The following is a 57,671-nucleotide window of genomic DNA, read 5'->3' as shown; positions in this document are numbered from 1 at the left end:
GCCGAGCACGGCGTCACGGACCGCCCGCACGGCGGAGCGGGGGACGCCGCGCATGCGGGCGGTGGTCGCCACGGCGGTGGCGACCGGCAGCTCGGCCAGCGCGAGATCGTCCTGGCCCAGATAGGCGGCGAGCCGGGCCGGCAGACCGCGGGCGGCCAGCACGTCGCGGCCAAAAAGGGTAATCGTGCCCGCGTCCGGCCGCAGCAGACCCATCAACTGGCGGACCAGCGTGGTCTTCCCGGCGCCGTTCGGCCCGAGCACCCCGAACACCTCGCCCTGCCGGACGTCGAGATCGATCCGATCATTGGCGAGAACGGCATGCTCACCCGTCCCGTGCCGCCGGGTGAGCCCGCGGACCGCGTAGCTCAACACATCGACCATTGTCGCAGTCGGAGCCGGTCGATGGTCCCGGGCCGACAACGGGCGCTGATCACACCGCGCTGCTCATCCACACCACGACGTCGAGCATCCGCAGCGGGGTGATCGGGGGACCCGCGACGGGTACCAGCGCCCCGAGCCGGCGGAACTCCTCGGCGTTCTCCCGCAGGTCGTACTGCATCGCGCGGATGAGCAGGCCCATGTACTGCCGCCAGGACCGCCCGTCCCGCGGCGACGGCGGGACGCAGTCCTCGTGCTGGTAGAAGATCCTCACCTTGGAGTCGAACAACGGGACCAGGGCGGGCCGCTTGCGGTGCAGCACCTTGGCGATGAGGGAGCCCTTGACGTCCCGGTCGGAGACGTCCGGGTCGTCGAGGGGGTCGTAGAGCGCGGCGACCAGATCGAGGGTGACCTCGTCGGCCTCGATGAGCTCGATGCCGGGAGGAAGCCTGTCCAACGCCCGCTGCAGCAACGGCATCAGCGCGGTGAGCGTGTGCATCCGATCCAGGTCCACGTGGACGCCGAGCAGGCACGGGGCCAGGAGATCCCCGGTGCACAGCAGATCCGGATCACTATTGGTGACCAGGCCGTCGTAGTACGGGTAGGCGTAGCGCAGACCTCGCTTGCGCGGCCCCAGGTACTCCTCGAGCAGGCTCTCCGCGTCGAAGACCTCCCGGGTGCCCTTCGCCAGCTTCAACCTGGGTCTCCTCATCATGATCCGTGAACTCCCCGGCCGGTCGCAACCCCAGGTGACGAAGCCGGTCTCGCCCCTCATCCTCTCCTGTCCCGGTCGACGATGGCGCAGGGGTCGGATGCCACGCCAGAACGGTCACCGTCCGCCACCCGTGCCCGGCACGCCGTCCGATCATGCGGACGGCTCAACCGGATCAGCGACGGTCCGGGGACAGTGGGATGAATCTCACACCCGGCGGCCCGCTTCCCGGTGGGGCCGGATCCACCACCCGCACCCGGGGATCGGTTTCGAGCTGCGAGAGCCGGCAGGCCGGGGCGCGGACCACCACGGCGAACAGACACCCGCACCCGGCCCGCAGGTCGTTCGCCGCCCGCCGCTCGCGGTCGGCGGCGGCGGTGTTGCCGACCTGTGTGTCGGCGGCGGCTCGGGCGTCCGCCTGGGCCGCCGCCGACCCGAAGGCCGCCCGGACGTCGGCCACCGGATCGCGCACGACGGCCTGCTCCTGTTCACCCCCGATACCGGCGGTGAAGAACACCTGGACGGTCCGGAAGTCGCCGAACACCTCGAGCAGGTCGGCGGGGGTGCGGGGCGCGGTGAGACTGGCCACGGCGTAGAGATCGGCGCCGGGGGCGGCCGAGGTCAGCAACGCGAGGTTCTGCCGGCTGGCGCCGAGGTAGTCGGCGACCGGGTCGTTCGGCCCGGGGCCGATCGTCACCGCGGGCAGCGCGGGCGCCACCGGCTGGTCGGGCGCCGCCGGCTGGTTCGCGGACGTCGCTGCCTGCTCGGTCGCCGAGGAGGACGGTCCGGACGACGGAGCATGATCGACGCCCTGCAGGATCGCGGCCGTCGCGCTCACCACGATCAACGCGACGAGTCCGAGGACGAGCATCCGGACGCCCCAGTCCACCACCCCGCCGGGCGTGACTCCGGCCACGTCGAGCAGGGCCGGCGGACCGTCATCGTCGTCGGAGCCGGCAGGCGAGGGCCGGACCCGGTCCCGGGTCCGGCGGACCCGACCGATCTCCCGCTCCGCCAGGCCCACCATCCACGCCCGGACGATCGCGATCGCGCGAGAGGTCGCCGGCAGCGTGCGGGCGTCGACCCGATCGAGCAGCGCCCCCAACCCGTGGACCGGTGGGCGCACGGTGGACCACCCCCGGCAGGCGGGGGCCGGGGCCGGCACCGCTCCCCCGGGTGCCGCGGGAGCGGGCACCGGCGCCGAGGTCGCCTCCCCGAGCGTCGCCGGCTCCGTCATGGCTGGTCCCGCAGCCGTTCCACCGCCTCGGCCAGGTCAGCCGGGTCCGGACTGGTGAACTCGACCCGTCCGCCGTGACCGGGATGATCGAAGGACAGCCGCGCCGCGTGCAGCCACTGGCGGGTCAGGCCGAGCCGCTCGGCGAGCGTGGGATCGGCCCCGTAGGCGAGATCCCCGACACACGGGTGCCGCAGGGCGGACATGTGCACCCGGATCTGGTGGGTGCGCCCGGTCTCCAATCGCACGGACAGCAGGGAGGCGGCCCGGAACGCCTCCTGGAGGTCGTAGTGGGTGATACTCGGCTTGCCGTCCGCGACGACGGCGAACAGCCCCGGCCGGCGCGGATGCCGGTCGATCGGGGCGTCCACGGTGCCCCGCAGCGGATCGGGATGGCCCTGCACCACGGCCCGGTAGCGCTTGTCCACCGTACGGTCACGAAACGCCCGTTTCAGCAGGGTATATGCGCGCTCGCTCTTGGCGACCACCATCACCCCGGTGGTACCGACGTCGAGACGGTGCACCACCCCCTGACGCTCGGCCGCGCCCGAGGTGGAAATGCGGTATCCCGCGGCGGCCAACGCCCCGATCACGGTCGGTCCGGTGAAGCCGGGCGCCGGATGGACGGCGACCCCGACCGGCTTGTCCACCACGATGATGTCGTCGTCGTCGTAGAGAATGCCGAGAGCCTCGACCGGCGTGGGTTCCACCGCCACCGGACGCGGCGGAGCGGGCAGCCGGACCTCCAGCCAGGCACCGCCGCTGACCCGGTCGGACCGGCCCCGGACCTTCCCGTCGAGGCTCGCCTGGCCGTCGTCGACGAGCGCGGCGGCCACGGTCCGCGACAGCCCGAACATCCTCGCGATCGCCGCGTCGAGACGGACGCCGTCGAGCCCGTCCGGGACCGGCAGGGACCGCAGGTCACCGCCCGTGATGGTCACTGCCCCCGCCGGGGGGATGATGCTCGGCGTAGCGCGTGCCGTCCAGACCCACGCCGCGCAGGGACAGGATGACCGCGAGCACGCCGCCGCAGACGATCGCGGAGTCGGCCACGTTGAAGATGGGCCAGTAGTGGAGGTGGACGAAGTCCACGACGTGACCGCGCAGGGGACCGGGCGCGCGGAAGAGGCGGTCGGCGAGGTTGCCCACCGCCCCGCCGAGCAGGGCGCCGAGCACGAGAGCCCACCCCACCGACCGCAGCCGGCGGGCGGTGAACACCACCACCGCGACCACGGCCAGGGCGACCAGGCTGAGTAGCACCGTCGCGCCGCCCGCGAGGCTGAAGGCCGCTCCGGAGTTGCGGGTGAGCTCCAGGTCGAGCAGGCCGGGGATGACCTCGACAGGCCCCCGGTCAGACAGGGTGGCCACCGCGACATGCTTGGTGAGGATGTCCGACAGCAGGACGATCGCCGCCGCGACCGTCAGCGTGGCCACCGCCCGGCGGGAACCGACGGTAGGGCGAGCCTCGTCCCGCCCGTGCGGCACCGGCGTCGACCCCCCGGGCGGGGCCGAGGGCTTCGTCGACATCGCCGGCGCGACGGACCCCGCGCCCGGGGTGACGCCCCCCGGCGCGGTCACCGCGTGATCGACGGGATCTTCGGACACACCGCTCCCGATGGTCGGCACCTCTCCTACCGGACCACTCTACGGCCCCGAGTCCCGACGATGAACCGGCCGCGCGGCGAAGGGCCGAGCCGGGGACGGGACCACTCGTCCCGCTGAGCTACGCTGATGGACAGCGGTACGGCGTGGACGGGGACGAGTAGCGGCGGGCGCAGCCCGAGCGAGCCGGGGTCGGTGGAAGCCCGGTGGCCAGCGCGTCGCGAAGATCACCCCCGAGCCGCCGGAAGAACGGAATCCGGTCGACCATCGGGTCCCCAGTAGATCCGGCCGCCGCGAGGACAACGAGGGGCCATCCCTCGGCCCGATCCGGCCGAGCGGGTGCGCAAGGAGGGTGGTACCGCGGTACCCCCGGTCCGGGTAGGACAGGCGGCCGGCGCATCGGCCGGATGGTCACGCCCGGGACCGGTGAGGCGTCGTCCCTCCGTTGGAGAACCAGCCCGACGGAGATTACGACTATGGAGACCGGGTCCCCACGATGAGCACCCCTCTGCGGCATCCCACCTTCGCTCCGCTGCCCGCCCAGGTGGACCTGCCCGCCCTGGAGCGGGAGACGTTGGCCCGCTGGCGCGACACCAAGGTGTTCCACCGTTCGCTGGAGGCCACCGCGGACCGCCCGCTGTGGGTTTTCTACGAGGGCCCACCCACCGCCAACGGCAGGCCGGGGGCGCACCACGTGGAGGCCAGGGTCTTCAAGGACCTGTTCCCCCGCTACCGGACGATGAAGGGCTACCACGTTCCCCGGCGGGCGGGCTGGGACTGCCACGGGCTGCCCGTCGAGCTCGCGGTCGAGAAGGAGCTCGGCTTCACCAGCAAAAACGACATCGAGGCGTTCGGCATCGCCGAGTTCAACGCCCGGTGCCGCGAGTCGGTGCTGCGCCATGTCGCGGACTTCTCCGCGATGACCGAGCGGATGGGCTATTGGGTCGACCTCGATGGCGCCTACCGCACCATGGACACCAGCTACGTCGAGAGCGTCTGGTGGTCGCTCAAGCAGATCTTCGACCAGGGCCTGCTGGTCGAGGACTTCCGGGTCACCCCGTACTGCCCGCGCGACGAAACGCCGCTTAGTGACCACGAGGTGTCCCAGGGCTACTCGGACGTCGACGACCCCTCGGTCTACGTCCGTTTCCCGCTCGTCGCCGACGCCCTGGGCCTCGCCGGGCAGGGTGCGCAGCTGCTGGTATGGACGACGACCCCGTGGACGCTGGTGTCGAACACGGCGGTGGCCGTTCACCCGGAGGTGGAGTACGTCCTGGCCCGCGCGGGGGACGGGGAGTTGTTCGTCGTCGCCGAACCACTGGTCACCGCGGCCCTCGGCGAGGACGCCGAGATCGTCGAGCGGTTCCGCGGGGCGGAGCTGGCCGGTGCCCGCTACACCCGCCCGTTCGAGCTGCTGGCGGCCGAGCGGTTCGCGGCCGGCACCGGCGTCCCGCACTCGGTCGTGCTCGCCGACTACGTGACGACCACGGATGGCACGGGCCTGGTCCACCAGGCGCCAGCGTTCGGCGCGGAGGACCTCGCGGTCTGCCGGGCGAGCGGGCTGCCGGTGGTGAACCCGATCGGGACGGACGGTCGCTTCCTCGCCGACGTCCCCCTGGTCGGCGGGATGTTCTTCAAGGATGCCGACGCGCCGCTGACCGCCGACCTGCGCGAGCGGGGCCGGCTGTGGCGGGCGTCGACGTATACGCACAGTTATCCGCACTGCTGGCGCTGTCACACACCGTTGATCTACTATCCGCTGCCGTCCTGGTACATCCGGACCACCGCCATCCGCGACGAGCTGCTGGCGCAGAACGAGCGGACGACCTGGCACCCCGAGCGGATCAAGACCGGTCGGTACGGCGAGTGGCTGCGCGGCAACGTCGACTGGGCGCTGTCCCGCAACCGATACTGGGGGACACCGCTGCCGGTCTGGCGCTGCGACGACGACCCCACCCACCTGGTGTGCGTCGGGTCACTCGCGGAGCTCTCCGAGCTCGCCGGGCGGAACCTGGCCGACCTCGACCCGCACCGCCCGTTCGTCGACGAGGTCACCGGGACCTGCCCGACCTGTGGCGGCGCCTCGCACCGGGTGCCCGAGGTGATCGACGTCTGGTATGACAGCGGCGCGATGCCGTTCGCCCAGTGGGGCGCCCCGCACCACAACCTCGCGGCGTTCACCCGGCAGTACCCGGCGCAGTACATTTGCGAGGCGATCGACCAGACCCGCGGCTGGTTCTACACGATGATGGCGGTCGGCACGCTGGTGTTCGGCCGCTCCTCCTACGAGACGGTGCTCTGTCTCGGCCTGCTCCTGGACGCCGACGGCCGCAAGATGAGCAAGCATCTCGGCAACGTGCTCGATCCCTTCGAGCTGTTCGAGCGGCACGGCGCGGACGCGGTCCGCTGGCTGATGCTCGCCGGCGGCTCGCCGTGGGCGGACCGCCGGGTGAGTCACGAGGCGATCGAGGACATCGTCCGCAAGGTCCTGCTCACCTACTGGAACACCTCGTCCTTCTTCGCTCTCTATGCCGGGGCAGCCGGCTGGCGCCCAGGCGCGGACCCGGCCGCGGACCCGCGCGCGACACCGCCGGCCCGACGGCACGTGCTGGACCGCTGGGCGCTGTCCGAGCTCGCGGCCACCGTCGCCGAGGTGGACGATGCGCTGGAGAACTTCGACTCGCTGCGGGCCGGGCGGCGGATCGCCCGGTTCGTCGACGACCTGTCCAACTGGTACGTCCGCCGGTCCCGCCGCCGGTTCTGGGCCGGCGACGCCGACGCCCTGAGCACCCTGCACACCTGCCTGGACGCGCTGACCCGGGTGATGGCGCCGTTCACGCCGTTCCTCACCGACTGGCTGTGGTCACGGCTGTTCGCCGACGCATCCCCGCGGACCCCCGACTCGGTGCACCTGGCCGCCTGGCCCGAGCTCCCGGCGGGGCTGCACACGCCGGAGCTCTCGGAGCAGATGGATCTCGTCCGGCGGATCGTGGAACTCGGCCGCGCCGCCCGGGCCGCCAGCGGGGTGCGCACCCGCCAGCCGTTGCCGCGGGCGGTCGTCGGCGCGAGTGCCTTTGACGAGCTCTCCCCCGAGCTGATCGCGCAGATCACCGAGGAGCTCAACGTGACCACGGTGGAGCCGGCGACCTCGGAGGTCGTCGACATCTCGGTGAAGCCGAACTTCCGGGCGCTGGGGCGGCGCTTCGGCAGGAACACCAAGGCGGCCGCCGCGGCCATCGCGGCCGCCGGTCCTCCCGTCAACGGACGGCTCACCGTCACCGTTGACGGGGAGGACGTCGAGCTGTCCGGGGACGAGCTGATCATCACGGAGACGCCGCGGCAGGGCTGGGCGGTCACCGCCGAGTCCGGGCTCTCCGTCGCCCTCGACCTGGAGATCTCCCCGCAGCTCGCCCGCGCCGGGCTCGCCCGCGACGTCGTCCGGGTGCTCCAGGACGCGCGCAAGGCGGCGGGGCTGGAGATCACCGACCGGGTGGACGTCTCCTGGGCGGCGACGCGCGAGGAGACCGCGCTCGCTCTGCGTACCCACGGTCAGACGGTGGCCGAGGAGGTGCTGGCGGTCTCCTTCACCGAGGCGGCCCGCACGGAGCTACCTGCGGCGCAGCCGCGCGAGACGGCAGCCCGCTCGGCGGCCGAGGAGCTGGGCCTGGCGTTCACGCTCACCCGGCACGAGACGACCGGCGGCTGAGACCGAGGCCCGGGGTCAGCGAGAGGCCCGGGGCCAGCGAGAGGCCCGGCGTACTGCTCCCGCCGGGAGCAGCGCCGCGGCGGCCAGCGTCAAGATCAGGGACGCATAGACGAAACCGCTGCCGGCGAGGATGCCGACCACCGCAAGAACCGTACACAGAGCAAGAACCGCTCCACAAAGCGTCAGCATCTCTCGATCACCCCATCACGAGACCGGCCGTCCGCGCCGGTGCCGAGGGCCACGCCGGACCCGCCGAGGGCCGCGCGGTGGATGATCAGAACTCCTGCATTCCCGGGGCGTCCCGCCGGGTGGCGTCCATGTCCGGCCGGCCGTGACCGTTGTCGCGGGCCATGGCGGCGCCGGCGGGCAGGGGCGGACCGGGCGGGAAGGTCGGCTGGTGGGCGGGGCTCTGCGCAGCGCCACTGGGCCCCATGCCCACCGCGGGCGGTGTGGGTCCACCACCCGGGTTGAGGCCCGGCCGCGGAGGCCCGCCGGCACCGACGGCCGGCTGGGTCGGCATGCCGTCCAGGTCCCGCAGCTGCATCTCCAGGTAGGCCCGCAGCCGGGTGCGGTACTCCCGCTCGAACGCCCGAAGCTGCTCGACCTGGCCCTCGAGACGACGCTTGTCGTCCTCCAAGCCGCCGAGCTGCTCGGCCACGTGCGCCCGGGCCTCACCGATGATGCGGTCCGCGTCCGCCCTCGCCTCGCGGCGGGCGCGTTCGGACTCCGCGCGCGCCTCGCGCAGCGCCTCGTCCGCCGTGCGCTGGGCCAGCACGAGGGTACGGGCGACCCGCTGCTCGATGTCGGCCTCCACCTGCGGGTTGCCGCCGGCCCGGGCGGGCGGTCCGGAGGTACCCACCGCCGAGATCACCGTGGTGGGGGCGCCACCCTGCTGCGGCGCGGGGGGCTGCGGCTGCTGGCCCCGCTCCCGGGCAGCCTGGGCGGCCTGGGCCTGCGCCTGGGCGATCTGGCGACGCGCCTCGTCGAGCTGGCGGCGCAGGCCCTGGTTCTCCTCGAGGATCTGCGCGGGCACGCCCGGACCACCACCGCCGGAACGCCGGGCCTCGTCGAGCTGCCGGCGCAGGTCGCTGTTCTCGTCCAGCAGCCGCGTCAGCTCGGCCTCGACCTCGTCGAGGAAGGTGTCGACCTCATCCTCGTTGTAGCCCGTGCGAAACCTCGTCGGACTGAAGACCTTGTTCTGAACGTCCTGTGGTGTCAGAGCCACGTCGCCTCCTCGTGCGGCATCGCCGCTCCCCGAAGAGAGGGCGGTCTGCGGGCAGTCTGCCGCGCCCGCGCTCGCGGTGTGCACAACAACCCCGTCACAGCCTCTGCGCATAGCTTCGAAGCACGATGACCACTAGGAAGAGCAGCAGGAACCCGAGGTCAAGCGCAACGCTACCCACCCGCAACGGCGGAAGAAATCGCCGGATGAATCGTAACGGAGGGTCAGTTACCGTGTACACGATCTCGAAGACCAGTACCAGCGGGCCGGTCGGGCGGAACGATCGGCTGAGGGCAAGAACCAGATCGATGATCCATCGTGCTATCAGGAGCAACAGATAGACCGTCAGCACCCAAAAGATCAAGCTTCCTACTGTGCTGATGGTGCTCTCTCCTGAGAAACGGGGGGGACGCGAACGCCCCCTGACTATGACTGGTTGTAGAACCCACCCTCGCGGATGCGTCGCTTGTCCGTCTCGGTGACCTCGACGTTGTGCGGCGAGAGCAGGAAGACCTTGTTTGTCACCTTCTCGAGGTCGCCCCGCAGCCCGAAGATCAGACCTGCGGCGAAGTCGACCAGCCGCTTGGCGTCGGCATCGTCCATGTCGGTGAGGTTCATGATAACGGGCGTCCCGTCCCTGAACTCCTCGCCGATCTGGCGCGCCTCATTGTAGCTGCGTGGCTGAAGCGTGGTGATCCGGTAGGGGTGCGACTCCTCCACCGCGGCCACCCTGCGCATCGGCACGGGACCGGCGGGACGCAGCGGTTCGACCGGTGGACGTCGCGGCATGGCGACCGGCTCCTCACGTGCGTCTATCCGACGGACCGTACGGTCCATCGGAACCGGTTCGTGCATAGCACGCCGGTCGTCACGACCGACCGCACGACCGTCGTCATAGTCGTCGTCGAGATAGTCCTCATCCTCCTCGGCCAGACCGAGGTAGACCATCGCCCTGCGCCCGAGCCCCATGGGCGCGACTCTAAGGGACACCAGGCCGTTCACCGAACAAAGCGGTGCCGATCCGAAGGTGTGTCGCGCCTTCGGCCACAGCGTCCTCAAGATCTCCCGACATGCCGGCACTGATGACGGTGGCCTGGGGATGCCCCACCTTCAGGCGTTCCGCCACCTCACGCAGTCGCGCGAACGCAGGTCGTGGCTGCCCCCTCCGGGGGGCGACAGCCATCACGCCTCGCAGGGCCAGTCCCGGCGCCTCCTCGACAAGATCGGCCAGGGCGGAAAGGCCGGCCGGATCGATCCCTCCGCGCCTCGAGCCGGCGATCGACGCGCCGATCTTCCCATCGGAAGCACCAGGGAGGTCCAACGAGACCTGGAGACAGATCGACAGCGGGCGGCCGCGTTCCATTGCCAGCCGGGAGAGCACTGGCACCAGGCTCACCCGATCCACCGACTGCACCCAATCCGCCCAACGAAGAACGGATCTGGCCTTGTTGCGCTGCAGTTGTCCCACGAAATGCCAGATCGGATCGTCGGAACCGGTGGCACCGGAGGACAGGCCGTCACCGGTTCCCTTGGCCGGGACGCTCCGTTCCCCGCCGATCAGCCGGGTGACGAGACTCACCTTCGGCCCGGCCTCCTGCTCCCGGTTCTCGGCGAAGTGCCGCACCCCGAGCGTGTGCATCATCACAACATCCTGGGGTGGGTAGGTTTTACTGACCGCAATGAGGGTGAGGTGGTCCGGATCACGGCCCGCGGCCCGGGCCGCCCCCGCGATCCGAGCCCGGACCTCGGCCAGCCGCTGCGTCAACCGGTCCAGGCGCGCCGGATCGAGCTCGATCGGGGCGGGCCGGTCCGGGGCGGGCCGGTCCGGGGCAGGCCGGTCCGGGGCAGGCCGGTCCGGGGCAGGCCGGTCCGGGGCAGGCCGGTCCGGGGCAGGCCGGTCCGGGGCAGGCCGGTCCGGGTCGAACGGTCCGTCGGACTCCCCCGAGCCGGATGCGCCATGCCTCGCGGGCATCTCGGGCCGGTGGATCATGGCGTCGGCCCGAGCCAGGCCAGACCGGCGAAGCGTCCCGTCCGACCCTCTCGACGGTAGGAGTAGAGCTCCGGATCCTCGGCGGTGCATCGAGCAGAAATTGTTATATCGGTCACACCGGCGGCGGCGAGTTGACGACGGATACCGGCACGCAGGTCGATCGCCGCGGTGCCGACGCGGGTGGTGGCCGCACTCCCCGGCACCTGGGTATCCACCTCGCAACGAAGATCCTCCGGCACCTCGTAACAGCCGGCACAGATACATGGACCGATGGTGACACGGAGCTCGTCCCGGGCGGCGCCGAGCCGCTCGAGGGCCCCAAGAGTGGCGTGTATCACGCCACTGGCCATCCCAACCCGGCCGGCGTGCGCCACTCCCACCACCGCGGGGGCCTCGAACAGCACCGGTGCGCAGTCGGCAACCATCACGGCGAGCACGAGGCCGGGGACATCGGTCACCAGCGCGTCCGCCTGTGGAGGCGGCCCGTGCCGACGCAACACGGCGACCTGCCTCCCATGCACCTGCCGCATGTACTGGACCGGCATCCGCAGCCGGTCGACGAGCCGGCGTCGGTTGACGGCGACGGCCTCGTCGGCATCCCCGACGTGGTCGCCCAGATTGAGTCCCTCGAACGGCGGGTCGCTGACCCCGCCCGAGCGCGAGGTGACGAGAACCGGCATGCCGGAAGTCTGCCTGGCACCGGCTACTTGAGGAAGTCCGGCACGTCCAACTCGTCGTCGTCGGCCACCGGCCGCACCGGCCGGCGAGGCGGGTAGGTCGGCCGGGGAGCAGTGCGCGGCGGCTCCGGGCGGTGCTGACCATAGGCCTGATCGACCGGCGGCTCCACCGGTTCACGGTTCGGCGGGGCGAGGCGAGACTCGATCGTCGGGATCACGGTCGATTCGGCCGTGGCGGCCGCAGCGGGTTCGTTCGAGGCCGGCGCCCCCGGCAGCGGTTCCGGGTGGTAATGACCGACGTTCGACGGCGCGATCGGCGGCGGGGGTGCCTGCAGGTAGCTCGGTGTGGGCGGCGGGACCGGCGCGACGGGCGGGGGCGCGGCGGGGGTGGCGGGGGCGGCGGGCGGCGTCCGAGACGGGACTGTGGAGATCGTCGGCAGCGGCGGCAGGATCGTTGTCGCGGGCGAGGTGGCCGGGGCGGCCACCGTCGGCGGCCCGGCAGCCGACCCGCCGGCCGGCCCCGGCGGGCGCCGCTGCCCCGCCGCGTTGAGGGTGCGGGTCCGCCGGTCCTGGACGGTGTCGAAGCCGGCGGCGATGACCGTCACCCGCACCTCGTCCCCGAGTGCGTCGTCGATGACCGCACCGAAGATGATGTTCGCTTCCGGGTGGGCCGCGTCGGCGACCAGCTCGGCGGCCGCGTTGATCTCGAACAGGCCGAGGTCCGACCCACCCGAGATGTTGAGCAGCACCCCCTGAGCCCCGTCCATGCTCGCCTCGAGCAGGGGGGACGCGATGGCCTGTTCGGCGGCGACGGTGGCCCGGTCGTCGCCGCGGGCCCGTCCGATGCCCATCAGGGCGCTGCCGGCATGGGACATGACCGTCTTGACGTCGGCGAAGTCCAGGTTGATCAGGCCGGGCGTGGTGATCAGGTCAGTGATGCCCTGGACACCGGAGAGCAACACCTGGTCGGCGCTGCGGAAGGCGTCGAGAACGCTGATGTCCCGGTCCGTCATCGCCAGCAGACGGTCGTTCGGGATGACGATGAGGGTGTCGACCTCATTACGCAAAGTGTCGATACCGGTGTCGGCCTGAGTGGCCCGGCGCCGACCCTCGAAGGTGAACGGCCGGGTGACCACACCGATGGTGAGTGCTCCGAGGGAGCGGGCGACGTTCGCGACGACCGGCGCACCGCCGGTACCCGTGCCACCACCCTCACCCGCGGTGACGAAGACCATGTCGGCCCCCTTGAGGACCTCCTCGATCTCCTCCCGGTGATCCTCGGCAGCCTGGCGGCCGACCTCGGGGTCGGCTCCGGCGCCGAGGCCTCGGGTGAGCTCACGGCCGACATCGAGTTTCACGTCGGCGTCGCTCATGAGCAGGGCCTGGGCATCGGTGTTGATGGCGATGAACTCGACGCCCTTGAGACCGACTTCGATCATCCGGTTGACGGCGTTGACGCCACCACCACCGATCCCGACGACCTTGATGACCGCGAGATAGTTCTGTGGGGCAGCCATGCGGTGTCGGTCCTCCAGCGGCGTCGGTGGTCGGACGGGGGTTACCCCGCCCCTGCGCCGCCGCGGGAAGGCGGAGCCGCGCGGCGAGCGAGGAAAGCAGTCGAAGTCTCAACCTTCACCGTCAGCTAGACGGTTACAGTTATGTCAACTTCCGACTGTGGATCGGACAGTAGGCACGGCTTCGGCGGTGGTCAAGGACGCTGTCGGCGCGTCACGACTTTCCCCGCATGGTGGCTTCGCCACAATGCGGGGACCCCCGCCCCGGAAGGAGTCTGTGGTAACCGTGACTCGCCTCCGGCGACCTTCCCGGCGCAGCCGACGGGGGCTTCGTCTCAATGTACGGACCCCGATCAATGTACGGATCCCGACGCCTGGCCGTGCCACGGATCAAGAGACCTCACCACCACCGGGGCCGATGATGGTGTACTGCCTCCCGTGACCGGTCAGCGCACCCAGCACGTCCATTTCCTCGGCATCGGAGGCAGCGGCCTGTCTCCGCTGGCCCAGATCCATCTCGCGGGCGGCGGGACGGTGAGCGGCAGTGACTCCGAAGACTCGCCCCGGGTGGCGACCCTACGCGCACGGGGGGTACCGATCCGGATCGGGGCCACGCCCGGTCCGGCCGCCTTCGCCGCCGAGCTCGCCGGTGCGGATGTCGTGGTCGCGTCCAGTGCGCTGCCCGACGACCATCCGGAGATCGTCGCCGCCCGCGCGCTCGGTCTGCCCGTGCGCCGCCGTTCGGAATGGCTACCGGAGCTCACCGCCGGCTACCGGCTGGTCGCCGTCGCCGGTTCGCACGGCAAGTCGACCACCTCGGCGATGCTCACCCTGGTCCTGCGCGCCGCCGGGCTGGATCCCACGGCGGTCATCGGCGCGGAGGTGTCACAGCTGGGAGGGAACGCGCTGGCCGGCTCCGGCGACGTCTTCGTCCTGGAGTCCGACGAGTACGGCGGCGCCTTCGCGGGCCTCGACCCGAGCATCGCCGTCATCACCAACGTCGAGTGGGAGCACCCTGACGTCTTCCCCGACGAGGCATCGGTCCGGACGGCCTTCGCCGCGTTCGCCCGACGGGTCCGGCCGGGTGGACGACTGGTCGTCTGCGGAGATCATCCCGGGGTGGTCGCCGTCCTCACCGAGCTGGGTCGCCAGCGGCCCGGCAATGACGTCGCGGTGAATGACGTCGCGGTGATCGACTACGGCTTCGGTGCCGAACGCCACTGGCGCGCCGTCGACGTCGTCACCACCGCGGGGGACGACATGACCAGGGCGACCGTCCTGCGGGCCGGTCAGGAGATCGGCGCGCTGACCCTGACGGTACCCGGCCGGCACTCGGTGCTGAACGCGCTCGCGGTCCTCGCCACCGCCACCGAGCTGGGAGTCGCTCCCGCCCAGACCCTCACCACCCTGACGACCTTCACCGGCGCGGCCCGACGGTTCGAGTTCGTGGGCTTCTGGAACGGCCCCGCCGACAGCACCGGCGTCGGACCCGCCGGAGGTCCGGGCAGCCTGGAGGTGATCGACGACTACGCGCATCATCCGACGGAGGTCCGTCTGACGCTCGCCGCGGCCCGTTCACGGGCTCGGGGACGGCAGATCTGGACGGTACTCCAGCCACATACGTTCAGTCGGTTCGCCGCGCTACTGGACGACTTCGCGGCCGCGTTCAGCGACGCCGACCGGGTGTACGTCACCGACATCTATGCCGCCCGCGAGACCGACGACCTCGGTCTGCATGCCGTCGACCTGGTCAAGCGGGTGAGCGAGCCGGCGGCAACATACTACGTGTCCTGGCCCGAACTCGTCGAACGACTCGCCACGGACGTCCGCGTCACCCTGAGCGACGAGGCGTCGCGGGGGATCCTGCTGCTCACGCTCGGAGCGGGAACGATCACCACGGTCGGTCCCCGGCTGCTGGCCGCCCTGGGCTTCTCGGCGGCCGGTTGACCGTTGCATGTGAGCGTCCAATGGCGCTCTCATGCCGCCTTACCTCGCCGCGACGGGTACTCCCCCACGGCCGTCCGAACGGCGGTGAGGTACCGCGGTGGGGTACCGTCGAAAACAAGAAGGGCTTCAATTCTCTCGTACAAAGAAGTGCCATCCGATGCCCGTGAGACGGCGCCTCCTCCCCGGCGTGAAAGCGGCACCGCGCCGCGGACCCGTAACGCCGACGCGACGTCCCGGGCGATGATCCTGCCGGCTGTTGCCCGGCGTCGATGGTTGACTGCCGCAACACGCCCCCGCCGGCATGGCCGGCGGCGACAGGTGAGGATCGAGACGATGGCCGACACGCAGGACCCGCGCAGACCTGGCTTCGACGTCAGGGCGGTCAATCAGACCGTGATCGCCGAGTACCGGGCGACTGGCGGCGTGTTGGAGAAGACGCTGCCCGGTTCCAGGCTGGTGCTCGTGACGACGACCGGGCGGCGCAGCGGGAAGGAGCACACCACCCCGCTGGGGTACGTCATGGACGGCGGTCCCGGCCGCATCGTCGTCTTCGCGTCCAACATGGCCGCCCCACGGCATCCGGACTGGTACCAGAACCTGACGGCCGAGCCGAAGGTCGTGGTGGAGCTCGGCACCGACCGGTTCGAGGCCGAGGCGTTGACCGCCACCGGGGACGAGCGGCAGCGGCTCTACGAGGCACTGGTCGAGACGATGCCGGGGATCCGCGGCCACCAGGAGCAGGTGGAACGGGAGATCCCGGTGGTCGTGCTGGTCACGCTGTGATAACCGGCCAGCGTTGGACACCCCCTGGCTGTCCAGCGGCCGGGGACGGCGGAGCGGTCAGGGAGCCGCGTGCCGCGGGCGGGATCGCCGCCGGGTGGCGGCGGCGTCCCGGATCATGGCGACGATCGCGGCGGCGGCCTGGGGATGGCCGCTGCCGGCGCAGGCGGCCGACATCTTCGCCAGCCGTTCGGCGGAGATGAGCACCGGCAGCGCGTTCTCGAGCAGCCAGGACGCGCTGAGCTCGGCGTCGTCGACGAGGAGACCACCGCCGGCCTCCACCGTCGGCAGCGCGTTGCGGCGCTGCTCACCGTTGCCGTGCGGCAGGGGGACGTACACCGCCGGGAGCCCCGCCGCGGCGAGTTCCGCGCATGTCATCGCGCCCGACCGGCACAGGGTCATGTCGGCCGCGGCGTAGGCCGAGGGGATGTGGTCGAGGTACGGCCGCAGCTCGTATGGCGTGGGCAGGTCGAGGGGCAGCGCCGCGGCGACCTCGTCGAAGTTCTTCGGTCCGGTCGCGTGCAGCACCTGGATCCCGGCGGCGGCAAGGGGATGCGCCGCCGCCGTCATCACCTGGTTGAGCGAGCGGGCGCCCTGCGAACCGCCGAAGACGAGCAGGGTCGGCCGGTGCGGGTCGAGCCCGTAGCGCGCCCGGGCGGCCCGCATCGCGGCCGGGGAACGGTCGAGGGTGAGGATCTCCCCCCGCAGCGGGATCCCGGTGAGCGTCGCGCCGCGCAGGGGCGTGCTCGGGTAGGACGTGGCGACGAACGGGGTGAGCCGGGCGCCGAGCCGGTTGGCCAGTCCCGGCAGCGGGTTCGCCTCGTGCACCACGATCGGGATGCCGCGGCGCCGGGCGGCGAGGTACGCGGGCGCGGACACGTATCCACCGAACCCCACGACCACGTCCGCCCGAACCAGGTCGAGGGTCTCCCCCGCCTGACAGATCGCGTCGAGGAACCGGGCGGGCAGCTTGAACACGGCCGGGGTGGGGCGGCGCGGCATCGGGACCTTCGGCACCGTCGCCAACTCATGGCCCCGGGCGGGCACCAGGCGCGCCTCCAGACCGGTCGCGGTGCCGAGCAGGGTCAGCCGTACCCGGGAGTCGGTCGCCCGCAGCGCGTCCGCGACGGCGAGTGCGGGTTCCACGTGGCCGGCTGTCCCGCCGCCGGCGAGCACTACGCTTCGCAACATCGGTCAAGACGATGACACATCACGCCGTCTCCCGGGCAGCCCGGCCCCGGTCACCCGGGCCCGCACACGGGATGATATGCGCCCCGACGAACGCCCCGACCCGGACTCCGGCACCGGACCCACCGGACCCGACCGCGCGTCGTCGACCGGTACGAGGCCGAGGTCCGGTCGGTGGCCCCGGCGGCCGGGCGGCCGCCTCTCCTCCCGCGGTATCACCCCGGTGGCATCGGCGCGCCGCTCCCGGCCGCGGCGCCAGCGCTGGCGGCGCCGGCCGGACGCGGCGAGACGCGCGGCGTGGCGTTCCTCGGCCCGTCGGGACAAGAATTCGGCCGCGGCCGGCTCGGACCGGGCGAAGGAGAGCAGCATGCCGAGGGCCGCGAGGGTCGGCAGCAACGCGGAGCCACCGAACGACACCAGCGGAAGGGTGACGCCGGTAATCGGCAACAGACCCACGACGGCACCTATGTTGACCACCGCCTGGACGAGGATCCAGGCGGTGACCCCCGCTGCGGCGAGCCGGACGAACAGCTCGTCACAACGGTGCGCAATCCGCAGGCCCGCGTATCCCAGCACGCCGAACAGGCCCACCACCACCAGGCTGCCGACCAGCCCGAGTTCCTCGCCGATGATCGCGAGGATGAAGTCGGTGTGCACCGCGGGCAGTAACTGCGGCCACTTCTCCCGGGATGCGCCAAGGCCCTCCCCCCACCAGCCGCCGGTCGACAGGGCATAGATGCCCTGCACGGCCTGGAAGCCGTCGCCGTGCGCGTCGGCGAACGGATCGGTGAACGACAGCAGGCGCCGGACGCGGTAGGGCTCGACCACGGCGAGGACCGACGCCGCCGCGACCATCGATCCCAGGATCCCGGTGTAGAGGCGCATCGGGGTACCGATCACCCACAGCACGGTCAACGGCACGACGGTCACGCAGATCGCCCCGCCGAGATCCGGTTCCAGCAGCAGCAGCAGGTCGATGAACAGGAACACCGGGACCAGCGGAACGAGCAGGTGTTTGGGGTCGGACAGCAGCCGCCGTTTGCGGACAAGCAGATCCGAACACCACAGCGCAAGGGCGATCTTCGCCAACTCGCTGGGCTGGATCGTGATCGGCCCGACGACGATCCACTGGCGGGCGCCACCACGCACGCTGCCGATACCCGGGATGAGCACCGCCATCAGCATCAGCACGGTCCCGAGCAACAACGGGTAGGCAAAGGCGCGGAAGACCCGCACAGGCAGCCGGGAGGCGACGGCGACCACCGGCAGACCGATCGCGACCCAGATCACCTGCCGGATGAACAGCGTGTAGGAGGAGCCGAAGTCGGCGTAGGAGCGCACGCTCGACGCCGACAGGACCATGACCAGTCCGAGCACCAGCAGCAGAGCGGCCGAGGACAGCAGCAGGTAGTAGGACGCCAACGGCCGGTCGAGCAGCGGCAGCCGTGCTTCGGCCCCGTCCGCCGCGCCGGTTCCCCCGCCGGCGGAGTCGGGCTCGGCCGCGGAGCCGGTTCGCACGGCTTTGGGCCCTCGCGCCGCCCGCGCGGGCCGCGCCGACGTCCCGGTGGACGGCGGCGACGACGCTCCCGACCCCGCCACGGTTACCCCTCTCGTGCGCGGACCGCCGCCGCGAACAGATCTCCGCGCGCCGCGTAGTCCCGGAACATGTCCATCGAGGCCGCGGCCGGCGCCAAGAGCACAGTGTCACCGGTGGTCGCGAACGCCGCCGCAGCCTTCACCGCATCGTCCATGCCGTCAGCCCGTTCCACGGGGACATCGGGGGCGTGTCGGGCGAGAGCGGCGGCGATCTCATCGGCGCAGCGCCCGATGAGGACCGCGGCGCGCAGCACCCGGCGCGCGTCGCGGACGAGATCGTCGAAGGCGAGGCCCTTGTTGAGGCCGCCCGCGATCCACACCACCGAGGGGTAGCCGGCCAGCGACGCGGCGGCGGCGTGTGGGTTCGTCGCCTTGCTGTCATCCACCCAGCGGACCCCGTCGATGACGGCCACCTCGGCGTTGCGGTGGGCGCCGGGCCGGAAAGCGACGAGCGCCGCGCCGATCGCGGCCGGGCCAACGCCCTCGGCGCGGGCAAGCGCGGCGGCGGCCAGCGCATTGGAGATCATGTGCGGACTTGTCAGCACGAGGTCACGGACGGCGACCAGCCGCCCGCCACCGAAGGCGTCGTCGACGAGGTGGCCGTCGACGACGGTCAGGCCGGGCCGCGGCCGGGCCGCCGGGTCGAGACCGAACAGGACCCGCCGCCCCGGAGCGGCGGCGAGCAGGTCCGCGCTGGTTGCGTCGTCGGCGTTGCCGATCGCGGTCGTCCCGGGACGACGCCAGATCCCCGCCTTCGCTGCCGCATAGGCCGCCGCGCCCCCGTGCCAGTCGAGATGGTCGGGGGCGACGTTGAGCACGGCCGCGGCGAGGGGGGCCATGGTGTGGGTGTAATGGAGCTGGAAGCTGGACAGTTCCACCGCGAGGGTCTCGTAGGGCGGCTCGGCGGCAACCGCGTCCACGATCGGGGTCCCGATGTTCCCGGCGGTGGTGGATCGCCGGCCACCGGCGGCGAGCATCGCGCCGAGCATCTCGGTGGTCGTCGTCTTGCCGTTCGTTCCCGTGACGGCGAGCCACCGGCTCCCACCCCGCCACCGCCAGGCGAGCTCCACCTCCCCCCAGACCGGGATCCCGGCGCCGGCCGCCCCGGTGATCAGCGGGGCCGTCGGCGGGACGCCGGGCGAGGTGACGACGAGGGCGCTGTCCCCGGGGCCGGCCGGCAGGCCGCCGAGGTTCACCTCGGCCCCGAGCGCCCGCAGCGTCGCGGCCGCACCCTGGTGACGTGGGGAGTCGCCGGCGTCGACGACCCGGACCCGCGCACCGCGGGCAAGCAGCGCCCGGGCCGCGGCGAGCCCGGAGACCCCGATCCCGACGACCAGCACGGGCAGGCCCGCCCAGGAGATCGAGGTCGTGAGGTTGCCTGGGCCCTGACCGTCGCCCGGGCCCTGACCGTCGCCCGTCATGGCGTCAGCCACCTCCGTGGGAGAGGAACTCCGCGTAGAACAGGCCCAGGCCGAAGGCCACCGCGAGTCCCGAGACGATCCAGAATCTGATGATCACCGTCGTCTCGGGCCATTCGGCGAGCTCGAAATGGTGATGGATCGGCGCCATGTTGAACACGCGTTTCTTCGTCGCCTTGAAGAACGCGACCTGGATCATCACGGACAGGGTCTCGATGACGAACAGGCCGCCGAGGACGACGAGAAGCAGCTCGGTCCGGCTGACGATCGCGATACTGGCGAAGGCACCGCCCAGCGCGAGCGACCCGGTGTCCCCCATGAAGATCTTCGCCGGGCTGGCGTTCCACCACAGGAACCCGAAACAGGCCCCCATCGCCGCCGCCGCGACCAGCGCGACGTCGAGGGGATCACGCACGAGGTAACAGCCCGCCTCGGCCGCGTGCGGCTCGCACAGGTTGCCGAACTGCCAGAAGGAGATGATGACGTACGCGCCGAACACCATTGCCGAGGTGCCGGCCGCGAGGCCGTCGAGGCCGTCGGTGAGGTTCACCGCGTTAGAGGTCGCGGCGATGATGATCCAGGCCAGCAAGGGAAAGGCGATGATGCCGACGGAGAGACTCGTGTCCCGCACGATCGAGATGTACGTCGAGCCGGGGAGCAGCCCGGCGTCGTTCTTGAACCGGACGGCCAGCAGGCCGAAGACGATCGCGACCGCGGCCTGCCCGGTGAACTTCATCCGGGCGGTGAGCCCGAGGCTGCGCTGCTTGCGGATCTTGATGTAGTCGTCCAGAAAGCCGACCAGGCCAAGCCCGGTCATCACCATCAGCACAAGCAGACCCGACGCGGTGAACCCGATGCCGGTCACCAGGTGGGCCAGGAAGTACCCGGCCAGGGCAGCGACAATGATGACAGTGCCCCCCATCGTGGGGGTGCCCCGCTTGGTCAGGTGGCTGGACGGCCCGTCCTCGCGGATCTCCTGGCCATATCCCTGCCGGCGGAAGAGCCGGATCACCCAGGGTGTGCCCAGCAACGACACGACCAACGCGACCATGGCCGCGATAAGAACGCCTCTCACGCGTGCGTCACCCGCGCGGGTCCGCGTGTGTGAAGCCAGCCGTCCGCCGTCATGTCCCCTCGATCCCGGCGCCGAGGACGCCGAATCTGGTCACCAACGCCTCGGCGACGCGCTCCAGACCGAAGGACCGGCTGGCCTTGACCAGTACCACGTCATCCGGTCCGGCCTGCGCGGCCACCAGGGCCACCGCCTCCTCGGCGTCGGTCACCTCCACCGACTCCCCGTCCCAGGAGCCTTCCAGCGAGGCGCCCAGGTGGATATGGCGGGCCGCCGGACCCACCGCGATCAGTCGATCGACCCCGAGGCGGACCGCGAACCGGCCGAGCACGTCGTGCTCGGCGGCGGCGGCGTCACCGAGTTCCCCCATCGGACCGAGCACCGCGAACGCCCGGCCCTTCCCCCGCATGTCCACCAACGCCTTCAGCGCCGCCCGCATCGACTCCGGGTTCGCGTTGTAGGCGTCGTTGACGACCACCACCCCGGCCGCGGTGGAGGTCACCTCCATCCGCCACCGGCTGCGCGGGCGGGCGGCGGACAGCGCCGCGGCGACCCGGTCCGGGGACAGCCCCAGCCGGATCGCGACGGCCGCCGCGGCCAACGCGTTCGGCACCTGGTGCGCGCCGACGAGCCCGAGGGTCACCCGATGGTGCTCGCCGTGCGCCAGCAGGTCGAACGAGGCGCGGCCCAGCCGGTCGACATCGACGGCACCGGCCCGCACGTCGGCCCGTCCACCCTCCCCGAAAGTGATCACTTCGGCCGTCGTCCGAACCGCCATCGCCGCGACCAGCGGGTCATCGGCGTTGAGCACGACGGCCTCGCTCGCGGCCTCGGCAAGCTCGCCCTTGGCCGCGGCGATCCCCAGCCGGCCGTCGGCGTACTCGCCCAGGTGGGCACTGCCGACGTTGAGGACCACCCCCACAGCCGGGCGGGCTACCGCGCAGAGGGTGGCGATGTGCCCCGGACCGCGGGCACCCATCTCCAGGACGACGAACGCCGTGTCCGGCTCGGTGCGCAGCAGCGTCAGCGGCAGTCCGATCTCGTTGTTGAAGGAGCCGGGCGCGGCCACCGTCGGGGCGAGCCCGCCCAGCACGTCGGCGAGCAGGTCCTTGGTCGTCGTCTTGCCCGCCGACCCGGTCACGGCGACCACGGTGGCGGCGGCCAGATCACGGACGTACGCGGCGAGCGCGGCGAGCGCCGAAGGCGGATCGGGAACGATGACGGCCGGCTCGCCCACCGACCGGGCGGCGAGCACGGCGGACGCGCCGGCGGCGACGGCGGCGGCGGCGAAGTCGTGCCCGTCGACCCGGCTGCCAGCCAGGGCGACGAACAAGGCGCCGTCGCGGACCTCGCGGGAGTCGACGACGACCGAACGCACCGTGACGCCCGGGTCGGGCACCGCGTCGAGCCGGCCGCCGGTCGCCGACGCGACCTCGGCCAGGGTCAGCGGGATCATCTCCTCTCCACCGAGGAGAGCGCGGCGCGCAGGGCGACCCGATCGTCGAAGGGGGTCACCACCCCCGCCTGTTCCTGGCCCGACTCATGACCCTTGCCGGCGACAACGACGGCGTCCTGAGGTCCGGCCTCGGCCACGGCGGCCGCGATGGCCGCGGCGCGGTCCGGTTCGACCAAGACCGTGGCCGAGGCCGACAGCGCCGTGACCCCGGCGAGCATCTGGGCGAGGATCTCCGCCGGATCCTCCGAGCGCGGATTGTCGTTCGTGAGGATCGCGACGTCGGCGAGTGTCGCCGCGGCGGCCCCCATCAGCGGGCGCTTGCCGCGGTCGCGGTCGCCACCGCAGCCGAGCACGACGATGACCCTGCCCTTCACCAGCGGGCGAACCGTCTCGAGCAGCGTCGTGACCGCGTCCGGGGTGTGCGCGAAGTCGACCAGGGCCAGGAACGGCTGGCCGGCGTCGACCCGCTCCATCCGGCCGGGCACCCCGGGCAGGGAGCCGATCCCCGCCGCCGCCGTGGCCGGGGGGACCCCGATGGCGACGAGCAGCGCCAGCGCGCCGAGCGTGTTGGCGACGTTAAAGGCGCCGGGCAGCGGCACGGACAGATCCACCCGCAGCCCGTCCGGACCCTCGGCGCGCAGCAGTGTGCCGGTCGGCCCGTAGGAGACGTCCCGGGCCGTCCAGTCGGCCGGCCCCTCGACGGCGAACGTGATCGCGCCGGGATGCCGTTCGGCGAGCCGGCGGCCCCACCGGTCCGCCACGCCGATCACCGCGACGGCGGTCCGGGCCGGGTCGAACAGGGACGCCTTCGCCGCGAAGTAGTCCTCCATGGAGGAGTGGAAGTCCAGATGGTCCTGGCTGAGGTTGGTGAACACGGCCCCGGCGAAGTGCAGGGCGTCGGCCCGGTGCAGGGCCAGCGCGTGGCTGGACACCTCCATCGTGGCGGCCCCCACGCCACGCTCGACCATCGTGGCGAGCAGGGCCTGCAGGTCGCTCGCCTCCGGGGTGGTGCGGGCGGAGGCCAGCCGTTCGTCGGCGATCCGGGTCTCGATCGTGCCGATCAGGCCCGTGGTGTGGCCGGCGGCGCGCAGCCCGGCGTCGAGCAGGAAGGCCGTGGTCGTCTTCCCGTTGGTGCCGGTGACGCCGAGCAGGCGCAGCGCCGCAGAGGGATCACCGTAGATCCTCGCCGCCACCGGGGCGAGGTCGCGCCGTGGATCGTCGCTGACAAGCACCGGGACTTCCCCGGGGGGGCCGGGCGGCATGGCCGCGATCCGGCGGGCGCCCTCGGCGTCGGTGAGCACGGCGACGGCGCCGCCGGCCACCGCGGCGGCCGCGAAGGCCGCACCGTGCGTGTGGGCACCGGGCAGTGCCGCGTGGAGGTCGCCCGGCCGGACCGCATGCGAGTCGTGGGTGACGCCATGCACGATCACGTCCGTGTCCGTGTCCGCATGTGTGTCCGCATGTGTGTCCGACGGCGAATGTCCCGCACCCGCGAACGCCGCCGGCTCCGGGACGGGCGCCACGGCCGCGAGCACCGCGCGCAGATCGGCGAGGCTGCACGCGGGCGGGGCAGCCGGTCGAGGTGCCGGAGAGGTCACGGTCACGACCTTAGTGGGGGCGGGCACGGCCATCCCCACGGGCGCCCGGGCACGGCGGTGGTCCAGCCGACCTTCCCCGCCCACCACGTCCCGGCGCGGATCGCGATCATCTGTCCAGGTCGAGCAGGAGCGGTGCGGGCCTGGTGATCGGCTGTGGCACGCCGAGGGTGGTCAACGCGAAGGACATGACACGTTGGAACACGGGCGCGGCGACCTGACCGCCGAAGTAACCCTTCTTCGGGTTGTCCAGGACGATCTCCACCACCACCCGCGGATCATCCGCCGGGGCGAACCCGATGAACGAGGGAACGTAGCCCTGGTAACCGCCGTGCACCGGGTCGGGCCGTTTGGCGGTGCCCGTCTTGCCGGCCACCCGGTAACCGGGAACCTCGGCAAGCGGCGCCGTGCCCTCGTTCGTCGCCACCGCCTCGAGCATCCGGGTGAGCGTGGCCGCGGTCTGCGCGCTGACGACGCGCTGACCAGGCGGTTGGGGAGTCACCTTGACGACGCCGTCCGGACCGGTGATGGCGTCGACAAGCCGCGGGGTCACGCGAACACCGCCGTTCGCGATAGTCGCGTACACCGAGGCCATCTGGAGCGCCGTCGCCGACATGCCCTGCCCGTAGGAAATGGTGGCGGCCTGGCTGCCCGACCAGTCCCGGGCTGCCGGCAGCAGGCCGGCGCCCTCGCCGGGGAAGTTCAGACCCGTGCGGGCACCGAGCCCGAACGAGCGCAGCGCCTGCTCCAGCCCGATCCGCCCGACCCGCTCGGAGATCTCCACGGTGCCGATGTTGCTGGAGCGGGCCAGGACGCCGGCGGCGGTGAGATGTTCGACGCCGTGCGGCTCGGAGTCCTCGATGCGTACCCCACCCCGGGTGATGAACGGCGGGATGGTCATCGGGGTCTCGGAGGTGATCAGACCGCGGTCCAGCGCCGCGGCCATCGTGATCACTTTGTTGACGCTGCCGGGCTCGTAGGCGTCCCGCGTGGACCGATTGCCCAGCGCCGGGGTGTCCCGGGCGGTGATGTTGTTCGGGTCGAACTGCGGCGCGTCGGCCATCGCGAGGATGTCCCCGGTGCGGGGGTCCATCACGACGGCCGTGCCGCCGTCGGCCTCGGAGGTACGGACCGCGTCGGCGATCGCGTTCTGGGCGTTCCACTGGATGTCCCGCTCGAGGGTCAGGCGCAGCGAAGAACCCGGGATCGGGTCCTTCTCGCGGCTCTGGCCCGAGGGGATCTCGATGCCCGCCGGGTTCGCCTCCAGTCGGCGAAGGCCGTCGGTACCGCGCAGCACCTCGTCATACGCCAGCTCCAGCCCGCCGCCGCCCTCGAGGATGTCACCATCGCCGTGCCGCATGAACCCGATGACGTTCGCGGCCAGTTCCCGGGACGGGTAGGTGCGTCCGCGTTCCTCGGTGATGCCGATACCGCGCAGCCCCAGGGCGCTGACCTTCTCCGCCACGTCCGGAGTGAGCCCGCGGGCGAGGTAGACGAACTTGATGTGCTCGGCCGGGTCGGTGGTAAGCCGTCTGCGCAACGCCTCGGTGCTGTCGTCGAGGACCGGCGCGAGCTTCGCGGCCGTCCCCGCGATGTCCCTGACGTTCGTCGGGTTCGCGTAGACGGCCCGCAGCTCGACATACTGCGCGAGCGTGTGGCCCGCCCGGTCGGTGATGGCGCCACGCGCCGCGGGCAGCACGATGGTCCGCAGCCGCTGGGCCTCGGCCTGGGCCGCGTAGGTGGAGGCGGAGAAACCCTGCAGCTGGGTCAGGCGCAGCCCGAGGACACTGAGGACCGCGCACATGAGCACGATGGACACCCGCAGCCGCCGACGCGGGCTGCCCAGCCGGTAGGCGCGACGAGCCGGGGGGTGCCGCGGCCGGCTGACCCGACCGGGACGCCAGGGCACCGAGCCTGGCCGGCCCACATACCGGCCGCCCGGATACCGGCCGTCGTGCTCCTCGTCGCCGTACTCGTCCGCACCGGGCCCGTCGCCGACCGCCCGACCCGGGTCGTCGACATCCCTCCGCAACCGACCGCCATACACTGAAGGTGGCGGTGGAGGAACAAGGCGTAGCCGTCCGCGGCCGCGCTGAGGGGAGCCCGGGGGCGTCGAGCTCACTGCCCGGCTCCGGCCTTTCCCGCCGCCCCGATCGCGGCACCACCGGCCGCGGCAGCGTTCGCCCCGGTGGCGGGAAGGTGGGCGTGAGCGGTTCCGCCGGCACCACCCGCCGTCGCGCCGGCCGCTGGCTGACCGTTCTTCCCGGGACCGCCGGTCTTCCCGGGACCGCCGGCCGGGCTCGGGCCGGGCGATGCGGGCACGACGATGATGACGGATCCGCTGCCCGGTTCCCGGGCCAGGGTCCGGGAACCAACGGGCAGCGGAGCGCCCGGCGGAAGGTATTCCGGTATCCCGCCGGGGATCATGCCGTAGCGGGAGGCCTGCGCGGCCAGCGACGCCGGATCGGAGAGCTGGTCGGCATGCACCGACAGCGCCTGTTCCTCGTCGGCCAGGGCGGACGCCCGATTGCGCAGAGTGTTGGCCTGGAACGAGTTCTCCATCAACGCCAGGTTCAGCAGCAGCAGGCAGAGCAGACCAGCGCCCAGCAGGACCAGCAGCAACACGACGAAGGGACCCTTGCGGCCCCCGTCCGGCGCAGGCCGGACCACCGCGAGCCGCGCCCGGCTCGACGCCCGGCGCGGCTGCGGGCCGATGGCCGGAGCGGTCGCGGCGGCCGAGCGGGCCGCGGGCCGCCCCGTCGAGGGGGTCGGGGCGCTTGTCATCCGCCCAGGGCCCCCTTGCCCGGAGCCGGTCCGGGCGGAGCCGGTCCGGGCGGAGGCGGAACCGGAACGCCCGGCGCGGGCGAGCGGCTGCGCGGGAGCGGTCACGATGCACCTCCGGTCGGTTTCCGGGTGTGGTCCGGGTTCGGCGCGGTACGTTCGACGGCACGCAGGCGGACGGAGGCCGCCCGCGGGTTCTCGGCCTTCTCGGTCTCGCTCGCCGGTTCCGCACCTCGGGTCAACCAGCGCAACCTGGGGCCCGCGCCCTCGGGCACCACCGGCAGGTCCGGCGGGACCGAGGCCTCCGCGTAGCCGCGCAGTTGCCGCTTGACCAGCCGGTCCTCAAGCGAGTGGTACGACAGGACGACGAGCCGGCCGGACACGGCCAGCGCGTCGAAGGCCGCGGGCAACGCCCGGGCGAGCACGTCGAGTTCGGCGTTGACCTCGATACGTAACGCCTGGAAAGTGCGTTTTGCCGGATTGCCGCCGGTCCGCCGGGCCGGCGCCGGGATGGCGTCGCGTACCAGGTCGGCGAGCCGCGCCGAGGTGGCGAACGGGGTGACGGCCCTGGCCTGGACGATCGCACCGGCGATGCGGCGGGCGAAGCGCTCCTCGCCGTATTCCCGCAGGATGCGGGTCAGCGCGTCGGCATCGTAGGTGTTGAGGACGTCGGCGGCCGTCCTGCCCCGTGTCTGGTCCATCCGCATGTCCAGCGGCGCGTCCCGGGAGTAGGCGAACCCACGGTCGTCCGTGTCCAGCTGCAACGACGACACGCCGAGGTCGAACAGGATGCCCTGCACCACCGGATGACCGAGCCGGTCCAGGATCTCGGCCACCTCGTCGTAGACGGCGTGGACGAGCTCCACCCGGCCGGGGGCGAGCCCGTGCAGCCGCTCACCGCTGCGCTCCAGGGCGTCGGGGTCGCGGTCGAGCCCCACCAGCCGTACGTGCGGGAAGGCCGTGAGCACAGCCGCGGCATGCCCACCGAGACCCACCGTCGCGTCCACCACGATCGCTCCGGATGCCCGCAGGGCGGGAGTCAACAAAGTCAGTACACGGTCGGTCAGCACAGGCGTATGTGTGGCGTTCAGTGCTGAGCCTCCCTCGACCGCTCGTGGACCTCGTCTTCAGATGTGCTGACGGGCATGGGGGCTTCGTCGGCGGAAGCCACCGGGCGGCGGGCCCGGGTCGGGTGACCGGGGCCGACCGCCCTCGCGTACGTCCCGGATGCCGGCCGCCGGGGAAGGGACAGCCGGAGGGGACGGTGCGCGTGGCGAGCCCGCGGAGCACCCGGATCCATGAACCCAAGGCAGCTCAGATCACTCCGGGCAGGACCTCCTCGGACAGCTCGGCGAAGCTCTCCTCCTGGCTTTCCAGGTAGGCCTGCCACCGCTGGGCATCCCAGATCTCAATCCGGGTGTTGGCCCCATTGACCACGCAGTCGCGCATCAAGCCCGCGTAGGACCGCAGCGGAGCCGGAACCGTGATCCGCCCCTGCCGGTCCGGCACGTCGTCCGCGGCCGAGGAGAAGAACACCCGACTGTAGTCACGCAACGCCTTTGCGGTAACCGGAACGGTACGGAGGGACTCGCTGATCCGAGTGAACTCCGCCATCGGAAAGACGTACAGGCAGCGTTCCTGCCCCTTGGTGATCACAAGCCCCCCCTCCAACTCGTCGCGGAATTTCGCGGGCAGCGTCAGTCGCCCTTTGTCGTCGAGCCGCGGCGCGTGGCTGCCGAGAAACACCGGCAACCTCCTCGCCACTGCGAGGAAGACAGCGACAGGTCACCCCGCGACGGCCACCCGTAAGCTGCTGTCCCCCACTGCGCGCCACTCTACCCCACTCCCCCCCACCCGACACCCCCTCAACACCCCGCACCACCCCACCGAACCCCCTCTATCGGGGGTCGCCCGCGATACCTAAGAAGAAGGTGGTATAAATCGCAAAAAATCAGTACAAATGACTCTGGTGGGCGAAGGAACATTTGGTCTCACTCGCCGTCCCGGCGAGGCCGGTCAGCTACGGACACCTACCCCTCAATCTCCTGTCGGGTTCCGCTTCGAGGCATGTTTCCTCGACCACCACGGCCTGCGCGCCCGCGGTGGATGTCACACTCGGGGGGGGGACAGGTCCCACCGGGGCCGGGTCCGCGCATCCCGACGCGCGACGCATCCCGACACTCGACACCCGGAGGGGGGCCAACCTCGTGGTGACCGACCCTGGTCTTCTGCACTGGCGTGACCCGGTGACCGACATCGGCCATCTCGCCGACGTCACCAATCGAGTGCGGACCAGCGTCGAGACGGTCATCGACGGCAAGTCCGAGGCGATCACGACGGCCCTGGTCGTGCTGCTGTCCGAGGGTCATCTGCTGATCGAGGACGTCCCCGGGGTCGGCAAGACCATGCTCGCCAAGGCCCTCGCACGGTCCATCGATGCCCGGGTGCGCCGCATCCAGTTCACTCCGGACCTGCTCCCCGGCGACGTCACCGGAGTCAGCATCTACAACCAGGGCACCCGTGACTTCGAGTTCCGTCCCGGCCCGGTGTTCGCCAACATCGTCGTCGGCGACGAGATCAACCGCGCCGAGCCGAAGGCGCAGTCGGCGCTCCTCGAATGCATGGAAGAACACCAGGTCACGGTCGACGGCGTCACCTACCGGCTCGAGTCACCCTTCATGGTGATCGCGACCCAGAACCCGGTGGAGATGGAGGGCACCCGGGCGTTGCCGGAGGCCCAGCGCGACCGTTTCACCGCCCGGATCTCGATGGGCTACCCCTCCCCCGCGGCCGAGCTGGAGATGCTCGACAGCCACGGCAACGCCAACCCGCTGGCCGGCATCACCCCGGTCACCGACGCCGCCGAGATCGCCAAGCTGATCGCACTCGTCCGCACGGTGCACGTCTCGCCCGAGGTGCGCCACTACATCGTCGACCTGGTCGGCGGGACCCGCACGCATCCCGAGATCGCGCTCGGCGCGTCCCCCCGGGCGGCGCTGCATCTCATCCGTGCTGCCCGGGCCCGCGCGGCCCTGGACCAGCGCGGTTTCGTCCTCCCCGACGACGTTCAGGAGATGGCTGTCCCGGTCATGGCGCACCGCCTACTGCTGCACCCCGAGATCATGCTCTCCGGGGAGCCGACGATCGAGGTCGCCGCCCGCATCCTGACCGACGTCCTGCGCCGGATTCCGATCCTTCGCCCCGGTACGGCACGCCCGACCCGGCACGGCCGTTAGAGCTCCGTGTGCGGAACCTCCGGGTGCGGAACCTCCGGGTGCGTGACTTTGTCGCGGCGCTGCGTGGCCTGACGATCCGCGGCCGGTCGTTCGTCGCCGCCGGCATCGCCTGCGCGGCGTCCGCGGCCGTGCTCGGCGAGCAGGACCTGCTGCGGATCGGCCTGCTCGTCATGCTCCTCCCCGTGCTCGCGGCGGCCTTCGTCTGCCGGACCCGCTACCGGCTCGCCTGCACCCGCCGGCTCGAACCGAGCCGGGTGACCGCCGGGGACCGGGTCTCGGTCCAGATCAGGCTGGAGAACGTCAGCCGGTCGCCGTCGTCGGTGCTCCTGCTGGAGGACGCTGCCGCGGACGGGCTGGGCGGCGGGGCCCGGTTCGTACTCGACCGGATCGAGCCCGGTGGCAGCCGGGACCTGTCCTATGTCCTCCACGCGGGGATGCGCGGCCGCTACCAGATCGGACCGATGGCGATCCGCCTCGGTGACCCGTTCGGGCTGTGCGAACTGTCGCGCAGTTTCCGCAGCCTGGACGAACTGGTCGTGGCCCCCCCGATCGAGCGGCTGCCGCCGGCCCGCCCGACCGGTGCCGCGCGCGTCAGCACCGAGCTGCGCCGCGCGACCGGGCTCGTGGGTGAGGACGAGACGACGACCCGTCCGTACCGGTCCGGCGACGACCTGCGCAAGGTGCACTGGAAGACGACCGCCCGCCGCGGCGAGCTGATGGTCCGGCGCGAGGAGCACCCGCGGACGGGCGGGGCGACCATCCTGATCGACACTCGGGCCCGGGCGTGGCCTGACGGGGGCCCGTCAGCGTCGTTCGAGTGGGCGGTGAGCGCGGTCGGGGCGATCGGCGTCCACCTCGTCCGGGGCGGGTACCGGGTCCGGCTGCTGACCGATCAGGGGCTGGCGGCCATCGCCGCGGAGGGTACCGTCGGCGGGCTCCTTGACGAGCTTTCGACGCTGACGCCCGCCCCCACCGAGTCCCTGTACCCAGCGCTCGCGGCCGGCCGCGGGCGAGTCGATCGCGGCGGCATGTTCGTCGCCGTCCTCGGCCACACCGATGCGCCCACCGCCACCGCGCTGGCCGGGCTGCGGCCCCGCAGCGCCCCGGCGATCGCGGTGCTCGTCAACGTGGCCAGCTGGAGCACCGCCGCGGCGGCCCCGAAGATCGCCGCCGACCTCGAAACGACGCACGCGGTGCTCACCCGCGCCGGCTGGGCGGTCCTCGGCGCGGCGGCGGGCACCAGCCTCGCGGCGATGTGGCCGCGGGTCGCCGCCCGGGCCCGGGGCCCGGGCGGCGTCGGTGCCCCGGGTGCCGCCGGAGTCTCCGGACGTCCCGGGGCCGCGGGACTCACCAGGACCGTGGGACTCACCGGGGCGACGGGACTCACCGGGGCGACGGGACTCACCGGGGCGACGGGACTCACCGGCGATCTCCACACCGGCGGACGGTCGGTGCCGTGAACGCCCGCCCGGTGCCCACAGTGATCGCCACCGTCGCCTGTCTGCTGTCCACCAGCGCGCTGACCCGTCTGTTCGAGGGTGTCCTCTGGTGGTTCGGGCCGGTGCTCGTTGCCACGACCGTGGCCGTCGGGACGGGGGTGGCGAGCCGCCTGCTCCGGCTGCCGGCGGCGGCCGAGATCCTGCTCAGTCTGGTCGGCCTCATCGGCACCGTCACCGTGCTGTCCGCGCGGTCGACGGCGTTGCTGGGCTTCCTGCCGACCGCCACCACGGTCGAGACGCTGCACACGCTCATCTCCGCCGGCGGCTCCGACATCTCACGGCTGGCCGCGCCGGTGCCCGCCCGGCCGGGCCTGGTGGTCCTCACGGTGATCGGCGTCTACCTCCTGGTGATGATCGTCGATCTGATCGTGGTGAAGTTCGACCACCCGACGCTCGGCGGCCTTCCGCTGCTGGCGCTGTATGCGGTGTCGGCGGCGATTCTGCCCGGGGGGGTCGGCGTGGTGCCCTTCCTGCTCGGCGCGGTGAGCTTCATCGCCCTGCTCCTGCTCGACGGGCGGTTGGCGTACGAGCGATGGGGCCGGACCGTCTCCGACCAGCGGAGGGCTGGCGTCGAGATGTTCGGCGGTCGCATCGCCGTGGGCGCGCTCGGGGTCGCCGTCACCGCGCTGGTCGCCGCGATCGTGGTGCCGCTTGGCCTGCCGTCCCTTGACGGCGAGGGACTGGTGTCGCGCAAGGGTGGATCCGGTGCCGGGGACGGTCCGAGTTCGGCCAGCGTCGTGCAGCCGATCGTCTCGGTGAGCCAGCAGCTGCACGCCAGCACGGAGGTGTCCCTGCTTCGGCTGCGCTCCGACGAGCCGAAGTATCTGCGACTGACGGCGCTGGAGAACTTCGACGGCCAACTGTTCACCCTGCGGGCGTTGAATGCCACCCGGGAAGACCGGGTCAGCGAGGGATTACCGAAACCACGGACGGGCGGCGCTACCCAGTCGGTGCGTGCGGAGGTGGCCGTCACCGGGCGGTTCAACGAGCTGTATCTGCCGGTTCCGGGCATCCCAATCCGGATCGAGGGGCTGACCGGCGACTGGCGGCTGGCGAGCCCGACAGGCACGATCTTCTCGACCCGGACCTCGACGGCGAACGCGCACTACCAGGTGGACGCGGTGGTGCCGAATCCCACAAGCGCGCAGCTTCAGGCCGCGACCGGGCCGATCCCGGACTCGCTCGGCGTCGCGACCGCGCTCCCTGACAATCTCGATCCCCAGCTGCGTCAGCTCACCAAGGCCGTGACCGCGGGTGCGCGCACCCCCTATGAAAAGGTGTACGCGATCCAGGAATACCTGCGGGGGCCGCAGTTCACCTACGACCTCCGGGGCGCCCCCACCACGCAGGAGGGCGCGCTCAGCCAGTTCCTGTTCGACACCCACCGCGGCTACTGCGAACAGTTCGCCTCGGCCATGACGGTCATGGTGCGGATACTGGGCCTACCCGCCCGGGTCGCGATCGGCTTCGTCCCCGGGGAGCGGCAGAGCGACGGCAGCTACGTCATCACCAACCGGCAGGCGCACGCCTGGCCCGAGGTCTGGTTCCCGTCGATCGGCTGGATCAGCTTCGAGCCGACCCGCCGCAGCGACGGAACCACCTCGGCGCCGTCCTACGCCCCCGCCGGGCCCGAGGACCCCGACAACGACGCCGCCCTGCCGGAAGAGCAGGCTCAGGCCGAACCGCAGGCAGTGCCCGAGCCGGTGCCCGTGCCGGATACCTCCACGCCGGCTCCCGGCGACGATCCGACCGCGATGGGCGCTGCGCGGTCAGGTGACGACGCATCGACCTCCACCGAAATTCCCTCCTGGGTGGTCTGGCTGTGCGCTGCCCTGCCCGTCCTGGGCCTGCTAGCCGTTCCGGCGATCATCCGGATCCGGCGGAGGCGGGTCCGGCTGCGCCCGGCCGAAGACGATCCCCCAGATCCGTCTGGGGCGACGGTGGAACGGGTCCACGACGCCTGGGCGGAACTGCTGGACGTCGCCGCGGACCTGGGAATCATGATCCGGCCGAACGACTCGCCGCGGGCCGGAGTGGCCCGGCTGACCGCCTACCTGGACGCCGAGCCGACCACCGCACAGGCTCCGGGATCCGGCCCGGAACCGTCTGCGTGGCAGTCCGGGGGCAGCGAGCCCCCCACGACCTACCCGCAGGCCCGCGCGGCACTCGCCCGACTGGCCTCCGCGGAGGAGCGGGCCCGCTACGCGCCGCCGGAGATGGCCGCGCCGCCGTCCGTCGCAGACCTCAGCGAAGATGTCGTCCTGGCCACCACCACGCTGTTGGCGCTGGCACCGCGGGCCAGGCGGATGTTGGCGCGGATCGCCCCGGCATCGGTTCTCCGGCGCGCCGCGCCGGCCTCGGCGCGCGGACGGTCGAGGATGGGACGGGGAGGCGGTAAGGACGACGGACCCGCCACGCCCACCACGGTTCAGAACGAAGACAATCAGGACAATCAGGACTGGCTGGACGCGGTCAGGGACGGTCCTCCCAGCGCCGCCGCCACCGCTCCTCGACCCGTTCCATGAACGGAGCCCTAGCCCGCGGCTTCGGCTTCGATCCCCCCTGCACGCCGCCCGGCCGCCGGTGACCGGTGTCACGGCCGCTGATCCGGCGCAGGTCTGCCGCACCGCGCAGCGCGGCGAACAACATCATGAGGAAACCGAGGATGCCGAGGATCACCGTCAGCGGTACCCGGTTGAGTACCACACCGACGACCAGGACGGCCAGACCGAGGACGAAGACGACCGCGCTGCGGCGCACCCGGCGCAGCAGATAGGTACGGGGGTCCGTCGAACGCACGGTACTGGCAAACTTTGGATCGTCCTGTACGAGAGCGCGCTCGATCTGCTCCAGCAGGCGCTGCTCGTTCTCCGAGAGCGGCATCGACGCTCCTCCCACGACCTGTAGGCCCGGCGGACGGAACCTGATAACCAAGGATAGGCATGTGCGGGCGGGTGCGGTAGGCAACCTGTCATGCTGGTTGGAACCGAGCGATTCCCGTCACCTGGTCCGTGCCCGAACTGGGGTCTTTCATACCGGGAAATCCACGGTCACGGGAACCCGGCGGCGCCGGCTTCGCGAGCGGTACCAGCGGCACGACGGCGGGCAAGCACGTGCAGCTGTGCCGCGAGGTCACGGAACGGCTCCAGGGCGGCCGCGGCCAGTTCCAGGCGCAGCAGCCGCTGCGCGGTGAAGGGATCGGAGTCGACCCGCGCCCCGGGGACCAGGTCGGCGAACACGCGCACCCCGTGGACGTCGACGACGTCCGCGCCCGCCGCGTTCACCAGCGCGACGATCTCGGCGGTGGTGAACCCGGCGGGCGTCCGGGGCGCCCCGGCGCCCTGGCCGGTCAGCACGGCCTGCGCCTGCTCGAAGCGACCCGCCAGGGCGCGGGCGAGCACCGTGGCAGCCCGGCCCGCGACGACGAGGCTGAGAACGCCTCCCGGGCGCAGCACCCGCAGGGCCCCCGCCAGCGCGGCCTCGGGATCGTCAACGACGTCGAGGACGGAGTGGCACAGCAACAAATCGGCGGTCTCGGCTCCGACGATGCCGGTCAGGTCGGCCAGATCGCCCTGCTCGGCCGTGACCCGGTCGGCGACGCCCCGTTCGTCGGCGCGACGGCGCAACGCTGCCAGGGCGTCCGGCGACGGGTCCACGACGATCACCAGGTAGCCCTCGACCGCCAGGGGTACGGCGAAGCCACCACTCCCACCGCCCGCGTCAACGATGATCGGCGGGATGGCTGTGGCCGTCGGGGCCACCGACCAGGCCGGAACCCCCGCTGCCGATCCGGGCAGGACCGTCCGCAGGCCGTGCCAGATCGCGGCCTGCCGCAGATCCGCGCCGGTGACATGGCTGGTCATGCGCGTCGCGCCTCCTCACGCCGGCATCGTCGGCGCCGCCGTCAGCCCGCTCGCCCACGCCGGAGGACCAGGCGCGTCACCGACCCACGGTGAGGCCTATGGCGACCCCGACGACCAGCCCGCCAGCCGACAGCCCTACGACCCGCAGTACCCAGATGTTGCGACGCGCAACGGCGGACGGCACGGCCCGATGCGCGCCGCGGTGCCGATGCTCAGAACCGGTGAGGACCATCGATGATCTCCTGCTCCGCCAACCACTACCCCTCGGAAGGTAACCGATAGTGACCGATGCTCACCGTAAACGCAACCGCTCGTCACCCACCCGGGGCGCCGCCGGGCCGACCACGGTCAGCCTGCCCTCGGCCCGGCGACATGACCATCGTGACCTCCCCAGGCCCGACCGGACCGGTGCCGGCGATCATCGGTTGGGACGGGAGGCCCAGTACGCCCTCGACAACCCCGACGAACAGATCGACCTGACGGATCAGATCATCGGCCTCCCGCCTGGTCACTACCTTCAGCCCGGCCTCGGCCGCCGATCGCCGGGCGGCCCCCGCCGCGAAGAACTCCGCCCACTCCGCGAGCTCGGGGGCCACCCGGACAAGCAGGCACCAGGCACTCACGGGCCGACCGCGACGACCGGGACGGGGCCGGGCCCGGTCCGCCAGGACAGCGGCCGCCGCCCGCAGCGCCGCGAGGTGGGCGAGGGCGTAGCGCTCCCCGGCCGTCTGGGCGCACTCGGCCTCACCGAGACCGCGCCGGGCGGCGACCAACAGATCGTCGCGGGAGCGGCGAGGCAACCCCGCCGCCGGCACCAGGGTCCGTCCAACCGGCCCGGTGGATCCACCGTGCGGCCCGGTGGATCCACCGGGGCCGCCAAACGCACCCTTACCGCGGGCCGCTCCTCCCGCCGGGTCCGAGCCACTGTCCGAGCCACTGATCGGCCGACTGGTCACGGTGGTCACAACACCTCCCGAGTCTCGAACATAGGTTCGATCACGAAGTAGTGAACCCTCGCCAGCGCCGCCCGTCAAGCATCGAGGTATCGAACACGCGATCGAGCAGATCCGGCGACCTCGGACTCGACCACCCGAAGAAACCAGCCGAGGACGAGCAGGGCCACCACGTCGGGAACCCATCCCAGCCGCGGGTCCGCGACTTTCCCCCGACAGACATGTCCCGAATCCGCACCTGTCGTCCGGGCCACCCGGGTGACCCTCGGGTCGAGCGCATCCGGATCGGCCACGACAAGCGCCGTTCCGTCCAGCGCAAACCGGATGATGTTCACATCACGGTGACCCACGAGCCCGCTGGCGAACTCGCCGCGGGTCGGCCTGAGCCAACGCAGCGTGGCACCGTCCGACAGGCGCACCCAGCCCCCGTGGCGGCCTGGCTCGAAGGCGGCCAGGGGCACCCGTCCCATGGGTTCGACCAGACGGATCCCGAAACCGTCGAGGTCGGTCTCCAGCACGAACGGCCGGCCGGCCGCCATCAGCTCGACCCGGCCCCGCGACCACCAGTCGGCCAGCACCGCGCCCTCGTCGGTCTCGACGTGCACGTGCCGGACCGAGGCGTGCCGGGATACCGACTCGATCCGGAAGATCAGCTCGTGCGGCAGTCCGCCGGCCCGCCGCGGGAGAAGGTCCGCCCCGGCCGTCGTCCGCGGTGTCCGGGTCCGGGTCACCGCCGGGGTCACCGCCGGGGTCACCGCCGGGCCCGCCGCCGACGCGGGCCGCCTCGCCAGGCTCCTGGGCACCGTGATCGCCATGTTCCCAACCCCCTCCGCCTCGCCGGCCGTCTCCCGGCCGTCTGCCGCCTCGATTTCGTGGACTCAGTGCACCTCCAAGCGATCAACACCCACTGCACGCACAATCACCAGAACCATTGAGAATGTGTTGATCGGAACACCTGGATTCCGCGATCGGGTCACACGACACCCCACGGAGTCGGACCGCCACCCGCGTCGCACCGGACACCGGGCGCCGGAGCAGGCCTGACGCGGAAACGACAGGGGGCCGTTCCAGATCGGTAGTTGCCGCCATGTCCCCTCCCGGCGCACGCTGCGGTAATACAGACATCACCGGGGGTCGTACGAGAGGACCAGATGCCTGACCGCGACAGCCTGCAGTTCGCCATCCTCGGCCCGTTGGAGATCACTGCCGGGGGAGCACCCATCGTGCTCGGCGGCACCCAGCGCAAGGTGCTGATGGCCGCGTTGCTGCTGGAAGCCGGTCAGGTGGTGCCCGGTCACCGGCTGCTGGAGGTGATCTGGGGGGACCCACCGCCGGAGAAGGCGCTGGCCACATTGCGCACCCATGTCAGCGAGCTGCGGCGGCGGCTGGAGACCGGTTCCGAGGTGCTGTTGCGCAAGGGGACCGGGTACGTCCTTGACGTGCGCCCGGAGCAGATCGACTCCGAGCAGGCCCGTCGGCTGCTGGAACAGGGCCGGCGCGCGGTGGATGACGGTGACCCGGTGAGCGCGATCGCCCCGTTGCAGGAGGCCCAGGCCCTCTGGCGGGGACCGCCGCTGGTCGACCTGATCGACTACCCGTTCACCCGGGCCTACGTGGACGCCCTCGACGAACTCCAGCTCGACATCGCCAAGACCCGGATCGCCGCCGATCTCTCTCTGGGTCGTCATCGCGAGGTCATCGGGGATCTGCGCGTGCTGGTGACACGGCACCCCCACGACGACGGGCTGCGCCGAGAGCTGGTTCTCGCCTTCTACCGGGACGGTCGGATCGAGGACGCGGCCCGGGCCTGCCGGGAGGGCCTGGAGGCGCTGCACGACCTGGGGCTGGACTCCGCGATGTTGCAGCAGCTGCAGGAGGACGTGCTGCGCGGCGCGTCCAGCCTGGCCTGGACCCCGCCCCGCTCGCTCGACCGGCGGGTCTCCGTGGCGCCCACGAGCCAGGGGGGGTACCAGCTGCCCCCGGACATCCGCGAATACACCGGGCGCGACACGATCCAGGCCCAGGTGCACGCCATGCTGACCGATCCGGTCGGGCTGTCACGGGGAACCGTGGTGGCGGCGTTCGCGGGTAAGGCCGGCGCCGGCAAGACCGCCCTGGCCGTGCACATCGCGCATCGCGTCCGCACGGGGTTCACCGACACGCTGTACGTGGACCTGCGGGGCAACAGCACCCCGCTGGCCCCGGCCCGGGTGCTGTCCCGGTTCGTCCAGACGCTCGGGGTCAGCCGCTCCGCGGTACCGGCCGACCCCGACGATCTCGGCGAGATGTACCGGGAGCTGCTCGCGACCCGCAAGGTCCTGATCATCCTCGACAACGCGGGGGGCGAGGCACAGATCCGGCCGCTGCTGCCGACCAGCCCGGGCTGCGCGGTCATCATCACGAGTCGGTCGCGGCTGCACGGTCTGAGCGCCCCGTACTGGATGGTGGACGTCCTGCTGCCCAGTGACGCGGTGGAGCTGCTGGCCAAGATGGTCAGCACGCAGCGGGTCGACACCGAGCCCGAGGCCGCGCGTGACATCGTCGGCCTGTGCGGCTACCTACCGCTGGCGATCCAGATCGCCGGGCGCAAGCTGGCCGCCCATCCGCACTGGAAACTGGCCCGCCTGGCCGGGCGGCTCGCCAACGAACGCGACCGGCTGTCCTGGCTGGAGGCCGGCGACCTGGAGATCCGGGCCAGCTTCTCGCTGAGCTACGAGGGCCGGCCGCCGGACGAGCAGCGCGCCTTCCGGCTGCTGTCGCTGCCCGCGATGAGCGATTTCGCGCCATGGGCCGCGGCGGCGGTCCTCGACCTCGACCTCGACGAAGCCGAGGACGTCGTCGACCGGCTCGCCGACGCCCAGCTACTCGAACGACGTGGCGCCGACCGGACGGGAACCGAGCGCTACCGCTTTCACGACCTGCTCCGGGTGTTCGCCCGGGAGCGCGAGACCGGGGTCGGCACCCCGCTCGGCCACCCCGCGGCCCCGGGTCGGATCCCCGAGGCCGGCGGGGACAACCGTCACACCGGCAACGGGCACACCGGCAACGGGCACACCGGCAACGGGCACCACGACGCTGCCGGGGCCCCCTCCGCCGGGGCCCCCTCCACCGAGGCCCCCTCCACCGTGTCCGGAGAACACCGGGCGGCCTTGGGGCGGCTGCTGTACGCCTATCTGGCGATGCTGCGGGAGGCGGTCGACACCTTCAGCCCCGGCGGGGTGCGCACCCTCACCCCCGCCGCCGAGGACGCGGCGGCGCTCACGACGGGGGCCGTGTTTCGGTTTGAACAGGCAGGCGTCGCCGACCTGGTCGGTCGGCCGCTGGTCTGGTTCGGCGGGGAACGGGGAAACCTCCTGAGCCTGATCGACCAGGCCCACGCGGCCGGTCTCGACGAGCCGACCTGGCTGCTCGCCACCGAGGCCGCCGAGTTCTACGCCTTCGCGGCGCACTGGGGCGACTGGGAGCAGAGCCACGTCCTGGGGCTGGCCGCGGCCCGCCGGGGCGGGCACCGCCTCGCCGAGGCGACGCTGCTGACCAACCTCGCCGAGCGCGACATCACGCTGGCCTTCGAGGACGCCTTCTGGCGACTGGACGCGGACGGCACGGACCCCGACGGTCAACCGGCGGTCGAGGTCTACCGGGCTACGGTCGACCACCTGGCGCTGGCCACGGAACGCCTCACCCGCGCCCGGAAGATCTTCGTCGACTTCGGCGACGAGCTGGGTGAGGCCCGGACGCTGCGCGGGCTGGCCGACGCCTGCCGCGGTCGGGGGGAGTTCTCCGCGGCCCTGGTCCACTTCGAGGCCGGCCTGGAGATGATGCGCCGGGGCGGCGCCCGCAAGGCCGAGGCGGAGACCCTGGTGAACGTCGCCATGGTCCACGGCGACCGGGACGAGCTCACCGACGGCATCAACTGCCTGACGATGAGCCTGTCGATCGCCCGCGAACTCGGCAACCGCCCGCTGGAGGCGCTGGCCCTGCGCCGGTTGGGCGATCTCCACCGTTTCCAGTACCGGTTGGACCGGGCTCTGGCAAGCTACAACGAGAGCCTGCCGCTGCTCGCCGAGCTACCCGACACCCGCTGGGAGCCACGCGTGCTCATCCGCCGGGGTGACATCCTCGCCCAGATGGACGACCATCCGGCGGCGCGGCGATCCTGGCAGCAGGGCATCACGCTGCTACGTCAGCAGGGCTCCCCCGAGCTGCCGGCCGCCGAGGAACGGCTGAGCGCACCGGTCACGGCCGAGCCCACCCAGTTCACCAGCGGGCGGCTGCTCAGCACGTTCGACCCGGCGTACTTCATCGCCCGGATCGCATCGTCCCGGCGCAGCGTCCGGTTACTCAACACCTGGACGGATCTGGCGACCCCCGAGCACCGGACCGCCTTCGCCGACGCGGTGCTCGCGGCGGTCGACGCCGGAGCGATCATTCAGGTGCTCCTACTCGACCCGGACTCCCCGGCCGTGGCCGGACGAGCCGCCGACCTCCTGCACAGCGTCGACGTACCGGGCATGATCCGCTCGAACCTGCTGGTCCTCGAGGCACTGCGGGATCGGCTCGCTCCCGTCCTGCGCTCCCGGCTCGCGGTGCGTCTCTACACCGAACAGCCCCTGACGACGTATCACCGCTGGGACACCGGGGCGCTGGTCTCGACGTTCCCCGTCGGGTACTCCTCGGCCGCCGCGACCCAGCACGAGGCGGCCGTCTCCTCCACCCTGGTCCAGTTCGTCGAACAGCACTTCGAGCGGCTCTGGAGTCTGGAAGGGAGCACCGCCTTGGACGACTATCTGCGGGTGCCGCTGCGCGTCTCCCCGTCGGACGCGGGCCATCTCGAGGTACAGGCCGAGTTCGTGCGCCTCGACGGGGCGGTGTACGTCTCCTCCCCCGACCTCGTCGCGCTGCTGGGCCGCGGCGGTCCGGACGGCCTGCTCGCGGAGGTGGCGGGCGACGGTCGGCATGTACTGGCTGGAACCGGACGGTGCCGGATGGTACCCCTGCGCGACAACGACGGCGCCGGGGCCGTGGCCACGGCCTTCGCCGACAAGTACGGGGCCGCCCGGGACAGCTTGCTGCGCCTGTCATCGGTGCGGCGATGAGCACGCTTGTCACCGTCGACTTCTGGCGGGTGCCCCGGCGACGGATCGGTTACGCCCTGGCGCGGATGGCCGCCGACCGTACCGCCCTGCGGCACACACCGGGACTGACCTTCGCAAAACTGCTGGGCACCGGTTCGGCGAGCAGTTTCACCCTGCGCGACGCCGATCCGTGCCAGTGGGCGATGGTCGCCGTCTGGTCCTCCCCGTCGGCGGCCCGTTCCTTCGAACGATCCGCGCCGGTGCGGGCATGGTCGTCGCTGGCCGAAGAACGCTGGCGGATCGACCTTCACCCGCTGTCGTCACGTGGGCGGTGGTCACGGCAGGAGCCCTTCGGCGACCCGGCGGCGTCGAACGTTCCGCCTCCCGCGAGCGCCCCCGCGGCGGTCGCGGTGATCACCCGGGCCCGCATCGCCCTGCGGCACACCCTCGCCTTCCGCCAAGCGGTGCCGGCGGTGGCGGTCGACCTCGCCGAGGCCGAGGGTCTGATCTTCGCGGCTGGCATCGGGGAGGCGCCGATCGGCTTACAGGGAACGTTCAGCCTCTGGCAGGACGCGGCGTCGCTGCGCAGGTTCGCTTACGGCCGCCCCGCGCACAGCGAGGTCGTCCGGCGCACACCGATGGTCGGCTGGTACAGCGAGGAACTGTTCGCGCGGTTCGCGGTGCTCGGCTCGCGGGGGACGCTGGGCGGGCGGGATCCTCTCCTGCAGGTCAGCCCCGGGCCGACGTTGACGCCGCGTTGAAGATCCGGCCACGGCCCCCCGCCGTATCCGGGCGGGGACACGGCCTGCTTTGACACCCCGTTGAACGGCACCCGCCACCGTGGAGGGGCCGCCCGTACCTTCCCACGCCCCGCACCTTCCCACGAACCGGGTGAAGCAAGCCGCATGTCGATACCCCGCGAGCAGGCGCCCTGGACGCAGCCCCCCCGCCGTCGGGTTCTGATCGCGACACCGGTGAGCGAACGGGTCGCGCGGCTCGTCACTCGGCACGACGCCGCCCGGCTACGCCCGGAGCTGGCCACCCGGCCGACGGGCCTGGCCGACGCCCTGGTCGAACTGCGGCCGCACACCCTCGTCGTCGGGGTGAACGCGGTGGATGGACCGGCACTCGAACGGTGGGCCACCGCGGTCCGCACGGACCCGGCGGAGGCCGGCCGGGACCGACCCCTGCTGCTGGTCCGCCGGGGCACCTCCCTCGCTGCCGTCGACCTGGCCGCCGCGGCCCGCCACCGGATCGAGGTGCGCAACACCCCCGAGGTCAACGCCCGGCACGTCGCCCGGTTCATCGTCGACCGGCTGTTCGACCCGCTCGGCCACGCACCCGGCGCCGAGTCGGCCGGGGCCGCCACGCGCACCGATCGGCCGGGCGTGCTCGGCCTCGTCGGCGCCGGAAACATCAACAGCCGGGTCGCCCGGGAGGGCGTCGCACGCGGCTGGCACCTGGCCGTGCACGCTCCCTCACTCGCGGCGAGGCCGGCGACGGTCGCGCTCTGGGCGGCGAAGCACCGACTGCCGGTAGACCGGATCCACGTCGCCCGCACCGTCGAGGACGTCCTCGACGCCGCCGATCTGATCAGCATCGCCGCGCCCCTCGTGCACGACGGGCCCCGGATATCCGCGGGCATGATCGACATGCGGCACGTCAAGTCGTTCACCGGCCGCCGACTCGTGTCGGTCAGCGAACCGCACGTCTTCACCGACCGGGCGCTGGTCGACGCCTACGACCGCCGCGACCTGGAGGTCGTGATCGACAACGCCCCCCGGTTCCTCGGCCCGGTCCGCGAGCTGCTCGCGGGGCGGATCGCCGAGGACGGCGGGGAGCCGCGGCGCGGATTCACTCTCTGCTCCGTGGCGATGCACAGTCCCGCCTGCAGCAACGATCTCGATCAGGCGTTCCTCGCGGTGGTCGGACGGGCCGACCTGGACGACCTCACCGGGAACGACCTCACCGGGAACGACCTCACCGGGAACGGCCTCACCGGGAACGGCCCGAAGGACGATCGTCATGACCTGGCCGATCGCCGGGGCGATCGGCGGGGCACCGGCCGCCGGGCCGTCGAGGACCCGGCCTCTGACGGTTCCGCCGTCGACAAGCACGACGTGGTGGTCGTCGGCGGCGGGATCGTCGGACTCACGATCGCGCTCGTGCTGCGGCTGCGGGGCCACCCCGTCCGGGTCCTCGACGCCGCGCCTGCCGACCGGGCAGACCCTGCCGCCCAGGGCACGACGTTCGCGGGGACGAACGGTCGGCACCTGTCGGCGACCGAGACCCTGCCGCAGGCGGACGCGAGCCGCGCGGGTGTCCTCGATCGCGATCCGACGCACGGCGGCTGGCGGCTACGGGACCCGGAGTCGCTGTCGGAGCCGGAGAGGGCCTGGGCCGGCGCCTTCGAGCAGTGCGCCGACCGTCCCGGGCTGCACGCGGTGGCCCGGGACCTGGTGATCGCCCTGAACCGGCTGGGGTTGCGCGGGTGGGAGCATCTTTTCGCGCTCGCCGACGGCGGGGACGGGCTCGCTGCCGGGTGCGGGTTGCGCTGGGACGCCCGCATCCCGCGGATCTATCTCGGTCCGGACGACCTCGCCGCGGGCGAGCGGCTGCAGCGGTCCGCGGGGGGGCGGGTCGTTCGGTTGTCCCGGGCGGACCTGGTTCGCGACTGGCCCGCGCTGGGCCGCTCGGTCCCGCTGCCCGACGGCGTCCGGGAGGTGACCGCAGCGGTCGAGGTGGACGGCTACGCGGTCAACATCCACGATCTGGCCACGGTACTCATCGACCGGCTGCGGGCCGCGGGCGTCGAGGTGCGCGCCGGCACCCGGGTGGAACGCATCGAGACCGACATCGAGACCGACATCGAGACCGACATCGACGGGAACCTCGACGGGAACCCCGACGGCAACGGGAACGAGGCCGGGCACGAAATCGGGAACGGAGCCGGCAGCGGGGTCCGGCTGCATCTCGCGGACGGCTCGACCCTGCGCACCGGCTGGGCCGTGGTGACCGTGGCCGGCCGCGACCTGCAGCGGCTGCTGGGCGCCGCCTGGCCCGGCGCCGGTGCCGTCGCGCATCTGCTCGGCCTCTCGCTGACCCTGCCGAACCCGGGTCTGCGACGGCCGGTGAAGGTCCACGCCGGAGATCCCCTAGGTGTGATCAATGTGACGCTGTCCGCCGATGGTGCCAGGATCCATGTCAGCGGCGGATTCGGGTATCTGGGCACCGCCGTGCGGGCGGCCGCGGACAGCGGCGTCGCCCGTCTGCGCGCGGTTTTCGAGCAGGCGGTCGCCGGCCTGTTCCCGACGCTGCGCCGGCCTGACGGCAGCGTGGAGATGCTCGACGTCCGCGTCTGCGAGCGCCCGGCGACCCCGGACGGCCTCCCCCTTGTCGAGGCCGTGGCAGACCACGGCGGCCGGGTGATCGTGGCGGCAGGGACGAACGCGGGTGGCACCGTGCAGGCCCCGGCGGTGGCCATGCTGGTGGCCGACCTCCTCGCCGGCACGCCGCGCTGCGCCACGCTCGCCATGGCCGGTGATCGGGCCGGTCTCCCACCCATCCGGAGTTAGCACCCTCCACATCAGTGGAATGACGTTACGTAGCAGTAATTCCCATCGCCGAGCGGTGCCGGCGGGCGGCGAGTTATCGTCGAGCGACGTGATGGTGCGCCCCAGCCTCCTGGCTCGCCGGACCCGACTCGTGGGGCCAGGTCGGCGATCCGGGCGCGGACAGGAGGCGACGCCGGTGACCGACGTGGACGTGAGGGTGGTCCGCTGGTCCCCGAGCCGGATGCGCACCCGGCTCGACGATGTCATCGCGGTCTACAAGGCCGCTTTCCTCGATCACCACGAGCCTGACCCGCAGCGGGCCGCCCGGGACCGGGCCGCCCATGCGCGCCGGCACTTCGAGCGGCGGGACCTTCGTGCCGTGGCGGCCGTCACACCCGACGACGAACTCATCGGGATCACCTACGCCCTGCCCGGCCGGGTCGGCCAGTGGTGGCACGACGTCGTCGCCGGCGCGCTCCCGCCGGACTCGGCCGCGTACTGGCTCGACGACTGTCTCGAGATCGTGGAGCTGCACGTCCTGCCCGCCTACCAGGGCCGGGCGATCGGGCGCACCATACTGCGGGAGCTGCTGCGCGGGGCCCCGCAACGCACGGCCGCGCTGTCCGCCCTCGAACCCCCGGGCAGTCCGGCGCGCCGGTTGTACGATCATGAGGGATTCGTTCCATTGTTGTCCGACTTCCAGTTCCCCGGGACCCTCACCCCCTACGCCGTGCTCGGCAAGGAGCTCCGCGGACGCTCCCCCGCCCGTCCCGACGGTGCCTCCGCCCAAGGAGCCGACCGGCACGCACCGGTACGATGACCGCCGACGCGCTCTTCACCGGATCGGCGCGGCCGGCGCGGCCCACCGCGGTGCCGTGGATCTTCGCGGCGGCCACCGTGGCGGTGCAGCTCCCCTGTCCGTTGGTCACCGGATCCGCCGGGGCGGCGCTCGCCATCGCCTCGATCGTGCTGTTCTTCGCCTCCTCGGTGAGCCACGCCCTGCTCACCCGTGGCCGAGCGTGGACCGCCGGGTTTCTCGCCGTGACCGTCGGCGGCGGGCTGCTCGTGGAGACCGTGGGCGTGCACACCGGCTGGCCCTTCGGCCGCTACGTCTACGGCTCCGCCCTGGGCACCCGCCTGTACGGCGTCCCGGTCGTGGTGCCGATGGCCTGGGCGATGGCGACCTACCCGGCGTATGTCCTGGCCCGTCGCCACCACCGCGGCCGGGCGCGCACCGTCGTGCTGGCCGCGCTCGTCCTCGCGGCCTGGGATCTTTTCATCGACCCGCAGATGGTCGCCGCGGGGTACTGGCGGTGGCTCGGCGGCGGCCCGACGCTCAACGGAATCCCACTCACCAACACCGCCGGCTGGGTGGCCGTCGCGATCGCCATGACCGCGGCGTTGACGGCGCTTCCGGACCAGGCCGGGAGCACGGCTCGCGACGAGCGCGCCCCGCTCGCCCTTCTCCTGTGGGCCTACGTCTCCTCGACGCTGGCGAACCTCACCTTCTTCGACCGTCCCGGTGTGGCCGCGGCCGGCGGGATCGCGATGGGGGCTGCGCTCGTCGCGGCGGCCCGGGCCGGACCCCGGGACCGTGCCCGGGCCGGGGACCGCCCGGTCCCGGCGGGCTCCCCACCACGATGACGGCGCCGTGGCGGACAGGGCACGGGACGAGGCACCGGACGGTACCGAGATCCCCGGCCCGGTGGCTTGCCGGGCGATGCTGGTCGGGTGCGGTACGGTCCGCCGCGGTGGCGTCCACCGCCATCGCCGTGCACACGGCGGTGAACGCGCGGCTGCTACGCGTCCCACCGCCGGCCCGGCCGGTACGCGAACGGGTGACGGTCGTGCTACCCGTCCGCGACGAGGCCAGGAGCCTGCCGCGGTGCCTGTCGGCCCTGCTCGGCTCACGGTGGGTGCCCGACCTCGAGATCCTCGTCTACGACGACGGTTCCACCGACGGCACCGGGGAGATCCTCGCGCGGTGGGCGGCGAGGGACAACCGGATCGTCGCGCTGCGCGGTGCGGAGCCGCCCGCCGGCTGGCTCGGCAAACCGCACGCCTGCGCCCGGGCCGCGGCGGCGGCCACGGGCACGGTCCTCGTCTTCGTCGACGCCGACGTCACGGTGGCCCCCGACGGCGTCGCGCGGACCGTTCTCCTCCTGCGGGACGCCGGCCTCGACCTCGTCTCGCCCTACCCGCGTCAGGAGGCGGCCGGTGTCGCCGAAAGGCTGATCCAACCCCTGCTCCAGTGGTCGTGGCTGGCGCTGCTGCCGCTGCGGCTGGCCGAACGCTCCGCCCGGCCGTCGCTTTCGGCGGCGGGCGGACAGCTGCTGGCCGTGGACGTGGCGGCCTACCGCCGGGCCGGCGGCCACGAGGGTGTCCGGGACCAGGTCATCGAGGATGTCGCCCTGCTGCGCAGGCTCAAGCGTGCCGGCGGGCGGGGAGTGGTCGTGGACGGCACCGATCTCGCGGTCAACCGGATGTACTCCGGATGGTCACAGCTGCGGGACGGCTACGCGAAGTCGCTGGCCGTCGCCGGTGGAAGCACGCTCGGCAGCGTCGGGCAGATCGGCATGCTGGCCTGGCTGTTCGTCGTGCCGGCGGTGGCGGCACTGGGTGGCTCGGGCCCGGGCGCGGTCGGGTACCTCGCCGGGGTCGCCGGCCGGGTGCTCGCCGCCCGCCGCACGGGCGGCCGGAGCTGGCCCGACGCCGCCGCTCATCCGGCTTCCGTGAGCCTGTTGGGCTACCTGACTGCGGTGTCGTGGTGGCGTCGTCGGCGGGGTACCGCCCGATGGAAGGGACGACCGGTTACCCGCTGCCCCTGACCACTGGTCCGCACCCCGCACCCCGCACCCCGCCAGGAGCTTCCCTTGCCCCTCCGGCGGCTTCCTTCTTCTTCCCGAGGCTTCGATGCCCGTTTCCTTCCTCGTGGATAACCGGGAAGGAGCAGCTCGTACAGTCGTCGCATGGCCCGTGTTGTGGTGATCGGCGCCGGTGTGGGCGGGCTGGCGGCCGCGGCCCGGCTCGCCGCCACCGGGCATGACGTGACGGTCTGCGAGCAGTCGTCGCGGACCGGAGGCAAGCTCGGCTGGTACGAGCGCGATGGGTTCGGCTTCGACACCGGTCCGTCCCTGCTGACCATGCCCGGCGTGTTCGAGGACCTGTTCACCGCGACCGGCGGGCCGTTGCGCGGCGAGGTGGAGCTGCGTCGGCTGGACCCGATCGCGTCCTACCGGTTCGCCGACGGCACGACGCTCGCCGCACATGCCGACGACGACGCGTTCGTGGCCGAACTGGACGATCGGATCGCCCCCGGGTCGGGCGAGGACTGGCGGCGGCTCGCCGACCGGGCCTGCCGGGTCTTCGACGCCGCCGAAGGACCGTTCCTGTCCAGTCCCGTGTCGGCGACCGGGCTGGTTCGGCTCGCCTGGTCCGCACCCGGTGACATCGCCGCGATCGCGCCCGGCCGGAGCCTGCGCCGGCTGGGCCTGCGCTACCTGCGTGATCCCCGGCTGCGGATGATCCTGGACCGCTATGCCACCTACTCCGGGTCCGATCCCCGGCACGCCCCCGCCGCTCTGGTGTCGGTGGTCCACGCGGAACGGCGCTTCGGGGGCTGGTACGTCGCGGGCGGCCTGCGCCGCCTCGGGGATGCGCTCACCCGCCGCGCCGAGGAACGCGGCGTCCGGATCCTGCTCGACGCGCCGGTGCTGGCGGTGACCCGGACCCCCGGCGGCCGGGTCGACGGGGTCCGTCTCGCCGACGGTATCCGGCTGCCCGCGGACGTCGTCGTCGCGAACGCCGACGCGGCGGCGCTCTACGGCCGGCTGGTGAACGATCGGGTCGGCCGCCGGCGGCTGCGGCGGACTGTACCGTCGATGTCCGGCTTCGTGCTGCTGCTGGCCCTGACGGGTCGCACGCCCGGGCTGGGGCATCACACGGTCACCTTCCCCGCCGACTACGATGCCGAGTTCGATGCCGTCTTCGCGGGCCGGCTGGCGGCCGATCCCACTATCTATCTTGCCGCGCCCGCCGACCCGGCCTGCGCGCCGCCGGGCTGCGAGGCGTGGTTCATCCTGGTGAACGCGCCCCCGCATCGCGGCGCGGGCGGCCACAACGGCGCAGGCACCCTGGACTGGGACCGTCCCGGGCTCACCGACGGCTACGCCCGGCGCATCCTCGACGTGCTCGCCGCCCGCGGGTTCGACGTCCGCTCCCGGTTGCGCTGGTACGAGACCATCACCCCGGCGGATCTGGAACGGCGCACCGGGACGGTGGGCGGATCCATCTACGGTGGATCCTCGAACGGCGTGCGGGCGGCCTTCCTGCGGCCTCCGAACGCATCCCGGGTACCCGGCCTGTTCCTCGTCGGTGGGTCAACCCATCCCGGCGGCGGGCTGCCGCTCGTCGTGCTCTCCGCCGGCATCGTCGCCGGTCTCATCGGCCCGGCCTGACCCGGCGGTCAGGGCCGCGTGGACCGTGGCCGTGAGCTGAAGGAGGCCGATGGCGCAGACCGCCAGCGTCGCGGTCGTCGCGATACTCGCGGCGAGGTTCGCGAGGCCGGGCACCAGACCCGCTCCGAACGAGCCAACCGCGGCGATGATGATCCGGGTCGGCCGCTCCCCGACGGTCACCACACCGATCTCGTCGAAGCCGGCGTTGCCGGCCCGGGCCCGGGTGTACTCCAGCAGTCCCAGCATGCTGCCTGCCGCGATCACGAGGCCGCCGGGTGCGCCGAGACACCACAGGGCCAGCAGGTAGGCCAGGTCACCGCAGCGGTCCACGACGGAGTCCAGGACATATCCCCAGGCGCTCGCGCGTCGGGTGAGAATCGCCACCGCTCCGTCGAGGTTGTCGGCCAGGCCACTGAGCACGATCACCAGAGCCCCCAGCAGTGGCCACCGGCCACCGGCCACGGCCGGGGGAATCGCGAGGGCGGTGAGCACGGCCCCCCCGGCGGTCACCGCCGACGGGCGCACCCGGCGGGCGGCGAGCGGCCTGGCCAGCCAGTAGACCACCGTCAACCAGGCACGAACGAGCCATAGCCCGCGCGCCAGGTCGTAGCCGCCGTGCAGGGCCGACCATTGGGCAAGGTAGGTGTCCCGACCGGGTAGCGGGGTGCTCACGTCGTCCATCGTGCCCGTCGTCCATCCCGTTCCGCCATCCCGTTCCGCCCGGTACGGCCAGCGCCCCGCCCGGTACGCCGCCATCCGTCCGGTACGCCGTCTCGCGCTGGGACATGCTGGGACATAGAGTCTCGTCGTCCCCTACCGCGAGCCGTAGCGGCACCCTGCGTCCGGCCGGCGACCAAAACCGAAGGCGTCGATCGGTCACCGGACCGGCCCGAGGTGGGGAGACGCGGTGTCGGAGGAACAGCGGTGTCACGAGAGAACAGCGGTGCCACCCAGACGTGGCGGGAGTGACGTGTCCGAACAGGTAGGCGGCGTAGTGGAGACCCTTGAGGACCTCGACCCGCGGGCGGTCTTCTCCGCCCATCGCGACCAGGTGATCCTTGCGGTACGGATCACCCCGATCTTCAACACCCTTGATCTCAGCCTGGTGACGGCGGTGGTGGACGCCGCCAACCAGGCCGGGTTCGCGCTGGTCCGGGAGCATTCGCTCCGCGACGAATGGCTGCTGTGCGTCTTCGATGCCTACGACGAGCACGACTGAGTGCCGGCCCGGCGGCATGAGCGCGGACGGGTCAGGCGAGCGGCCCACCCGTCATGCGCCACCGGGACACCCCGCGGATCGGCCACCCCGCGGACCGCGGCCGGCTATCGGACCGCCTGGTAGATCTCTCGGGTGGCGCTGGAGCGGTTGAGGGTGATGAAGTGCAGGCCCGGTGCACCGCCGTCCAGCAGGCGACGGGACAACTCGGTCGCCACCTCGACCCCGATCGCCCGCACGGCCGCCGGGTCGTCGGCGACGGCCTGCAACCGGGAGGCCAGCGCCGGCGGGAAGGCCGCGCCGGACAGCTGCGCCATCCGGACGATCTGCGCGACGTTCGTCACCGGCATGATCCCAGGAATGATCGGCTTGTCGCAGCCCAGCCGGCGGACCCGGTCGACGAGACGGAAATAGTCGTCAGCGCCGAAGAAGAACTGGGTGATGGCGTAGTCCGCGCCGGCGTCGAACTTGCCCACCAGGTAGCGCGCGTCGCTGTCGAAGTCGACCGATCGTGGGTGCTTGTCGGGGAAGGCTGCCACGCCGACGCAGAAGCCGCCGACCGACCTCACCAGGCGCACGAGTTCGTCCGCGTGCCGCAGGCCCGCGGGATGGGCGGTCCAGGTGCCCTGCGGATCCCCTGGCGGGTCGCCGCGCAGGGCCAGGACGTTGCGCACCCCGACGCCGGCGTAGTTGCCGATGACCCGGCGCAGCTCGGCGACGGAGTGGTTGACCGCGGTGAGATGGGCGATCGGCGTGAGGGTGGTGTCGGTGGCGATCCGCTCGGTCACCCGGATCGTGCCCTCGCGCGTCGACCCGCCCGCCCCGTACGTCACCGAGACGAACGAGGGATGCAGCGCCTCGATCTGGCGCAGGGCCGTCCACAACTGCCGCTCGCCGTCCGGCGTCTTCGGCGGAAAGAACTCGAAGGAAAAGGACGCACGACCGGTGGCGAGGTACTCGCCCATCGTCGTGGGTTGCGTGCTCAGACTCCGGACCGCCGCCATGGCACGAGGGTAGACCGAGCGTGGCCACGATCGAAGACGGACCCCCGATCGGAAACACGACCGATCAGGCCCCGACAGCGGGCAGCAACATTTCCCCGGCGTGATCCCATGAATCCCCAGCGTGATCACGCGAGAGTCATGATCCGTCGATTCCACCAACGTGGGTGAGCAACCCGGCTGAAACGGGCTCGTTGGGCGGGACCAGCTGGGACAACCCAGATGGACGGTAGATGGACAAGAGACGTCAGATAGACAAGGGTCCCAGCGGCGCGGCGAGACCGACCCGTACCCGCCCGGACACGCTGCGCGCCACCACCTGGCACGCCGCGTGCGCCGACGGGGTCAGCTCCACGTCGGCCGCCCCGGGATCGGCGGTCTCCACCTCCACCCCGTACTCGCCGTCGGGCAGCATGACGGTGACCATGCCTGTCTCGCTCTGCGCCCGCACGCCGTCCGGCGGTTCGCTGAAGTGCAGGTTGACGTCGCCGTCCCGGCTGCGCGCGGCGACCGGACCGCGCGTGAGCTCCCGCCCGGCGATGGTGCCATCGCGGGTGACCAGGGACAGTTCACCGCCTACCCCCCACAGCGTGATTTCGCCGGCGAGCACCTCGGCCCGCACCCGGACCCGTGGCGGCACGGTCAGCCTGACCCGCACGTCGCTGGCCCGGCCGTCGATCCGCAGCGTGCTCCCGGCCCTCGTGAGCACGGGTACGGACCGACCGGGACGACGCCGCACGGTCAGCGCGACGTGCACGTCCTCGCGGTCCCGCCCGGAGATCTCGACGCGGCCGGCGGCCACCAGAACCTCCACGGCGTCGATACCGTCGACAGTGTGAGTCAGCTCCGCGGGTGGCAGCCGCAACAGGGTCAATCCGCCCAGTGCGGCGGCGACCAGCAGAACGGCGACCACGACGACGGCGGTGTCGAACACGGGCACACCGCACGGTACCCCGGGCGCCGGCCAATCCCCGGCCACACCACGGTGCCGGACCACACCACGGTGCCGGACCACACCACGGTGCCGGACCACACCACGGTGCCGGACCACACCACGGTGCCGGACCACACCACGGTGGATGTGCGCCGGCGGGTCTCCGCCGTGTTGCGGCGCTTCGCCGGTTCGCGCGGAGCGCTCCTGCGCGGAATCGACGACGATCTGATCCCGTTCGTCCGTATCGCCACCGAATTTCTGCTGGCGGAGGGCAAGCGGTTGCGTCCCGCCTTCTGCTACTGGGGGTGGCGGGGCGCGGGCGGCCCGGACTGCGACGAGATTGTGACCGCCGCCGCCGCCATCGAGCTGCTGCACGCCTGCGCGCTGATCCACGACGACGTCATGGACGCCTCCGACACACGGCGCGGCAGGCCGGCCGCGCACCGGCGCTTCTCCCGGGTCCACCGGACCGCCGGCTGGCGGGGTGATCCCGCCGACTTCGGCCGCTCGGCCGCGATCCTGCTCGGCGATCTGTTCCTGGCCTGGGCCGACGAACTGCTCGCGGCCAGCAGGATGCCACCCGAGGCGTTGGTCCGGGCCTGGCCCACCTACGGGCGGATGCGCAGCGAGCTGATGGCGGGGCAGTACCTCGACCTCGTCGGCCAGGCCGAGGCCGGTCCGCACGGCGGCCTCGATCCCGGGCGGGCGGTCCGCATCGCCCGGTACAAGACCGCCGGTTACACGGTGGTCCGTCCCCTGCAGCTCGGCGGTCTGCTCGCGGGCGCGCCGCCGGACCTGTTGGCGGCCTATGCGGCGTTCGGCCTGCCGCTCGGCGAGGCGTTCCAACTCCGCGATGACCTCCTGGGCGTGTTCGGCGATCCGGCGGTGACGGGAAAACCCACCGGGGAGGATCTGCGTGACGGGCGGCCCACTGGCCTGCTGGCGCTCGCGCTGACCCGTGCGCAGCCGGCCGCGGCGGCCCGGCTGCGCACGCTGATCTCCCCGCCGGTCCGGCGCGCCGGGCACCCTGAGGATGCGGGACAGCCCGAGAATCCCGGGTATTCCGGGGGACCCGGATGTTCCCCGGGATTCGGGCCCACCGAGAACCCCGCGGCCCGCGCCGCCCGGGTCGCCGAGGCCCGCGACATCATCGCCGCAAGCGGAGCGGTGGCCGCCGCCGAGGAACGGATCGCCGCCCGGACCGCCACGGCGGTCGAGGCGGCCCGACGGGCGGATCTGGACGTCACAACCCTCGCCGCCCTGACGGAACTCGCCATGGCAGCGACTTCGCGATCACATTGAGCAACCGACCACATCGGGTAACCGCACCATCGACAGGGAAGTCCATCGACCAGGAAGCAGGTGGCAGGTGCGCACGGTGACCGGAGCGACGGATCACGTCGTCATCGTCGGGGCCGGTCTCGCCGGTCTGTCGGTCGCGCTGCGCCTGGTCGGAGCCGGCCGGCGGGTGACGGTGCTCGAGCGGGATGCGACCCCCGGCGGTCGGGCCGGCCTGCTCGCACTGGGCGACTATCGTTTCGACACCGGACCGACCGTCCTGACCATGCCCGAGCTGATTGCCGACGCCCTGGACTGTGTCGGGGAGGATCTCGACCGCTGGCTGTCACTGACCCGGCTCGACCCGATGTACCGGGGGTTCTTCGCCGACGGTTCGTCGCTGGACATCCGCGCCGACCCCGCCGACACCGCACAGGAGATCCGGGCGCTGTGCGGCCCGGCGGAGGCGGCCGGCTTCGAGCGGTTCGTCGGAATCGTCACTGCAATGTTCCGCACCCAGCTGCGCCACTTCATCGACGCGCAGGTCGACTCCCCGCTGTCGTTGCTGCGCCCGCAGCTCGCCCGGCTGGCCGCCCTCGGCGGCTTCCGCCGGCTCGACACCGTCGTCGGCCGCCATCTACGGGACCCGCGGACCCGGCGGATGTTCTCCTTCCAGGCGATGTACGCCGGGCTCGCCCCGCACGACGCACTGGCCCTCTATGCCGTCATCTCCTACATGGACTGCGTCGCCGGGGTCTACCACCCGGCCGGCGGCATGCACGCCGTCGCCGAGGCGCTGGCCGGCGCCGCGGCCAAACACGGTGCCACCCTGCGCTACGAGACCACGGTGACGCGGGTGGAGGTGCGGGGCGGCCGGGCGGTCGCGGTGCACACCGCGGCGGGGGAGCGCATCGGCGCCGACGTGGTGGTGCTCAACCCCGACCTGCCGATCGCCTACACCGAACTGCTGCCTCCCTCGACGGCGCCGGCCCGCCTGCGCCGCCTGCGGTACTCGCCCTCGTGCTTCCTCCTGCTGGCTGGGGCGCGCGTGGAGTACCCGCACACCGCGCATCACACCATCCACTTCGGCCGGGCCTGGCGGTCGACCTTCCGCGAGATCATCGATCGCGGCGAGCTGATGAGCGACCCGTCCTTCCTCGTCACCACCCCCTCACGCACCGAACCCGCGATGGCCTCGGCCGGCGGCCACACGTACTACGTGCTCTTCCCCACACCCAACCTCACCGCCCCGCTCGACTGGTCGGTGCTGCGCTCGCGCTACCGCGACGAGGTGGTCGCCACCTGCGAACGCCACGGCTACCGAGGCTTCGGCGACGCCATCGAGGTGGAGCAGGTCACCACGCCCGCCGACTGGCGGGCCCGCGGGATGGCGGCGGGCGCCCCGTTCGCGGCGGCCCACACCTTTCGCCAGACCGGTCCGTTCCGCCCCTCGAACCTGGCCCCGGGCCTCGCGAACGTCGTGTTCGCCGGCAGCGGCACCCGGCCCGGCGTCGGGGTCCCGATGGTCCTCATTTCCGGCCGGCTGGCCGCGGAGCGGATCCTCGGCGCTGACCGGGGTTACCGTTCCCGCGCCCTGTGCTGACCCGTGACGCACCCCGGCAGCCCGACAGCCCGACAGCCCGGTGCCCCGGTGCCCCGGTGCCCCGAACATTTCCCACCGCCGAGAAGTTGCTGAAGAGCGGCTTAGAAGAGGCTTCCGGCCAGGCCGTGCCGAGTCCTTTGGCACCCTGTTCCACGATGCGGCTGGGACAATGCTGCCATGGACGAAGGGCACAGCCCGGCCGGCCTCGCCGTACCGGACACCACGTCGGACGCGGCGCTGCTCGAACGCGCCCTGTTCGAGATCAAAAAAGTGATCGTCGGACAGGACCGGATGGTCGAACGTATGCTCGTCGCCCTGCTCGCCCGGGGCCACTGCCTGCTGGAGGGCGTGCCCGGGGTCGCGAAGACGCTGGCCGTGCAGACCCTCGCAACCGTCGTCGGCGGTTCGTTTGTCCGCATCCAGTTCACCAACGACCTCGTGCCCTCCGACATCGTCGGTGCCCGCATCTACCGGGCGAGTCAGGAGGCGTTCGACGTCGAGCTCGGCCCGGTCTTCGCGAACTTCGTGCTCGCCGACGAGATCAACCGGGCACCCGCGAAGGTGCAGTCGGCGCTGCTGGAGGTGATGTCGGAGAAGCAGGTCTCGCTCGGCGGGGTCACCCACCGGCTTCCCGAGCCGTTCCTGGTACTGGCCACCCAGAACCCGATCGAATCCGAGGGTGTCTACCCGCTACCGGAGGCGCAGCGGGACCGGTTCCTGATGAAGGTCAACGTCCCCTACCCGAACCCGGCGGAGGAGCTCGAGATCGTCCGGCGGATGGGCACCTCGCCACCGCTCCCCGAGCGGGTCCTGACCCCGCAGGCGCTGACCCGGCTGCAGACCCGAGCCGACGAGGTGTTCGTCCATCACGCCATCATCGAGTTCGCCGTCCGGCTGGTGCTCGCCACCCGGTCCCCCGGCGAGGCGGGTCTACCCGAACTCGAGGGCCACCTGGCCTACGGAGCCTCGCCGCGCGCCTCGCTCGGACTGGTCGCGGCGGCCCGCGCGCTCGGCCTGCTGCGCGGGCGCGACTACGTCGTACCCGACGACGTCGCCGCGGTCGCCCTGGACGTCCTGCCCCACCGCCTGGTGCTCTCGTACGAGGCGCTGGCCGAGGGGCTGACCGCGGACGCGATCGCCGCCCGGATCCTGGGCGTGGTCCCGCAGCCTCAGGTGGCGCCCCGCCAGCAGGGCCCCCACTACCCCACCGGTCCGCATGCCGGCGGGTGGGGGACGAACCCGCGTTCGGGCTTCCCGGAATACCTCGACCAGGGTGCGTCCGGATGACGGACCCCGCGGACCGGCTCCGGGCCGGCTCCGTGTCGGCGACCGATCCGGCGGTGGAGCGGACCCTGCGCCGGCTCGAACTGACCGTGCTCCGCCGTCTCGACGGCATGCTCCTCGGCGATCATCTCGGGCTGCTGCCCGGTCAGGGCAGCGAGAAGGCCGAGAGCCGCGAGTACGCCGTCGGTGACGACGTGCGCCGGATGGACTGGGCCGTCACGGCCCGGACCACCGTCCCCCACGTCCACGATCTCATCGCCGACCGGGAGCTCGAGACCTGGGCGCTGGTGGACCTCACCGCCAGCACCGAGTTCGGCACCGGTACCTGGCAGAAGCGTGATCTGGCGATTGCCGCCACGGCCGCGGTCGGCTTCCTGACCGCCCGCACCGGCAACCGGATGGGCGCGATCGCGCTGACCCAGGCCGGTCCACGGGCGATCCCGGCCCGGCCCGGCCGGGACGGGCTGCGGGCGCTGCTGCACACGCTCATCACCGCGCCTCGCGGCGCGCACGACCGGCCCCGCCGCCGGCCCGATCCGGCGGCGGCCACCGACCTCGCCGCGGCGGTGGAGGGCCTGCTGCGCCCGCCGCGCCGCCGGGGGCTCGCGGTCGTCGTCTCCGACTTCCTGTCCACCGACCTGCGCTGGGAACGGCCGCTGCGGGTGCTCGCGGCGCGGCATCAGGTGCTCGCCATCGAGATCGTTGACCCGCTCGAGCTGACCCTGCCACCGGTCGGGCCGCTGCCCGTCGTCGACGCCGAGACGGGGGCGTTCGTCGAGGTCCCGACGTCGTCGCGGCGGTTGCGGGAACGTTACGCCGCGGCCGCCGTCGCCCACCGCAGCGCGGTCTC

General features: G+C 72.3%; 47 protein-coding genes (2 of these 47 cut by a window edge). 19 read left to right on the top strand and 28 right to left on the bottom strand.

The window, feature by feature from the left end:
• The 5 genes from BMG523DRAFT_RS05340 to BMG523DRAFT_RS05320 form a co-directional block, all read right to left on the bottom strand.
• Positions 1-381, bottom strand: partial view of an ABC transporter ATP-binding protein gene (locus tag BMG523DRAFT_RS05340; RefSeq protein WP_011435871.1) — the start only. The gene continues 582 nt to the left of window position 1, outside the view; only the first 381 of its 963 coding nucleotides appear in the window; the start codon lies at positions 379-381; its stop codon lies beyond the left edge, outside the window.
• Positions 382-430: 49 nt separating this feature from the next.
• Positions 431-1,075: a DUF6308 family protein gene (locus BMG523DRAFT_RS05335; protein WP_035730575.1), complete on the bottom strand. Its 645-nt coding sequence runs from the start codon at positions 1,073-1,075 to the stop codon at positions 431-433.
• Between the two features lie 190 nt (positions 1,076-1,265).
• The gene (locus BMG523DRAFT_RS05330; RefSeq protein ID WP_043590551.1) at positions 1,266-2,327 is read right to left on the bottom strand and encodes a hypothetical protein; all 1,062 of its coding nucleotides are present in this window, start codon (positions 2,325-2,327) and stop codon (positions 1,266-1,268) included.
• A complete protein-coding gene (locus tag BMG523DRAFT_RS05325; protein ID WP_011435868.1) occupies positions 2,324-3,265 on the bottom strand; it encodes an RluA family pseudouridine synthase in 942 nt (313 codons plus the stop codon). The genes BMG523DRAFT_RS05330 and BMG523DRAFT_RS05325 overlap by 4 nt, the downstream gene beginning before the upstream one ends.
• Positions 3,246-3,950 (bottom strand): signal peptidase II, encoded by a 705-nt coding sequence (locus BMG523DRAFT_RS05320; protein WP_368671086.1) that lies wholly within the window; start codon positions 3,948-3,950, stop codon positions 3,246-3,248. The genes BMG523DRAFT_RS05325 and BMG523DRAFT_RS05320 overlap by 20 nt, the downstream gene beginning before the upstream one ends.
• A gap of 472 nt (positions 3,951-4,422) precedes the next feature.
• Between BMG523DRAFT_RS05320 and ileS the strand changes: the two genes are divergently transcribed.
• Positions 4,423-7,632 (top strand): isoleucine--tRNA ligase, encoded by a 3,210-nt coding sequence (gene ileS, locus BMG523DRAFT_RS05315; protein ID WP_011435866.1) that lies wholly within the window; start codon positions 4,423-4,425, stop codon positions 7,630-7,632.
• Between the two features lie 274 nt (positions 7,633-7,906).
• Here the strand turns inward: ileS and BMG523DRAFT_RS05310 are convergent, their stop codons facing one another.
• From BMG523DRAFT_RS05310 to ftsZ, 6 genes are all read right to left on the bottom strand, one after another.
• A complete protein-coding gene (locus tag BMG523DRAFT_RS05310; protein WP_011435865.1) occupies positions 7,907-8,857 on the bottom strand; it encodes a DivIVA domain-containing protein in 951 nt (316 codons plus the stop codon).
• A gap of 94 nt (positions 8,858-8,951) precedes the next feature.
• On the bottom strand, positions 8,952-9,206 hold the full coding sequence (locus BMG523DRAFT_RS05305; RefSeq protein ID WP_035730579.1) for a YggT family protein: 255 nt from the start codon (positions 9,204-9,206) through the stop codon (positions 8,952-8,954).
• Positions 9,207-9,280: 74 nt separating this feature from the next.
• Entirely contained in the window at positions 9,281-9,823 is a 543-nt protein-coding gene (locus BMG523DRAFT_RS05300) for a cell division protein SepF (protein ID WP_023840535.1), read from the bottom strand.
• A 10-nt stretch (positions 9,824-9,833) separates the two neighbouring features.
• Positions 9,834-10,826 (bottom strand): YggS family pyridoxal phosphate enzyme, encoded by a 993-nt coding sequence (locus BMG523DRAFT_RS05295; RefSeq protein WP_235462880.1) that lies wholly within the window; start codon positions 10,824-10,826, stop codon positions 9,834-9,836.
• A 14-nt stretch (positions 10,827-10,840) separates the two neighbouring features.
• Positions 10,841-11,524: a peptidoglycan editing factor PgeF gene (gene pgeF / locus BMG523DRAFT_RS05290; RefSeq protein ID WP_011435861.1), complete on the bottom strand. Its 684-nt coding sequence runs from the start codon at positions 11,522-11,524 to the stop codon at positions 10,841-10,843.
• 23 nt (positions 11,525-11,547) lie between these two features.
• On the bottom strand, positions 11,548-13,038 hold the full coding sequence (ftsZ, locus tag BMG523DRAFT_RS05285; RefSeq protein ID WP_011435860.1) for a cell division protein FtsZ: 1,491 nt from the start codon (positions 13,036-13,038) through the stop codon (positions 11,548-11,550).
• 435 nt (positions 13,039-13,473) lie between these two features.
• On the opposite strand from ftsZ, the gene murC reads away from it, so the two are divergent.
• Positions 13,474-14,982: a UDP-N-acetylmuramate--L-alanine ligase gene (murC, locus tag BMG523DRAFT_RS05280; protein WP_011435859.1), complete on the top strand. Its 1,509-nt coding sequence runs from the start codon at positions 13,474-13,476 to the stop codon at positions 14,980-14,982.
• A gap of 333 nt (positions 14,983-15,315) precedes the next feature.
• Positions 15,316-15,765, top strand: a complete 450-nt coding sequence (locus tag BMG523DRAFT_RS05275; RefSeq protein WP_011435858.1) for a nitroreductase family deazaflavin-dependent oxidoreductase — start codon at positions 15,316-15,318, stop codon at positions 15,763-15,765.
• A gap of 57 nt (positions 15,766-15,822) precedes the next feature.
• Here BMG523DRAFT_RS05275 and murG read toward each other — a convergent pair whose 3' ends face one another.
• The 10 genes from murG to mraZ form a co-directional block, all read right to left on the bottom strand.
• A complete protein-coding gene (gene murG, locus BMG523DRAFT_RS05270) occupies positions 15,823-16,953 on the bottom strand; it encodes an undecaprenyldiphospho-muramoylpentapeptide beta-N-acetylglucosaminyltransferase (protein ID WP_011435857.1) in 1,131 nt (376 codons plus the stop codon).
• Positions 16,954-16,956: 3 nt separating this feature from the next.
• Complete coding sequence (gene ftsW / locus BMG523DRAFT_RS05265) at positions 16,957-18,549, bottom strand: putative lipid II flippase FtsW (RefSeq protein WP_011435856.1); 1,593 nt, start codon at positions 18,547-18,549, stop codon at positions 16,957-16,959.
• A gap of 2 nt (positions 18,550-18,551) precedes the next feature.
• A complete protein-coding gene (gene murD / locus BMG523DRAFT_RS05260) occupies positions 18,552-19,967 on the bottom strand; it encodes a UDP-N-acetylmuramoyl-L-alanine--D-glutamate ligase (RefSeq protein WP_011435855.1) in 1,416 nt (471 codons plus the stop codon).
• A 4-nt stretch (positions 19,968-19,971) separates the two neighbouring features.
• Positions 19,972-21,039 carry a phospho-N-acetylmuramoyl-pentapeptide-transferase gene (mraY, locus tag BMG523DRAFT_RS05255; protein ID WP_011435854.1) on the bottom strand — a complete coding sequence of 356 codons (1,068 nt, stop codon included), beginning with the start codon at positions 21,037-21,039 and terminating at the stop codon, positions 19,972-19,974.
• 49 nt (positions 21,040-21,088) lie between these two features.
• On the bottom strand, positions 21,089-22,492 hold the full coding sequence (gene murF / locus BMG523DRAFT_RS05250; protein ID WP_011435853.1) for a UDP-N-acetylmuramoyl-tripeptide--D-alanyl-D-alanine ligase: 1,404 nt from the start codon (positions 22,490-22,492) through the stop codon (positions 21,089-21,091).
• Entirely contained in the window at positions 22,489-24,123 is a 1,635-nt protein-coding gene (locus BMG523DRAFT_RS05245) for a UDP-N-acetylmuramoyl-L-alanyl-D-glutamate--2,6-diaminopimelate ligase (RefSeq protein WP_011435852.1), read from the bottom strand. Before BMG523DRAFT_RS05245 ends, murF begins: the two co-directional genes overlap by 4 nt.
• A 73-nt stretch (positions 24,124-24,196) precedes the next feature.
• Positions 24,197-26,119, bottom strand: coding sequence for a penicillin-binding protein 2 (locus tag BMG523DRAFT_RS05240; protein ID WP_308726843.1), 1,923 nt, complete (start codon positions 26,117-26,119; stop codon positions 24,197-24,199).
• Between the two features lie 86 nt (positions 26,120-26,205).
• A complete protein-coding gene (locus tag BMG523DRAFT_RS05235) occupies positions 26,206-26,871 on the bottom strand; it encodes a hypothetical protein (RefSeq protein WP_011435850.1) in 666 nt (221 codons plus the stop codon).
• Between the two features lie 101 nt (positions 26,872-26,972).
• The gene (rsmH, locus tag BMG523DRAFT_RS05230) at positions 26,973-27,959 is read right to left on the bottom strand and encodes a 16S rRNA (cytosine(1402)-N(4))-methyltransferase RsmH (protein ID WP_043590549.1); all 987 of its coding nucleotides are present in this window, start codon (positions 27,957-27,959) and stop codon (positions 26,973-26,975) included.
• A gap of 223 nt (positions 27,960-28,182) precedes the next feature.
• Positions 28,183-28,614: a division/cell wall cluster transcriptional repressor MraZ gene (gene mraZ, locus BMG523DRAFT_RS05225; RefSeq protein WP_011435848.1), complete on the bottom strand. Its 432-nt coding sequence runs from the start codon at positions 28,612-28,614 to the stop codon at positions 28,183-28,185.
• A gap of 461 nt (positions 28,615-29,075) precedes the next feature.
• Between mraZ and BMG523DRAFT_RS05220 the strand changes: the two genes are divergently transcribed.
• Genes BMG523DRAFT_RS05220 through BMG523DRAFT_RS05210 form a run of 3 tightly spaced genes read left to right on the top strand, consistent with a single transcriptional unit; the run spans position 29,076 to position 34,128 of the window.
• Positions 29,076-30,104, top strand: a complete 1,029-nt coding sequence (locus tag BMG523DRAFT_RS05220) for a MoxR family ATPase (protein ID WP_011435847.1) — start codon at positions 29,076-29,078, stop codon at positions 30,102-30,104.
• 38 nt (positions 30,105-30,142) lie between these two features.
• A complete protein-coding gene (locus tag BMG523DRAFT_RS05215; protein ID WP_043590570.1) occupies positions 30,143-31,564 on the top strand; it encodes a DUF58 domain-containing protein in 1,422 nt (473 codons plus the stop codon).
• Positions 31,561-34,128, top strand: a complete 2,568-nt coding sequence (locus BMG523DRAFT_RS05210) for a transglutaminaseTgpA domain-containing protein (RefSeq protein WP_235462878.1) — start codon at positions 31,561-31,563, stop codon at positions 34,126-34,128. The genes BMG523DRAFT_RS05215 and BMG523DRAFT_RS05210 overlap by 4 nt, the downstream gene beginning before the upstream one ends.
• Here the strand turns inward: BMG523DRAFT_RS05210 and BMG523DRAFT_RS05205 are convergent.
• Positions 34,076-34,486, bottom strand: a complete 411-nt coding sequence (locus BMG523DRAFT_RS05205; protein WP_011435844.1) for a DUF3040 domain-containing protein — start codon at positions 34,484-34,486, stop codon at positions 34,076-34,078. The genes BMG523DRAFT_RS05210 and BMG523DRAFT_RS05205 overlap by 53 nt on opposite strands.
• A 167-nt stretch (positions 34,487-34,653) precedes the next feature.
• Positions 34,654-35,466, bottom strand: a complete 813-nt coding sequence (locus BMG523DRAFT_RS05200; RefSeq protein ID WP_011435843.1) for a bifunctional 2-polyprenyl-6-hydroxyphenol methylase/3-demethylubiquinol 3-O-methyltransferase UbiG — start codon at positions 35,464-35,466, stop codon at positions 34,654-34,656.
• Between BMG523DRAFT_RS05200 and BMG523DRAFT_RS25195 the strand changes: the two genes are divergently transcribed.
• The gene (locus tag BMG523DRAFT_RS25195; protein WP_035730597.1) at positions 35,465-35,704 is read left to right on the top strand and encodes a hypothetical protein; all 240 of its coding nucleotides are present in this window, start codon (positions 35,465-35,467) and stop codon (positions 35,702-35,704) included. The genes BMG523DRAFT_RS05200 and BMG523DRAFT_RS25195 overlap by 2 nt on opposite strands.
• Positions 35,705-35,780: 76 nt before the next feature.
• On the opposite strand, the gene BMG523DRAFT_RS22665 is transcribed toward BMG523DRAFT_RS25195, so the two are convergent.
• Both BMG523DRAFT_RS22665 and BMG523DRAFT_RS05185 read right to left on the bottom strand, forming a co-directional pair.
• Positions 35,781-36,422 carry an SAV_6107 family HEPN domain-containing protein gene (locus BMG523DRAFT_RS22665; protein WP_011435842.1) on the bottom strand — a complete coding sequence of 214 codons (642 nt, stop codon included), beginning with the start codon at positions 36,420-36,422 and terminating at the stop codon, positions 35,781-35,783.
• A 74-nt stretch (positions 36,423-36,496) separates the two neighbouring features.
• A complete protein-coding gene (locus BMG523DRAFT_RS05185; RefSeq protein ID WP_011435841.1) occupies positions 36,497-37,234 on the bottom strand; it encodes a hypothetical protein in 738 nt (245 codons plus the stop codon).
• Between the two features lie 336 nt (positions 37,235-37,570).
• Between BMG523DRAFT_RS05185 and BMG523DRAFT_RS05180 the strand changes: the two genes are divergently transcribed.
• From BMG523DRAFT_RS05180 to BMG523DRAFT_RS05150, 7 genes are all read left to right on the top strand, one after another.
• Positions 37,571-41,515, top strand: a complete 3,945-nt coding sequence (locus BMG523DRAFT_RS05180; RefSeq protein WP_043590547.1) for a BTAD domain-containing putative transcriptional regulator — start codon at positions 37,571-37,573, stop codon at positions 41,513-41,515.
• On the top strand, positions 41,512-42,255 hold the full coding sequence (locus BMG523DRAFT_RS05175; protein ID WP_011435839.1) for a hypothetical protein: 744 nt from the start codon (positions 41,512-41,514) through the stop codon (positions 42,253-42,255). Before BMG523DRAFT_RS05180 ends, BMG523DRAFT_RS05175 begins: the two co-directional genes overlap by 4 nt.
• A 144-nt stretch (positions 42,256-42,399) precedes the next feature.
• A complete protein-coding gene (locus BMG523DRAFT_RS05170) occupies positions 42,400-45,069 on the top strand; it encodes an FAD-dependent oxidoreductase (protein ID WP_043590546.1) in 2,670 nt (889 codons plus the stop codon).
• A gap of 220 nt (positions 45,070-45,289) precedes the next feature.
• Positions 45,290-45,868, top strand: a complete 579-nt coding sequence (locus BMG523DRAFT_RS05165) for an N-acetyltransferase (protein ID WP_051623779.1) — start codon at positions 45,290-45,292, stop codon at positions 45,866-45,868.
• Complete coding sequence (cruF, locus tag BMG523DRAFT_RS05160) at positions 45,865-46,692, top strand: bisanhydrobacterioruberin hydratase CruF (protein ID WP_011435836.1); 828 nt, start codon at positions 45,865-45,867, stop codon at positions 46,690-46,692. The genes BMG523DRAFT_RS05165 and cruF overlap by 4 nt, the downstream gene beginning before the upstream one ends.
• A gap of 107 nt (positions 46,693-46,799) precedes the next feature.
• The gene (locus BMG523DRAFT_RS05155) at positions 46,800-47,876 is read left to right on the top strand and encodes a glycosyltransferase family 2 protein (RefSeq protein WP_035730603.1); all 1,077 of its coding nucleotides are present in this window, start codon (positions 46,800-46,802) and stop codon (positions 47,874-47,876) included.
• Between the two features lie 141 nt (positions 47,877-48,017).
• Complete coding sequence (locus BMG523DRAFT_RS05150) at positions 48,018-49,505, top strand: NAD(P)/FAD-dependent oxidoreductase (protein WP_011435834.1); 1,488 nt, start codon at positions 48,018-48,020, stop codon at positions 49,503-49,505.
• Here BMG523DRAFT_RS05150 and BMG523DRAFT_RS05145 read toward each other — a convergent pair.
• A complete protein-coding gene (locus tag BMG523DRAFT_RS05145; protein WP_023840954.1) occupies positions 49,428-50,186 on the bottom strand; it encodes a CDP-alcohol phosphatidyltransferase family protein in 759 nt (252 codons plus the stop codon). The genes BMG523DRAFT_RS05150 and BMG523DRAFT_RS05145 overlap by 78 nt on opposite strands.
• 289 nt (positions 50,187-50,475) lie before the next feature.
• Between BMG523DRAFT_RS05145 and BMG523DRAFT_RS05140 the strand changes: the two genes are divergently transcribed.
• The gene (locus tag BMG523DRAFT_RS05140) at positions 50,476-50,724 is read left to right on the top strand and encodes a hypothetical protein (RefSeq protein WP_011435832.1); all 249 of its coding nucleotides are present in this window, start codon (positions 50,476-50,478) and stop codon (positions 50,722-50,724) included.
• A gap of 104 nt (positions 50,725-50,828) precedes the next feature.
• On the opposite strand, the gene metF is transcribed toward BMG523DRAFT_RS05140, so the two are convergent.
• On the bottom strand, positions 50,829-51,725 hold the full coding sequence (gene metF, locus BMG523DRAFT_RS05135; RefSeq protein ID WP_011435831.1) for a methylenetetrahydrofolate reductase [NAD(P)H]: 897 nt from the start codon (positions 51,723-51,725) through the stop codon (positions 50,829-50,831).
• Between the two features lie 244 nt (positions 51,726-51,969).
• Positions 51,970-52,656 (bottom strand): hypothetical protein, encoded by a 687-nt coding sequence (locus tag BMG523DRAFT_RS05130; RefSeq protein WP_023840952.1) that lies wholly within the window; start codon positions 52,654-52,656, stop codon positions 51,970-51,972.
• Between the two features lie 213 nt (positions 52,657-52,869).
• On the opposite strand from BMG523DRAFT_RS05130, the gene BMG523DRAFT_RS05125 reads away from it, so the two are divergent.
• The 4 genes from BMG523DRAFT_RS05125 to BMG523DRAFT_RS05110 all read left to right on the top strand — a co-directional run.
• Positions 52,870-53,958 (top strand): polyprenyl synthetase family protein, encoded by a 1,089-nt coding sequence (locus BMG523DRAFT_RS05125; protein ID WP_349256623.1) that lies wholly within the window; start codon positions 52,870-52,872, stop codon positions 53,956-53,958.
• Between the two features lie 67 nt (positions 53,959-54,025).
• The gene (gene crtI, locus BMG523DRAFT_RS05120; protein WP_011435829.1) at positions 54,026-55,537 is read left to right on the top strand and encodes a phytoene desaturase family protein; all 1,512 of its coding nucleotides are present in this window, start codon (positions 54,026-54,028) and stop codon (positions 55,535-55,537) included.
• 177 nt (positions 55,538-55,714) lie between these two features.
• Positions 55,715-56,824, top strand: a complete 1,110-nt coding sequence (locus BMG523DRAFT_RS05115) for a MoxR family ATPase (protein WP_011435828.1) — start codon at positions 55,715-55,717, stop codon at positions 56,822-56,824.
• Positions 56,821-57,671, top strand: partial view of a DUF58 domain-containing protein gene (locus tag BMG523DRAFT_RS05110; protein WP_011435827.1) — the 5' portion only. It continues 202 nt past the right edge of the window; the window shows 851 of its 1,053 coding nt (coding positions 1-851); it begins with the start codon at positions 56,821-56,823; its stop codon lies off the right edge, out of view. The genes BMG523DRAFT_RS05115 and BMG523DRAFT_RS05110 overlap by 4 nt, the downstream gene beginning before the upstream one ends.

Source organism: Frankia sp. BMG5.23, assembly GCF_000685765.2.
Lineage (GTDB): Bacteria > Actinomycetota > Actinomycetes > Frankiales > Frankiaceae > Frankia > Frankia casuarinae.
This window is presented reverse-complemented; position numbering and strand designations above follow the sequence as displayed.

Coding starts and splice junctions, on each gene's coding strand:
- BMG523DRAFT_RS05175 (WP_011435839.1), top strand. CDS start 41,512: ATGAGCACGCTTGTCACCGTCGACTTCTGGCGGGTGCCCCGGCGACGG.
- BMG523DRAFT_RS25195 (WP_035730597.1), top strand. CDS start 35,465: ATGCGCGTCGCGCCTCCTCACGCCGGCATCGTCGGCGCCGCCGTCAGC.
- murG (WP_011435857.1), bottom strand. CDS start 16,953: ATGTTGCGAAGCGTAGTGCTCGCCGGCGGCGGGACAGCCGGCCACGTG.
- BMG523DRAFT_RS05165 (WP_051623779.1), top strand. CDS start 45,290: ATGCGCACCCGGCTCGACGATGTCATCGCGGTCTACAAGGCCGCTTTC.
- BMG523DRAFT_RS05170 (WP_043590546.1), top strand. CDS start 42,400: ATGTCGATACCCCGCGAGCAGGCGCCCTGGACGCAGCCCCCCCGCCGT.
- BMG523DRAFT_RS05275 (WP_011435858.1), top strand. CDS start 15,316: ATGGCCGACACGCAGGACCCGCGCAGACCTGGCTTCGACGTCAGGGCG.
- BMG523DRAFT_RS05300 (WP_023840535.1), bottom strand. CDS start 9,823: ATGGGGCTCGGGCGCAGGGCGATGGTCTACCTCGGTCTGGCCGAGGAG.
- BMG523DRAFT_RS05245 (WP_011435852.1), bottom strand. CDS start 24,123: ATGGCCGTGCCCGCCCCCACTAAGGTCGTGACCGTGACCTCTCCGGCA.
- BMG523DRAFT_RS05330 (WP_043590551.1), bottom strand. CDS start 2,327: ATGACGGAGCCGGCGACGCTCGGGGAGGCGACCTCGGCGCCGGTGCCC.
- BMG523DRAFT_RS05150 (WP_011435834.1), top strand. CDS start 48,018: ATGGCCCGTGTTGTGGTGATCGGCGCCGGTGTGGGCGGGCTGGCGGCC.
- ftsZ (WP_011435860.1), bottom strand. CDS start 13,038: ATGGCTGCCCCACAGAACTATCTCGCGGTCATCAAGGTCGTCGGGATC.
- BMG523DRAFT_RS05185 (WP_011435841.1), bottom strand. CDS start 37,234: ATGGCGATCACGGTGCCCAGGAGCCTGGCGAGGCGGCCCGCGTCGGCG.
- BMG523DRAFT_RS05200 (WP_011435843.1), bottom strand. CDS start 35,466: ATGACCAGCCATGTCACCGGCGCGGATCTGCGGCAGGCCGCGATCTGG.
- BMG523DRAFT_RS05145 (WP_023840954.1), bottom strand. CDS start 50,186: ATGGACGACGTGAGCACCCCGCTACCCGGTCGGGACACCTACCTTGCC.
- metF (WP_011435831.1), bottom strand. CDS start 51,725: ATGGCGGCGGTCCGGAGTCTGAGCACGCAACCCACGACGATGGGCGAG.
- murF (WP_011435853.1), bottom strand. CDS start 22,492: ATGATCCCGCTGACCCTGGCCGAGGTCGCGTCGGCGACCGGCGGCCGG.
- murD (WP_011435855.1), bottom strand. CDS start 19,967: ATGACGGGCGACGGTCAGGGCCCGGGCGACGGTCAGGGCCCAGGCAAC.
- ileS (WP_011435866.1), top strand. CDS start 4,423: ATGAGCACCCCTCTGCGGCATCCCACCTTCGCTCCGCTGCCCGCCCAG.
- cruF (WP_011435836.1), top strand. CDS start 45,865: ATGACCGCCGACGCGCTCTTCACCGGATCGGCGCGGCCGGCGCGGCCC.
- pgeF (WP_011435861.1), bottom strand. CDS start 11,524: ATGCCGGTTCTCGTCACCTCGCGCTCGGGCGGGGTCAGCGACCCGCCG.
- BMG523DRAFT_RS05295 (WP_235462880.1), bottom strand. CDS start 10,826: ATGCCCGCGAGGCATGGCGCATCCGGCTCGGGGGAGTCCGACGGACCG.
- BMG523DRAFT_RS05180 (WP_043590547.1), top strand. CDS start 37,571: ATGCCTGACCGCGACAGCCTGCAGTTCGCCATCCTCGGCCCGTTGGAG.
- BMG523DRAFT_RS05205 (WP_011435844.1), bottom strand. CDS start 34,486: ATGCCGCTCTCGGAGAACGAGCAGCGCCTGCTGGAGCAGATCGAGCGC.
- BMG523DRAFT_RS05115 (WP_011435828.1), top strand. CDS start 55,715: ATGGACGAAGGGCACAGCCCGGCCGGCCTCGCCGTACCGGACACCACG.
- BMG523DRAFT_RS05235 (WP_011435850.1), bottom strand. CDS start 26,871: ATGACAAGCGCCCCGACCCCCTCGACGGGGCGGCCCGCGGCCCGCTCG.